Below are 57671 nucleotides of genomic sequence, written 5' to 3'. Positions count from 1 at the left end.
CGGTCCTGCGGGATGACGGCCCCCGCCCGCAGGGGCTGCGCGGACGGCATCCCGGGCGGTACGAGCGCCACAAACCGTTCCCCGAAGAGCGTGGTGGGGAGCATCTGGGCGGTCACGTCGGCCGGGATCCGGTCGAGCTTGTCGGGCTGGATGGCGAGGGTGAGCCGGGCCCCGTCGCCGTCGGCCGAGATGTCGCGGACCTGTCCGACGACGACTCCGCGCAGCTTCACGTCCGCGTTGTCGTGCATCTCGTTGCCGACGCTGCCGGTGCGTACGGTCACGGTGGCGTCGTCGGTGAAGTCCTTCTCGTACACCGAGACGGACACCCACACGAGCACGGCGGGCACGAGGAGGAAGGTGACTCCGGCGAGTCTGCGGCGGACGGTCTGCGTCCGGTGCGAATTCATCAGCCGGCCACCTTCACCGTGGTCGTGGCGCCCCAGATGGCGAGGGAGAGGAAGAAGTCGGTGACGCTGATGAGCACGATGGCGTTGCGCACCGACCGGCCGACCGCCACCCCCACTCCGGCGGGCCCGCCCGTGGCGTGGAAGCCGTAGTAGCAGTGGGCGAGGATCACCATCACGCTGAAGATCAGCACCTTGAGCACCGACAGCAGCACGTCGTCCGGGGAGAGGAAGAGATTGAAGTAGTGGTCGTAGGTGCCCGCGGACTGCCCGTTGAACAGGATCGTGATGTAGCGGGACGCGAGGTACGAGGAGAGCAGTCCGATCGCGTACAGCGGGATGATCGCGACGACTCCGGCGATGATCCGGGTGGTGACGAGGTAGGGCATGGACCGCACGCCCATCGCCTCCAGGGCGTCGACCTCCTCGTTGATCCGCATCGCGCCGAGCTGGGCGGTGAATCCGGCGCCGACGGTCGCGGAGAGCGCGAGTCCGGCGACGAGCGGGGCGATCTCCCGGGTGTTGAAGTAGGCGGAGATGAATCCGGTGAAGGCGGAGGTCCCGATCTGGTTCAGGGCCGCGTACCCCTGGAGTCCGACGACCGTGCCGGTGAAGAGGGTCATCGCGATCATCACGCCGATGGTGCCGCCGATGACACCGAGACCTCCACTGCCGAAGGCCACTTCGGCCAGCAGCCGCTGGACCTCGCGCAGATAGCGGCGCAGGGTCCGCGGGATCCAGACCAACGCGCGTATGTAGAAGGTGAGTTGTTCGCCCGATCGATCGAGCCGGCTGAGCATCGACATCGGTCAGCTCCCCTTCGCGGGGACGATCTGGAGGTAGATCGCCGTGAGGACCATGTTCACGAAGAACAGCAGCATGAAGGTGATGACGACGGACTGGTTCACCGCGTCGCCGACGCCCTTGGGGCCGCCGCGCGGGTTCAAACCACGGTAGGCGGCGACGATGCCCGCGATGAAGCCGAAGATCAGCGCCTTCACCTCGCTGATGTACAGGTCGGGGAGCTGGGCGAGGGCGGAGAAGCTGGCCAGATAGGCGCCGGGGGTGCCGTGCTGCAGGACCACGTTGAAGAAGTAGCCGCCGAGCGTGCCGACGACGGAGACCAGTCCGTTCAGCAGGACGGCCACCAGCATGGTGGCCAGTACGCGCGGCACGACGAGACGCTGGATGGGCGAGACGCCCATGACCTCCATCGCGTCGAGTTCCTCACGGATCTTCCGCGAGCCGAGGTCCGCGCAGATGGCCGAGCCCGCCGCGCCGGAGATCAGCAGCGCCACGATGATCGGGCTGGCCTGCTGGATGACGGCGAGGACGCTGGCGCCGCCGGTGAACGACTGGGCGCCGAGCTGCTGGGTCAGCGAGCCGACCTGCAGGGCGATGACCGCGCCGAACGGGATGGAGACGAGCGCGGCGGGCAGGATGGTGACGCTGGCGACGAACCAGAACTGTTCGATGAACTCCCGTACCTGGAAGGGCCTGCGGAAGATGTCGCGGCTCACCGTCCCGGCGAGGGCGAACAGCTTTCCGGTCTCGCGCAGCGGGGCGAGCAGCCGCGTCGGGGGCCGCTGCTGCGGTGGCTTCGGGCGGGTCGCGTCGGCCGGGCCGGCCGTGGGCGGCTCGGGGGGCCGCACCGGCATGGGGGCCGTCACGGACGTCCACCGCCCGCGGCCGGGGTGTAGCTGTTCGTGATGGCCGTACGGGCGGCCTCGGGCAGCTGGCCCATCATCGACAGGACCCGTTCCCGGCGGCGCAGGGCGGCCTGTCGTACGGGCATGCCCGGCGACGGCTCCAGCTGCGGTACGACGGTGCGCGGGGCGTTGGCGGAGCTGATGCCGGTCCCGTAGCCGTTCACCTCCTCGGCGGCGAGGGTCGCGGCGTCCTTCTCCTCGGCCATTCCGATGGGGCCTTCGCGGCGCCCCGCGAGGAATTGGGAGACGACCGGCACATCGCTGGTCAGCAGCACCTCGCGCGGCCCGAAGGTGACGAGGTTGCGGCAGAACAGCATCCCCATGTTGTCCGGGACGGTGGCCGCGATGTCGAGGTTGTGGGTGACGATGAGCATCGTCGCGTCGATCTGCGCGTTGAGATCGATGAGCAGCTGGGAGATGTAGGCGGTGCGGACCGGGTCGAGTCCGGAGTCTGGCTCGTCGCAGAGAATGATCTGCGGGTCCAGGACGAGGGCGCGGGCCAGTCCGGCGCGCTTGCGCATGCCGCCGGATATCTCGCCCGGCAGCTTCTCCTCGGCACCGAGGAGACCGACGATGTCGATCCGCTCCATGACGATCCGGCGGATTTCCGATTCCTTCTTGCGGGTGTGCTCACGCAAGGGGAAGGCGATGTTGTCGAAGAGGGACATCGACCCGAAGAGGGCGCCGTCCTGGAACATGAGCCCGAAGAGTTTACGGGTCTCCATGATCTCGCGCTCGGAACTGTTCACCATGTCGACGCCGTTGATGAGGACGCGCCCCTGCTCGGGCTTCAGCAGACCGATGATGGATTTCAGGAAGACGGTCTTTCCGGTGCCGGAAGGGCCGAGCATGACGCTCACCTCGCCGGCGGGCAGTGTGAGAGTGACGTCCTGCCAGATGTTCTGCTTGCCGAAGGACTTCGTGAGGCCTTCGACTACTACTTCGATTCCCATCCGCCCTCCTTCGAAGTTGTCGTGAACGAAGTCATCTGTCAGCGCTCCGGCTCTGAGAAATTCAATGGCGGCTCGTCACACATGCGCCAGGGGGCGCACGTTAGGTCCGTCGAAACCGCCAGGACAAGCCGTTGAACAGCGAAAATCGACGAACCGGGTGCTCGGCGCGGATCACTTGTCACCGAGTGACAAAGCCGTGGGGCGGCTTTGTCGGAAACTGCGCAAGGTCTCCGGTGTGCGCACCGGGGTCGCGGGCCGATGGGGGCGGAGCCACGACGACTCCAGGTGCACCGAACTGGCAGTTACGGATGTGTTTCCGCGCTGCTCAACCGGGACGCTACGGCTCGGTAACCTTCCTCCGCAATAGCGGTTCCTGAACTTTTTGTACGGTGCTCGACCGGCACATTGTTTTTGTACGCGAGTGAGTAACGGGTATCGCGTACTTGTCGACAAGTGAGTCGTTCGATGAACCGTCGCGCATGCTCCCGCCCCGCCCGGAAATGCGCTCCGGCCGGGGCGGAATGCAAAGAGAATTCCCCTGCATCACGGGAATGGTCCGAACCGGAGAGGTGCCTAGCGCACGACTCCGGCGTGCCAGTTCTCCGCGAGCAGCCGGCCCGCGTCGGGAACGGCCGAGCCCGGGGAGGTCAGGCCCGCCGTGTAGGTGGCGGTGTCGTTGAGCACGAGGTTGTTGTTTCCGGACGCCGACGGGAGCGCGGTCTTCAGGTTGACCGCCCAGTTCAGCTCACCGAGGCCCAGGGGGCCGCAGCCGCTCACCGAGGGGACGGCGAAGGCGGCGTCCCCCTGGGCGTTGCCGGTCAGCGCGACCCTGTTCAGCACACCCCTGGTGTTCGCCGTGCCATCGGCATCGAAGCGCTGGCTGGCCAGGGCCGGTGCCGTGAGGTTCTGCGGACGCAGCACGACCGGGTTGGAGGTGGTGCCGATGTAGCACTTGGACCCCAGGAACGGGTTCTCCAGATGGATCCGCACCGGAACGTCGACGATCGGCCTGCCGCTCTGCATCCCCGCGGTCAGGTCGAAGTTGCTGGGGGTGCCCGCCGACTGCACGGTGGCGACGACCCGGTTGAGGCTGTTGTCCGTCAACTGCTCACAGATCCCGGAGATCAGCGGAATCCCGTTGGGGCACATCAGGCCGAGCAGTCCGCCGGGAACCTCCGTCGGGGCTCCGACGATCGCCCCGCCCTCGGGCGCCACGATCCTGGACACACCCGTCGAGGCGTTGCGGACCACGCCGAACTGGAGGTCGTTCGCGCCGGTCGTCGCCGTGGTGTTGCCGAGCTTGATGGAACCGCTCTCGGAGTGCGAGGCCACGCATATCGCGATGTCCGTCCTACCGTCCGCGGCCAGCATGGCCGGGTCGTCGACAGGACACCGGGTGAACGGCGCCCAGTTGCCGTTCATCTCCTGGGCAGAGGCGGCGCCCGCCGGCGAGGTGCTCAGCGGAATACCGACGGCCACCGCCACCAGCGCGCCGAGGAGAGCGGGTCTGACACGTTTTTGGGCAGCACTCATTGATGGTCCAGCCTTTCGGATCGATGGCAGGGCGTGCGGGTGCGCGTGGTTCAGCGTTCGGGGGTGGGCTTGGGAGGCGGGCAGGGCGTATTCGCATTGCCCTCCACACACAGCGGAGCCTGCGTCATTTTCACGTAGTTCCCCTTACCGGACACCGAGGCGGTGAACAGGCTGTCCAGATCCTCGGTGACACCGCATCCGCTGAAGGGAGGTATCTCTGCGTAGCCCGTGAGAGGCCCGCCGGAGTTCACGGTGTAACCGGAGGGCGGGAGCTGGCGCCCCGTCAATCCGTCGCCTCTCAGTTGCAGGCGCATGGGCCGTGCGGAGCGGCACTGAGGGCCGACGTCGAGCGGCTGCCCGTTGACCTTCACGTCATACAGCCGAACCCACATGTCGGCGGCCGCGATGGTCGTCTCGCGGGTCCGCCCCGCGGGATTTCTCTTCAGCCATCCCATGGTGGCGATGTCGATCTTCCCGTCGAGAGTCATCTCGACCTTCGCGGTGGTCGGCATGAATCCGAAGGTGAGAAATGTCGCCTCGGTCGGCGGCATCTGCGGCTTTCCGTTGTAGTCGAGAGTCCCGTCCGTCATGAGCCAGCTGGCCGTGTCGGTCGGATCCTCGGGGCACGTGAGAAACGTGCCGAGCATGTGGTTCATGCGCAGGACGAGATGTCCCGGATCCTTGAACAGCATGGCGCCGTTGAGCTTCTCGGCGTTCGAATAGCCCCCCATATAGCCGTTGCCGTTCTTGGAACCGGCGGGTGGGGGCAGGGGCTTGGGCTCCCGGCCAGGAGGGAAATAGCACCCTTCCGGCGGCTGAACCTTGCCCGGCACGATCTCGTCGTCTCCGGGGGCCGCCGCCTGCGGCTGCTGCCGCGGAGAGACGATCCCGAGACCGGGCGGGTCCGCCACTGTCGAGTCGGACGGCGTCTCCACGGCTCCGGCGGGCACGCCGACGGTACCCAGTTCCACCACCTGGTCGGCAGCCGGCCTGCAGGAGACGGGAAGCACCGAAGGCGCGGTGGCTTCGCCCTCGGCCGGCTCCATGGAGAGTTCGAGATCGAGTTGTCCCACGGTGAACACGATGTCGCCGCTGGAGCGCGGGGTGATGGTGGGAACGGCCCCGGTCGCCCGCACCGGCACATCGCCTTCCGCACCGACAGCCGTTTCGGCGATACGCAGGTCCTGCCAGGACACCTCGGTCGACTCACCGCGCTGCGTCACCTCTGTCACGAGCTGTGTGACACCGGACACCCGCTTCGGTCCGGTGCCGAGGAAGTCGGCGAGGGACGCGCGGGGCAGGGTCAGCCATACCGACACGTCCTCGGGCTGGATCACCGTTCCGGCGCTCGATGTCACCGGCAGCCCGGCCGTCACCCGGACTGCAACCGGCTGGGGCCCGGACGCGAAACCGCAGGAGTAGGTGAGACCCGCCTCGACCACGTGGGTGTCGCTCGCGGACCCCGTGCCCGGCACAAGCCCGGCCGCCAGAGCCAGCATGCCGACGGCGCCGGCTTGCGCCGTCCGCCGCGCTCGGCTCGTCCTGAATCTCATCTCGCCAACCCAACATCGTCTCGGGGCCAAGTGGCAGGTGCGCAGGGAAGGACGCGGCCGACAGCCGCGGACCGTGCGGGCGGCGAAGCCTGTCCGCACAGCCCGCGACCGTGCCGGCCGACGGTCACGGAGAAGTGACGGTGATCGGGTCGTCGAGCACGTACGTCGCCGAGAACGAGGCGGTGTCGCCGTCGTTCATCAGCCCGGCGCAGTTGTCCACGTCGGAGATGGTGAGCCCGGTGCCGTTGTTGATGGTCAGCTCGCCCGTGGCGTTGTTGTACGAGGCGTTGCCGGCGCTGCCGGAGATCGTCGCCGTGCAGACACCGAACAGCGTGTCGCCGGTGATCGTCACGTTCACGTTCGTCAGCGTGCCCGAGGTGACGCCGCCGCTGTAGCTGGAGGCGTTGAGGCTGATCGGAGCGTTCGCGACGGCGCTGAACGCGGAGCCGAGCGGCCCGTCGCAGGGATCGCTGACGGCGTCGCCGAACGTGGCGGTGTTGATCTGCGCGAGGTTGGTCCCGTCCGGGTGCACACCGTTGGTGGCCGAACCGCTCGCGGTGGCCGAGTAACAGGCCACGGACTGACCGGTGCTGATGTCCAGCAGGTCCGCGGTCGTCCCGGCCTTGAGCGAGGCCGCGAACGACCCGTTCGCGTTCGGGTTGACGACGGTCCAGGATGCCTGCGCGGTGGCCGAGGCCGAGGTGGCGGTGAGGCCGAACGCGGCGGCTGCGACGGCGGTGGCGAACAGGGAACGCTTGATGATGCTTCTCACGGAAAATCCTCCGAGGGGAGTGGAGTTGGACGTACCCGATTACCTCGCGCCGCACCCGGTAATGGGTCCGGCACGAGGGCGGCTCACATCGTGGATCGCAGAAGTCCAAGGACTCGACTGCGTGATCGAACTCCGTACGGATCGAACGTTACGAGCCAGTAGCCCAATGCGGCAATACCCGGCGCAGAAATTCCCCGCCCCTCTCGATAAACGCATTCCGTCTTAGCGAGAACTCAGCAGATCGCCACGATTTTCTATACGAAAGTGAGTAGTTGTGCCGGGTAAGTGCTACCGGGGAGCCCTCCGGACACTCACCTCGGGCACAGTCGTCGACGGCGGCCTGCGCTGCCGGAACCCCACGTACTCGCCGGTAAGATCGTCGAGTCGGCGACCGAATGAGATCACGGCACACCCCGCCGGGTCACTGCCGGACAGAGTGGGGCCCGAGGGCGGTCACGCGGGCTCGGTGGCCCGAACCGGATTACAGCGGCGGGCAATTCGCCCGCTCTCGCGTGCCGCCGGGAAATCAATCCATGAATCGCGACCATTTCGGCTGCCGAGGGATAATTCCCCGATTCGCCATTCTTCTGCTTCGAAGCCGGCGCACAATACGGCAGGAGGACTCGCAACCGCGACACCGGCGCACAGAAGGGCCGAATCCGCCGCCGGGACTCCGCCTTCCCGGCCTGCGGGCCACCGCCATTAGCCATGGTTACTTTCTTGTCGCCGTAAGAGTAGATGTCCGAAAAACATTGTCCTGAAGTGAGCACTCCCGCCCCACCTGCACCGGAGCACCACAACGGGGCCGAGATGTGTGCCCCTTGCACTTTGATCTTGTTCAAGTGGTGGGCACAACCGCTCACTTGGTCTATCTTCATCGCGGACTTGGTACGCACCTGTCGGTTCGTGGGAGCGCTTTCCCCCACCGCCTGACCCCCCACCGGGCGCCGGAGAGCAAGGGGACAGTCATGCCGAAACTCATACAGCCGTCGGACACGGGCGATCCGCTGGGGCCCCTCCCCCAGGAATTCGCCGCCATCATGCGGCCCGAACTGCCCAGCCTGATCAAGGAGATCGGCGTCGAGGTCACCCGGGCCTATCCGGAATACGCCCGACTGCTCAGCGGCCCCAACGGGCAGGCCATCCGCGTCGGAGTCGAGCAGAGCCTCTCCTCGTTCGTGGACCTGGTCGCCGAGCCGTCCGCTTCGACCTCCCGACGAGATGACATGTGCCGTCGATTCGGACGTTTCGAGGCATATGAAGGCCGCACGATGGAAACGCTTCAGGGCGCCTATCGCCTGGGCGCCCGGATTGCGCTGCGCCGGGCCAAGAAAGTCGGCCGGAGCTACAACTTCTCACCGACGCTCATGCTCAGCTTCGCCGATGCGCTCTTCGCCTACATCGACGAGCTCGAATCCCTGTCCCGCGAGGGCTTCCTGGAGGTTCAGTCGCAGACCGGCGAGCAGAGCGAGGCCATGCGCCGACGCCTGCTGCACCTGATCCTCGCCGGCCGCCCCGCACCCCGTACCGCCATCGCCGAACTGTGCGAGCAGACGGGCTGGGCGCTGCCCGAGCAGGTCACCCTGGTCGCCGCACGCTCCCCCGCCGGCCTGGACCGGGCCGTCGCGGACCGCGACGTCCTGGCCGATCTCAGCGATCCCCAGCCGCACTTACTCATCCCCGGCGCGCTCGACGGCGACCGAAGACACATGCTGGACCAGGCACTCCTCGGCACCCACGCCGCGATCGGCCTGACCGTGCCCACCGCCCTGGCCTCGGACTCGATCCGCTGGGCCCGCCGCGTCCTCGAACTCGTCGACGCGGGCGTCATCGACGACGCGCCCGTCATCCTCTGCGAGGACCACCTCATCACCCTGTGGCTGCTCTCCGACCCGGTCCTCGTGGACCAGCTCGCCCAGCGGGAACTGGCGCCGATCTCCGAAATCAGCGCCACCCGGCGGGAGCGGCTGATCGAGACGCTGCGGATCTGGCTGGACACCCGCGGCACCGCGGCCCACATGGGCGAGCTGCTGGATGTCCATCCACAGACGGTCCGCTACCGGATGCGCAATCTGGAGTCCATCTTCGGCGAGCAACTGACCGACCCCGAGAGCCGGTTCTCCACCGAGGCCGTGCTGCGCGCGCTCCAATTGCGCTCCCGCGGTGACCAACCCCCTGTGTGAGTCGGGTTTCGGCCGGATCACGGCGCTCACCCCGAGTCAACTTACTTATAAGTAAGGGGAAATAGCCGGTCACTCTCAAACGGTTGCCACACGGAGACGTTCTCAACGAGAAACCCTGAAGTGCGTCCCGTACACATGGAGGAGTCGGCTGCCCGCCCGGTGGCCACGGCGAGATCCGCCTCCTGGCCAACCATCCGAGAGGGAACCCCCAATGACCGCCTCACACCTACTTGTCCCCGTGCCGATCCCGGACCGGGTGGCCGCGCTGATCGGGTCCTGCATCCCGCCGCACATCCTGGAGGCGGAGTTCGACGCCGACTGCGCCGCGCGCGAGGTGCGCAGGTTCCGTGGGCCGCGGCTCTGCGTCGAGGACCAGGCTGACCGTGAGCAGGCGCTCTCCGAGCTGGCCCGTGCCAACAAGATCCTCGCCGCCCACCACCCCCGACTGCCGGTGCGCCCCGGCAGCACCTGGTGAACCGCCCGCTCCTCCGCACCCCGCACCCGTCTCGCCGACGAACCGGCCGGGCTGCCGCGGATTGGGTCGGGCAGCGGCAGGCGTGAGAATGTCGGGCAACGCCGTCGGCGTCATTGATCCGCTGTCCGCCGATCCACCGTGAAGGAACGCCATGCCCGCCGGCCCCCGCCCGTCCGTCCTCTTCGTCACCGACCTCGCCTACGAGGCCCGCGGCCGCCGCTACTGCGACGAGGACATCTATCTGACGTCGCGGCTGCGCGAGGAGTTCGATATCGCGCTCTGCCACCCCGGGGACGCCGCCGCACTGCTGGACGGTTTCGATGCGGTCGTCGTACGCAACAGCGGTCCGGTGCTGCACTACCGGGAGGCGTACGACGCGTTCCGCGCGCGGGCACGGGAGCTGGGCGTACGCGTCTACAACCCGCTGAACGGACGCGCGGACATGGCGGGCAAGCAGTATCTGGTCGATCTGAGCCGGGCGAGGTATCCGGTGATCCCCACGGTGGACCGGGCGGCTGATCTGGGGCTGCTGCCCGCGGCCGCGGAGTACGTGGTCAAGCCGAAGCTGGGGGCGGACTCGGCCGGGCTGCGCTTCATACGGGAGGCCGCGCTGCCGGAGAGCGCGGACGGCACGCTGCTCGTCCAGCCGCGGATCGACTTCCGCTACGAGGTGTCCTTCTACTTCATCGACCGCGACTTCCAGTACGCGCTTTACGCTCCGCATCCGGAGCGGCGGTGGGTGCTGGAGCCGTACGGGCCGAGCGCGGCCGATCTGGCGTTCGCGGGCAGGTTCGTGGAGTGGAACGGTCTCGACCACGGCATCCAGCGGATCGACGCCTGCCGGACGGTGGAGGGCGAGCTGCTGCTCGTCGAGTTGGAGGACCTCAATCCGTACCTTTCGCTGGACCGGGTGGCGGAGCCGGTGCGGGAGGCGTTCGTGACCCGTATGAAGGCTTCCCTGCGGGATCTGCTGGCCTGACGACCCATCCGGCCGTCCCGCACATGCGGGAGTGGGACCCCGGTGTGAGGGTGCAAGCGTGACCACTGCCAGCGAGACCGCCCCCGCCGCGCAGAGTGCCGTCGCGCCACCCGTACTCGATCCGCGCCGGCGGAACATCGTCTTCGCGACGATCGTCCTGGGGATTCTGCTGGCCGCCCTTGACCAGACGATCGTCGGCACCGCACTGCCGACGATCGTCTCGGATCTCGGCGGCGCCGCCCATATGTCCTGGGTGGTCACCGCGTATCTGCTCGCCGAGACGGTGGCGACGGTCCTCGTCGGCAAGTTCGGCGACCTGTTCGGCCGGAAGATCATCTTCCAGCTGTCCGCGATCATCTTCAACACCGGTTCGTTCCTGTGCGGTCTCGCGACCAATATGACGCTGCTGATCGTCTGGCGCGGGCTGCAGGGCATCGGCGCGGGCGGGCTGATGGTCACCTCGATGGCGCTGATCGCCGATGTGATCCCGTTGCGCGAGCGCGGCAAGTACCAGGGTGCGATCGGTGCGGTCTTCGGGGTGGCGACGGTGATCGGGCCCTTGCTCGGCGGGCTCTTCACCGACCATCTGAGCTGGCGCTGGGCGTTCTACGTCAATGTGCCGATCGCGATCGTGGTGGTCATCGCCGCGGCCCGGACGATCCCGTCCGTCAAGGCCGCCGGACGGCCCGTGATCGACTATCCGGGCATCGCGATGGTCACGGTCGGCGCGAGCGCTCTGATCCTGGCGACGAGCTGGGGCGGCAACGAGTACTCCTGGGGATCGCCCGTCATCATCGGTCTCTTCGCGGGCGGCGCGGTCGCGCTGGCCCTCTTCTGTCTGGTGGAGTTCCGGGCGAAGGAACCGATGCTGCCGATGCGGCTGTTCCGGAATCCGGTGTTCACCGTCTGCTCGATCCTGAGCTTCATCGTGGGCTTCGCGATGCTCGGCGCGATGATCTTCCTGCCGACGTATCTGCAGTACGTGGACGGGGACTCGGCGACGCTCTCGGGGGTGCGGACGCTGCCGCTGGTCGTCGGGCTGCTCGTCGCCTCGATCTTCAGCGGCAATGTGGTGTCCAAGACGGGCCGGTACCGGATCTTCCCCATCGTGGGCACGCTGATCATGGCGGTCGGGCTGTTCCTGCTCTCCCGGATGGGCCCGGGAAGCGGTGCGTGGCTGGAGTCGCTGTACATGCTGGTGCTCGGTGTCGGCATCGGTCTGTCCATGCAGGTGCTGACGATCGCGGTGCAGAACACTGTCGACTACGCGGACCTGGGTACGGCGACGTCGGGCGTGACCTTCTTCCGTACGCTCGGCAGTTCCTTCGGTACGGCGGTCTTCGGCACGATCTACGCCAACGCGCTGAAGCCGAATCTGGCCGAGGGCGTCGCGTCGGCAGCCCGGGCGGGCGGCGATCCCGCGGTGCTCGCGAAAGCCTCCCAGAGCCCGGAGGAGCTGCACGGGCTGCCCGCCGCACAGTCGGCGCCGCTGGCCCAGGCGTACGCCGACACGCTGCACACCGTGTTCCTGTGGACGGTGCCGGTCGCGCTCCTGGGGTTCGTCGTGGCGCTCTTCCTGAAAGAGGTGAAACTGCGGGACACGGCGCGGGCCGGCTCGACGGACATGGGCGAGGGCTTCGCCCAGCCCAGCGCGGGCGACTCGGCCAAGCTGCTGGAATTCTCGGTGGCCAAGATCCTGCGCGGAGCGGGTCCGGACACGGCCCGCCGGATCGTCGCGGACTCCGACACCCGGCTGGACATGGCGGGGGCCTGGGCGGTGATGCAGGTCGAGCTGTTCACCCGGATGGTCGGCCATGCGGGTCTGAACCTGATCGCGACCCGGCACCGGGTTCCGCCGGAGGTGCTGGTGCCGGTCTTCGACCGGATGATCGAGGAGGGCTATCTCACCGGCGACGGCCATCTGTTCACGCACACCGCCGCCGGGAGCCGGGAGGCCGCGACGATCGACGACGCGTGGGCGCGGTGGCTCAATGCGCGCCTGGACGAGAACGGCACCCGCCCGGACGACCGGCAGCTGCGGGCGGCGGTGGATGTGATCGCCAAACGGCTGCTGGCGGAGGATCTGACGCAGGAGCTGTCACCGGAGAAGGCGTCGGTGGGGACCGCGATCTGAACGGGCCCGGCCACCGCGCCGCCCGGTCAGTCGACGAAGACCGGCACCGTGTACACCCAGGCGCCCTCGTACCGTACGAAGCGGCTCTTCTCGTGGAGCGAGTCCGGCCGCCCGCCGTCCGTGCAGTGCGCGCGGAAGGTGACCGTACCCGTGCTGTGGAACGCGCTGCCGTCCGTCGTCTCCAGGATCTCCAGGCGCACCCACCGCATCCCGGGATCGAAGCCCACGGCGGGCGGCCGGGTGTCGGGGTGCCAGGTGCGGAGCAGATACGCCTCGTCGCGTACGACGAATGCGGCGTACCGGGAGCGCATCAGCGCCTCGCAGGTCGGTGCGGCGACGGTCCCGGCGTGCAGGCGGCCGCAGCAGTCCGCGTAGGTGGCGGGCAGGCCGCACGGGCACGGCGAGTCCGCCGTGATCGCGGAAGGCCGCGTTCCGGCAGTGGCGGACCGCCTCGGTCGTGTGGTGCGTCGTGACATGCGTCCATTGTCACCCGTGGCCGGGGCGGCTCAGCGGGCCGGGGTAAAGCGGCGACGGTGCTCGCCGGGCGTCAGTCCGGTGCGGCGGCGCAGGCGGGTCCGCGGGTTCGTCGTCCTACCGGGTCCGCCGGCGCGGCCGACCACGTCGAGTCCTTCCTCGCCGGGCTCCATCAGCCGCCGGGCGAGGGTGATCCGGCGTTCGGCCGGCCGAGCGGGGTCGTGCCGAGCTGGGCGCGAAAGCGGCGGTGCGGGGTGGCCGGGCCGTCAGGCCTTGCGGGCCACGCCCGCGTAGCCCGGGATCGGCTCGTCGCCGGAGACTTCGATGACCTCGCCGAGTTCCGGGTGCCAGTCCGCGGAGAGCGAGACGCCCGGCTCGACGAGTTCCAGTCCGTCGAAGAACGTGGCGAACTCCGCGTGGGAACGCAGGCGCAGCGTCATCCCGCGGGCCCTGTACATGGCGGACGCCTTCGCCGCGCCCTCGGGGTCGAAGTCCCCGGTGGTGTGCGAGAGCATCAGATAGCTGCCGGAGGGAAGCTGCTCGACCAGGCGGTCGACGAGTTCGGCCGCGCCGTCCTCGTCGTCCAGGAAGTGCAGCAGGGCCAGCAGGGACAGGGCGATCGGCTTGTCGAAGTCGAGGACCTTGCCCGCCTGCTCCAGGATGACCTCCGGCCTGCGGGCGTCGGCCTGGATGTACTCGGTGGCGCCCTGCGGTGTCGAGCGCAGCAGGGCCGCCGCGTGCGCGAGGACGATCGGGTCGTTGTCGCAGTAGACGATCCGCGCGTCCGGGGCGGTCCGCTGGGCGATCTGGTGGAGGTTGGGCTCGGTGGGGATGCCCGTGCCGATGTCGAGGAACTGGCGGATGCCGTTCTCGGCCAGCCACCGGGTGGCGCGGTGCATGAAGGCCCGGTTGACCCGGGCCATGTCGCGTCCTCTGGCGTCCACGGCCAGCAGCTGCCGGGCCATCTGCTCGTCGACCGGGTAGTTGTCCTTGCCGCCGAGGAACCAGTCGTACATCCGGGCCGGATGCGGCTTGCTGGTGTCGATCTCGACGGCTTGGGGCTCTTGCCCGGTCATAGCGCGCTCCATGGGTCCAGAGGTCGGTGAACAACAAGAGTGTGGGGCGGGTACGGGCTCCGGCGCTGCGGAATCAGCTGATGGAGCCGTGGATTCAGGTGAGAAGGAAGTCCGCCTGGCCGGACTTGGCGCCCTGTATGAAGGCGGCGATCTCACGGTGGGTGTAGATCAGGGCGGGGCCGTCGGGATCGGCGGACTGGCGCATGGCGACCCTGCCGTCGGAGAGCTTCATGGCTTCGACGCAATTGCCTCCGTTCCCACCGCTCCACGGCTTGTACCAGCCCTCGGAGCCGAGATCGGCGGCCGGCATGCCGTTGTATATGGGTTCCATCACAGCTCCTTGCGGAAGTCCCGGAGGATTTCCTTCGTGCGTTGTGCAGTTGCGGCCTGAGCCGCCATGCGGTCCATGACTTCGAGGTAGGAGGCCACCTCGGGGCGCGCGTCGAAGTAGACGGCTCCGGTCAGGTACTCGCTGTAGACCATGTCGGGGAGTTCGGGGACACCGAAGCGGAAGAGGACGAAGGGGCCGTAGGTGCCCGGATGGTGGCCGGTCGAGAACTCCGCGATCTGCAGCGTCACATGCGGCATCTCGGTCGATTCGAGCAGCCGGTCGATCTGCCCGCGCATGGCGTCGACACTGCCGACGGGACGGCGCAGCACCGTCTCGTCCATCACCACCCACAGCTTCGGTGAGTCCGGTCTGGTCAGCAGGGACTGGCGCTCCATCCGCAGCGCCACATGGCGCTCGATGTCCTCGGGTCTGGTCTGACCGACGGCTCCGGTGCGCATCACCGAACGCGCGTAGTCCTCGGTCTGCAGCAGTCCGGGGACGAAGTGCGGCTCGTACATGCGCAGGAGGCTCGCGGCGCCCTCCAAGCTGACGTACATGCTGAACCAGTCGGGCAGCACATCGTGGAACCGCTGCCACCAGCCGGGCTTGTTGGCCTCCTCGGCGAGCTCGACGAAGGCGTCGGCCTCGGCCTCGGCGATCCCGTACGCCTTCAGCAGCAGCTGGACATAGGGGATCTTGAGAGCGACCTCGGCGGTCTCCATCCTGCGTATCGTCGCAGGTGCGACCCGCAGCACCTTGGCAGCCTGGTCACGGCTCAGGCCGACGCGCTCCCGCAGATCCTGCAGGCGCTTGCCGAGGACGACCTGACCCACGGTCGGGGCGGACCGCGGTTCGCTCACTTCAGACCTCCCGATGCGCTGTTTGTCAGCAGTCTGCCATGCATGAGCCACCCAATACATAGTCACTCTGAAATTTTCAGAGTGCCCCTTGCCAAGTGTTGCCGACAGGGGGAGAGTTGGTGAGTGAACCAGTTCACGTAGTCACGACCGCCCTCAGGTTCGCGAGACGCGGAGTGTGACGCAGCCCCCACTGTGAGGAATCGGTTGTGGCACCTGGCAGCGCGCTCATCCCCCGGCTCATGGATCTCAGACCCGGGACGGAAGCGCTCCGGTACTGCTTCGCGCTGCCTGCGCACCCCGAATCGGTGGCCGGTGCACGACGGCTGACGAGGGCTCGGCTCGACGAGTGGCGGCTGGACGATGACGCACACGAGGCAGCGGTCCTGATCGTGTCGGAACTGGTCACCAACGCGGTGGTGCACACCGTGAGCGCCCGCGTCGTGTGTGAGCTGCGATGCCTCGAAGGGCGGCTGCGAATAGCCGTGCAGGACCAAGGACACCAGCCCGGCGGGCCGCGACTTCGCCGCGCCGCCGATGACGAGCACGGACGCGGCCTGCTGCTCGTCGACGCGTTGAGCAGTTCCTGGGGTTCCCGCGACGCGGGCAACGGCTCGGGCCGCATCGTCTGGGCAGAACTGCCGCACGGCTCGGAGCGGTCATGCTGAAGAACGCGATGTCCCATCTGCTCGGAGCGCGCCGCTCCCGTGAGTCCCGGCGCGCCGCGGATACGGGCATGGTGCGGTTGCCACTGCCGCCCGCGCTGTCGGCGAGCCTGGGCTGTGACGCGGTGGGGGTGCCGTCCCGGTACGGCTTCCGGCTGATGTCGCATCTGCCGCGCACCGGTTGCGTCTTCGCGGACGCCGACCGCTGGTGGTGGATCGTGCCCGCGGGCTCCGACCTCGATCTGGACTGGCCCCAGCAGGCCGCCTATGCGAGAGGCGCGTGCGTTCCGGCGGTACGCCCCCGGCTGATCCACCAGCCCGACAACCGCACGCCGTACACCCCGCCCATCCCGCTCTTCCTGATGGTGTGCCAGGTCACCGGTGTGACGCCGTCGTGGGCACCGGCCGGCGGTGCGCGCGCCGTCTCCGTGCCCTGACACAGCCCGGTTGACCTGCTGTTTCACCCGCCGGACACCCCGGTCACGCTGCGTTGTCAGTGGCCCGTTCTACTGTGGCACCAATGATCGAAAAGCCTGCGGCAGCGCGGGCTGTCCGGGTGTGGAGGGGGCGGGCCGTGCGCCGCTGGGAGTACGTCGAGGGCAGTGCCTCGAAGTTCTGGGAGACCGAGGCCGAGGGCGCCGTGGTGACGGTGCGCTATGGGCGGTGCGGGAGCGACGGGCGTACGCAGACGAAGGAGTACGCCTCGGCCGAGGCCGCGTCTGCGCAGGTGCGCAGGACGATCGTGGAGAAGGAGAAGAAGGGGTACCGCGAGGTGGGGGCGACGGCCGCGGTCGCCACTTCGGCGACGGGGGCTGCCGGGGCGACGGGGGCCGCTTCGGGCGCGGTTCCCGACGCGGAGACCGGTGCGGACGTTCTCGCTCTGCCCGACGAGGACACCTTCGATCTGCCCGCGAGCTGGAGGCGGACGCTCCACCCGCGGCGCGGCCGGGTGCACCGGGTGCCGAACAGGTCGAGGCAGGATGCGCTCGACACGATCGAGGCCCGGATCGCCGAGGAAGCGGCCTGGATCCAGGAGTTCGTCGACGCGCCGCGTTCGGATGCCGGGCTGGCCGGTGAGCTGCGGGCGCATGTCGCCGGGAGCCCGTCACCGGTCGGAGCGGCCGTTCTGGCCTCGGTGGTCAGTATTCCCGTGCCCGACTCCGCCTGGGCGGACCACTGGTCGGAGCGTTACGGGCTGCCGTTCGCCGCTCGGGCCGCGGTCGAGATGTTCTCGGTCGATGCCAACTGGCAGCAGAGCGGCCGCCGGCGCGGCGAGCCCCGTCTGGAGGCGCTCGCGGGTCCGCGCCACGCGTACTGGGCGAGGGACCGCCGGCTTTCGATGGACCGGGTCCGTGCGCTGCTCGCGGCGGCCGACGAGGAGACCTACCGGGCGGCGGTGGAGGCGCTGGCCGGGTGTCGCACCGATGCCCTGCACAGGATCATCGTCTCCTATCTGGTCCCGAGCGAGACCGGCTGGGTCGACGACCTCTGCGCGGATCCCGAAGTGAGCGCGGAGCGGGACCGCACCCTGCGCCTGATGCTGTTCAGTTCGCTGAACTCGGCCGACCAGATGCCCTGCTTCCCCCATCGGCCGGACATCACCGACAGCGTCGCATTCATCGCGACGGTCGCCGAGGGCATCGGACCGGCGATCGCCCCGCTGCTGGGCGACGCCCTCAACGCCAACCACTACTACGCCGACAGCACGAAACTCGCCGCCAACGCCCTGGTCGAGCTTCCCACCGACGATGCCTTTCTCGCCCTGCTGGCCCACGCCGACTCCAAGCATGTCCGCCCCGCCCTCCTCGACGCCATGCGCCGCTACCCGGTGCGTGCGGTGCGGCTGCTGGCCGCCGCGGTGGCCACCGGCCCGGCCGAGGCCTCCTCCCGGTCGCTGCAGCTGCTCCGTGGTCATATCGGCGCCCACCACGAACTGGTGTCGCTCGCGCTCGGCGACCTGGACGCCGAGGTCGTGGAGACCGTCGAACCGCTGCTCAACCCGGCGGACCTGATCGCCGACGCATCTGTGGACGCCCTGCCCGCCGTGCTGACGGCGCCGCCGTGGTCCCGGCCCCGCACCCGTGTCAAGGACGCGGTCGTGACAGGCCTGACCGCGGAGTCCGAGCCCTCGCTGGAGTGGCTGCCCGGGGAGAAGGCCGCATGGGAGGCCACCTCCTCGTGGTACACGACCAGGCGCGGCGAGGGCGACTGGGAGAAGGACGCCGCCACCCTGCACCACGATGTGAACCAGCGCGACCTGCGGCCGGCCTGGATCTTCGTCCACGGCCCGGAGGAACTGGTCGCCCCGCTGCTCGCCGGCTGGGATCCGACCGATCTGTGGGACGGCGAGGACACCCTCAGGCCGGTCGCCGCCCGCTTCGGCCTCGCGGCGCTGCCGCTGCTGCTGCGTGCCGTGCCCCGGCAGCCGGGCTCGCTCGCCCCGCTGCTGCTCCCGTTCGTCGATGTGCGGGTCGCCCGGCACATGGCCGACTGGGCGGTACGTCTCAAGTCCACCGCAGCGACCGCCCGTTCCTGGTTCACCCGGCACGGTGTAGCGGCCGCCCCGCTCCTGGTGCCGGACGCCCTGGGCAAGGCGGGTGCCGCGCGGCGCGCCGCCGAACAGGCGCTGACGCTGATCGCCACGGCGCACGGCGACGCCGTGGTGCGCGATGCCGCCGGGGCGTACGGCGCCGAGGCGGTGGCCGGGGTGGATGCGCTGCTGGCCGCGGACCCGCTGGAGCGGGCGCTGCCCGCCAAAATGCCCGTACTGCCCGGCTGGGCGCAGCCCTCGCTGCTGCCCCAGATCGTCGTCCGGTCCGGCGGTGCGCTGCCCATGCGGTCGGTGCACCACGCCCTGACGATGCTGGCGCTCTCGAAGCCCGGCGAGGTGTACCCCGGTGTCGCCTCGCTCGTCGAGACGGCCGAGGCCGCTTCGCTCGCGGAGTTCGCCTGGGGCCTGTTCGAGCAGTGGCAGCTGGCCAATATGCCCGCGAAGGAGTCGTGGGCGCTGCACGCGCTGGGGCTGCTGGGCGACGACGAGACGGTGCGCAGGCTCACACCGGTCATCCGGGCCTGGCCCGGTGAGGGCGCGCACCACCGGGCGGTGGAGGGCCTCGATGTGCTGGCGTCCATCGGCACCGATGTCGCGCTCCTGCATCTGCACGGCATCTCGCAGCGGGTGAAGTTCAAGGCGCTGAAGGTACGCGCCCAGGAGAAGATCGCCGAGGTCGCCGCGGGGCTCGGGCTGACCGGGGAACAGCTCTCCGACCGTCTGGTGCCGGACTTCGGTCTGGACGCGGACGGTTCGACGGTCGTCGACTACGGCACCCGTACGTTCACGGTCGGCTTCGACGAGCAGTTGCGCCCCTATGTACTGGACGGTGACGGCAAACGCCGCAAGGATCTGCCGCAGCCGGGTGCACGGGACGACGCGGAGCTGGCCCCGGCCGAGCGCAAGCGGTTCATGGCGCTCAAGAAGGACGTCCGGACGGTCGCATCCGACCAGGTGCGCCGGCTGGAGAGGGCGATGGTGACCGGGCGTTCCTGGACGGCCCAGGAATTCCGGGAGTTGTTCGTCGGTCATCCGCTGCTGTGGCATCTGGTACGCCGGCTGGTGTGGCTGAGCGAGACGGATGAGGGCGCGTGCACGGCGTTCCGGGTCGCGGAGGACCGCACGTTCGCCGACGCCGAGGACGATGTCTTCACCCTGGCGGACGACGCGACGGTGCGGCTCGCGCACCCGCTGCGTCTCGGGGAGGAACTGACCACCTGGTCCGAGGTGTTCGCCGACTACGAGATCCTTCAGCCGTTCGCACAGCTCGGGCGCGGCGTGTACGAGCTGTCCGATGAGGAGACCGCGGGCTACCGGCTCACCCGGTTCGAGGGCCTCAAGGTGGCGACCGGGAAGGTCCTGGGACTGGAGCGGCGCGGCTGGCAGCGCGGGACGCCGCAGGACGCCGGAGTGGAGCGCTGGATCTCCAAGCGGCTGACCGACGACTGCTATCTGGTGATCGCGCTGTACGAGGGCATCGCGGTCGGGGTGGTCGACATGTTCCCCGACCAGACCCTCGAAACGGTCTGGCTCGACTCCCGGCCCGACGATCACTGGGGGCGGCGCAGCTACCCGCACCGTTTCGCCGACCTGGATGCGGTGACCGTGTCGGAACTTCTCGGCGACCTGACGGAGCTCACCGAGGGCGTCGCATCATGACCGTACGGAACGACACGCGCATCGAGGCACCGGGCGGCGGCCCGGCTCCGGTGCAGCGGCCACCGGCCGAGGTGCGGTACGCCGAGGAGCTGACGGCTCTGCGGGCCGAGGACCGTGATCCGCGGCCCCCGGGCTGGGAGTTGAGCCTGCGTGCGGCGCGCCGCTTCGTCATCGGTGACACGGAGGCGGGGATCAGCCGGAAGTTCGTCGGCAATCCCTCGCTGGTGGACCGGGCGCTGGTGACGCTGGCGACGAGCCGCGGGCTGATGCTGGTCGGGGAGCCGGGCACCGCCAAGTCGCTGCTGTCCGAGCTGATCGCGGCCGCGGTCAGCGGGGACTCGACGCTGACGGTGCAGGGCGGCGCGGCCACCACCGAGGACCAGATCAAGTACGGCTGGAATTACGCACTGCTGGTCGCCGAGGGGCCCTCCACCCGCTCGCTGGTACCGGCTCCGATGCTGCGCGGCATGGCGGAGGGCAGGCTCGTGCGCTTCGAGGAGATCACCCGCTGTCCGCTGGAGGTACAGGACTCACTGCTGTCGCTGCTGTCCGAGCGGGTGGTGGCGATCCCCGAGCTGACCGGTCCTGACGGCATGGTCTTCGCCCGGCAGGGTTTCAATGTCATCGCGACGGCCAACACCCGGGACCGGGGTGTCAATGAGATGAGTGCGGCGCTCAAGCGGCGCTTCAACTTCGAGACCGTGTTCCCGATCCCCGACCTGGACACCGAACTGGCCCTTGTCGAGGCGGAGGTCACCACCCTGCTGCGGCGTTCGGGGGTGGAGCCGCCGCCCGACCGGGATGTGCTGGAGGTCCTGGTCGGTACGTTCCGGGAGCTGCGTGCGGGGGTCGGTGAGAAGGGCGGGCCCGGTGGGGGTGCGGACCGTCCCTCCGCGGTGATGAGTACGGCGGAGGCCGTCTCGGTCGCCCATGCGGTGGGTGTGCGCGGCTGGTTCCTGCGCGGCGAGCCGGGCAGTGCCGCCGATGTGGTGGCGTGTCTGGCGGGGACGGCGGCGAAGGACAGCCCGGAGGACCTGGCCCGGCTGCGCCGCTATCTGGAGCAGCAGGTGCCGCGTCGGCGCAGCCCGGCGTGGCAGGCCCTGTACGACGCACGTCATCTGCTGGCCGACTGATGTCCGCCGTGTTCCTGGGGGTGCGTCACCACTCCCCCGCCTGCGCACGGCTCGTCGAGCGGACCGTCGAGGAACTCCGGCCCGCCCAGGTGCTGATCGAGGGTCCGGCCGAGATGAACGGACGGCTGGACGAGCTGCTGCTCGGCCACGAGCTGCCGGTCGCGGTGTTCAGCCACTACCGCGACGGGCAGCGGTCCGCGACGTCCTGGGCGCCGCTGTGCGACTACTCGCCGGAGTGGGTCGCGCTGCGGGCGGGGCGGGCGGCCGGGGCGGAGGTCCGCTTCATCGATCTGCCGGCCTGGCATCCGGCGTTCGCCGAGCGCACCAACCGCTATGCCGATGCGGAGGTCCGCTACGCGGAGGCGACGGAGCGGCTGTGCCGGCACTTCGCGGTGGACTCCTCGGACGCCCTGTGGGACCGGCTGTTCGAGGTCGAACCCGACGAAGGTCTCGGCGAACGGCTCGATGCGTACTTCGCGCTGGTGCGCGGTGACGCGGAGGCCGATGCGGGCGACCGGGCGCGCGAGACGTACATGGCGGCGTGGGTCCGGGCGGCTCTCGCCCTGGCCGGGGACCGGCCGGTGCTGGTGGTGACCGGCGGCTTCCATCAGCCCGCGCTCCGTACGCTCACCGAAACCGCTGCGGAGAGCGGCGACGGCTGGGCACGGGGCACGGACGGGTGGCCCGAGGTGCCCGCCCCGCCGGACGGGGCCATGGCCGGGAGTTTCCTCGTGCCGTACTCCTTCCGGCAGTTGGACGCCTTCGCCGGGTACCAGTCGGGGATGCCTTCGCCCGGCTACTACCAGCAGGTGTGGGAGGAGGGCCCCGGGTCCGCGGCAAACGGCCTGCTGCGGGTGGTCGTCGAGCGGTTGCGGGCGCGCAGGTTCCCGGTGTCCACCGCCGATCTGATCGCCGCGCGCAGTCTGGCCCAGGGGCTCACGGCGCTGCGCGGTCATCCGCGCCCCGCCAGGATCGATGTACTGGACGGTCTCGCGGGCGCCCTGATCACGGACGACCTGGACCGCCCGCTCCCGTGGACGAGCCGGGGCACGCTGATGACGGGTGCCCACCCGGCGGTCGTCGAGATGGTGGCGGCCTGCAGCGGTGACCGCACCGGGCGCCTCCATCCCGGCACCCCGGCGCCGCCCCTGGTGCACGATGTGGCGGCGCAGCTGGCCGCACTGGCGCTCGACGGCGGCCCCGAAGCCTCATACCGCCTCGATCTCACGGATGTCACCGGTCTGGAGCGCAGCCAGGTGCTCCACCGACTGCGGGTGCTGGGCATCCCCGGGCACGGGCGGACCGCCGGTCCCGAGCACGGAGTCGACCCCGTCTTCACGGAACGCTGGGAGGCGCAGTCCGTGTCGGGGCGCGAGGCGGCGCTGGTGGAGGCGGGGGCGTACGGCGCGACTCTCGCGGAGGCGGCGGCGGCTGTGCTCACCGAGCGGACGCGGGGTTCCGCGGTGGAGGCCGATGACCTGGCCCGGGTGCTGTTCGACGCCGTGCTGTGCGGGATGGACGGGTTCTCGGAGCAACTGCTCGGTGAACTGGCCTCCGGTGTCGGCGGGTTGAAGGAGGCCGGACCGCTCGGGGACATACTCTCCACGGCCCTCGGGCTGTGGCGGCACGACCGGGTGTTCGGGGTGGCGCGCGGTCCGCTGCTCGCCGCGGTGATCGACGGGGCGACGGAGCGGCTGCTGTGGCTTTTGGAGGGGGCGCGCGGCGCCTCGGGGGTGGACTTCCCCCGTCTGCGGGCCGTGGTCGCGGTGCGGGACGCGCTGCTGCACGCACCGGAGTTGCTCTCCGTCACACGGGAGACGGCGGCCGCGATCGCATGGCGGATCAGCGGCGATCCGGAGGCACCGGTCGATCTGCGTGGGGCCGCGTTCGGACTGCACCGGAGCCTGGTTGGGCTCCCGGGCGGCTCCGGCGATCCGGCCGGGGCGGTGCGTGCGGTGGCGACGGCCGGTGCGGATGCGCTCGGCGACTGGCTGGCCGGACTGTTCGCGCTCGCCCGCGACGAGGTGACGGGCGTGGTGGGGCACGAGGGCGGGGGCGGAGGCGGCGATGGCACGCAGTCGCTGATCGATGTGCTGGACGGCCTGGTCCGTGCGCTGCCCGACGACGATTTCCTGTCGGGTCTGCCCGCACTGCGTCAGGCCTTCGCGTTCTTCCCGCCACGCGAACGCGAGCGGATCGCCGGACGCCTGTTGGAACGGCGCGGGGTGCGCGGGTCTTCGCGTTCCCTGCTGCGGACCACCGAGGACCCGCTGCTGATCGCCCGGGCCCGCGCCCTGGAGGAGTCCGTGTCCCGACTGCTGGCCCGCTACGACCTGGGAGCCACCCGATGACCTCGCCCGAACGCGTACCCGACCGGACACCAGTGCCCGCGGCGGGCGACGCCGCCGTGGCACCCGATGCGGGGCTGGAGCGCTGGCGGCTGATCCTGGGCTCCGCCGCCGAACGGCACACCGGGCCGCTGGGTGCCGGCAACACCGGCCGGGATGCCGCGCTCGACTGGCTCTACGGCCGCGACCCGGACCTCGCCAGGCGCGGGGTGCGCCGCTCCGGCACCGCCCCTCGGCACGGCGGTGACGGCCCGTCCGCGGTGACCGCGGTCGACTGGCTCGACGACATCCACCACCTCTTCCCGAAGGAGACCATCGAGCGCCTGGAGCGGGACGCCGTCGAGCGGTACGGCATCCAGGAGATCGTCACCGACCCCGCCGTGCTGGAGCGGGTCGAGCCGAGCCCGACGCTGCTGCGGGCGGTGCTGCGCACCAAGCATCTGATGAACCCACAGGTGCTGCGGCTGGCCCGGCGCATCGTCGAGTCGGTGGTGAAACAGCTCCTGGCCAGGCTCCGGCCGGAGATCCGCCGGGCGTTCCACGGCACCCGCTCCCGCAAACCCAGCCGGGTGCCGCTGGCGAGGGACTTCGACTTCCGGCAGACCGTACGGGCCAACCTCACCCACTACCAGCCGGCCGAGCGGCGCCTGCTCATCGAGCGCGCCCACTTCCACTCCCGTACGCAACGCCAAGTCACGCAGTGGCAGCTGATCCTGCTGGTCGACCAGTCGGGCTCGATGGCCGGATCGGTGATCCACTCGGCGGTGACCGCCGCGTGTCTGTGGGGCCTGCCCGGCCTCAAGACGCATCTGGTCGCCTTCGACACCCAGGTGGTGGACCTGACCTCCGATGTGACCGATCCGGTGGAGCTGCTGATGCGGGTCCAGCTGGGCGGCGGCACCGACATCGCACGGGCCGTGGAGTACGGCGCGGGTCTGGTGGAGAATCCGCGGCGCACCATCGTCGCGCTGGTCACCGACTTCTACGAGGGCGGCGACCCCTACCGGCTGCTGCGCACGGTGCGGGCGCTGGTGGAGCAGGGCACCACCGTGCTGGGGCTGGCCGCGCTCGACGAGGACGCCAACCCGGAGTACGACCGTGAGCTGGCGGGGCGGCTCGCCGCGGCCGGGGCACACATCGGGGCGATGACACCGGGCCGCCTCGCCGAGTTCGTCGCCGAAAGGCTGGGCCGATGACCGACGCATCGACCGGCGCCCTCGCCGCGCGCCCCGATCTGCTCGCCCTGACGCCGGACACGCTCGCGGCACTGGCCAACCGCGGGCTGGTCAAACGGGCCACGAAGGAGCTGGACGCGGGCACGGTGCCCGCTCTCACGACCGAGCAGGACACCACGGTGCGCGCCCGCTTCGACGACGGCACCACCACCTCGCTGCCGCCCGGCACGGGGCTTGACGACGGCGACTGCAGCTGCGCCGCGCCGGGCGTGTGCCGCCACCTCATCGCCCTGGTGCTGGCGTATCAGCGCCTGGCCACAGCCGGGACGGACAGCGCCACCGCCGCCGTCACCGACTGGTCCCCCGGCAGCACCGATGACACGGCCCTCGCCGAAGCCGTCGGTGCCCGTCCGGTGGCCGCGGCCCGCCGCACCTTCGAGCGGGGCTACGCCGCCGTCGTGCACCGCCCGTCCCCGGACCACCCCGAGCCCCGGGTCGAACTCCCCACCTGCACGGTGCGTTTTCCGGTCCCCGGCGAGATCGCGTACGCGCTGACGGACGCGGCCGCCGCGCTGCGCGGCGAGGTGGTGGCACTCGCGGTGTGGGCGTTCCGGGCCGCCGACGCGGCGGGGACCGAGGAGCGGTCCCTCCCCGTCCAGGTGGGCGGGCGCACCACCGCCCCGCCCGCCGAGCGGCCCGTGCTCGTCGCGGCCGTCGAGCTGGCGGACGAGCTGCTGGCGGAGGGTGTGGCCCATGTCGGACCGGTCCACGGCGGTGCCCTGGCACGGGCCGCCGCAGGGCTGAGCGCCGAGTCGCTGCACTGGCCCGCGGGTGCGCTGGCCGAACTGACGGAACAGCTCACGGCGTACGCCGACCGCAACGCCCACTACCGTCCCGAGCTGGTCGCCGCCCTGCTCACGGAGTTGCACGCCCGGCGGCGGGCCGCCGCGCTCCCCGGCGTACTGGGCAGCCGCGAAGCCGGGGACACCCCGCTGCGCCGGGTCCGGCTCACCTCGCTCGGCTGCCGTGTCCACGGCACACCGCGGTCCCTGGTCTCCGAGGTGTATTTCGCGCATCCCGGCGCGGGCACCGTCCTCGTTCTCCGCAAGGCCTGGACGGCTGCCGAGGGCAAGGAGCTCACCGGCCACCAGCTGTCCACCCGCCGCGTCCTGTCCACCCCGCTGGGCGCGCTCGCCGCCGGAAACCTGGTCAGCGAGAGTGTGCGGCGCACGCCGAGCCGTGCGCTGACGATCGCCCGGGGCCGGCTCGGCACGACGAGCATCACACCCGTCGGCGCCTCCTGGACGGAGCTTTTGGAGCCTCTGCTCGTACGGGATCTCTCCGCGCTGACGGCGGGCTGGGAGGGCAGGCCGCCCCGGCTGATCCGGCCGCGGGTCGAGGCGGAGGCGGTCCATGTCGTCGCGCTGTCCCAGGTGGAGAGCGTCGGCTACGACCCCGCCGAGCAGCGCCTGGAAGCCGTCGTGCGCGATGCCGCGGGTACCCCTGCGCTGGTGACGGCGGGCTATCGGCCGCAGTGTCCCGGTGCGCTGGACGCCCTGGCCGATGCGCTGGAGGGCGGCGCCACGCATGTCAGCGGTTCGGTGCACCGCTCCGGCGGTGGATTCCGGATCGATCCGATCGCGGTGCTGACCCCGGCGGGGCCGATCGTGCCCGATCTCGCCGCCGGCGACGGCTCGACGGCGCTCGCGGCGGTGGTGCACGGCCTGTCCGATCCGCTGACGGCGGTGCTGGATGAGGCGATATCCGCCATGTCGGCGGTGCCGCACAGCGGTCTGCGCCATCTGAACAACCCTGCCCGCTCCCGTATCGACGAGGCGGCGACCGCGCTGTCCCGCACCGGCCTGACCCGTGCCGCGGCCCTGTTGCGCGCCTTCCTCGACGCACTGGACGACGGCTCCCCAGCGGACGGGAAGGGCCTGGCCAACCGCTGCGATGCCTGGCTGGACGCCCAGCTCCACCTCCTGGTCAGCAGCGAACTGCGGTCCTCCCGGCCGGAGTTCGCGACCGCCTTGGCATCCGACTAGGGCCGGTTCAGATAGGCGAGCCGGGGATGGGCCTTCAGGTACCCGTCGAGGAGGCGTCCGGCCACGGTCACCGAGTCGACCAGCGGGTGCAGCGCGAAGGCCTTCACGGCGGTGGCGCGTGAGCCGCTCTCCGCCGCGTCCAAGACCGCGCGCTCGACGGCCTTGACGGCTGTGACCAGACCGACGGCGTGATACGGAAGCGGGTCGACGGCGACGGGACGGGCGCCGTTCGCGTCGACCAGGCACGGCACCTCGATGACGGCGTCCGCGTCGAGCACGGAAAGCGTCGTGCGATTGCGGACGTTGAGGATGAGAGAGGTCCGTTCGTTGCGGGCGACGGCCCGCATGAGGGCGAGCGCCACCTGCTCGTAGCCGCCGGACTCCAGATCGCTCTCCTCCCGCTCGCCGACCCCGGCGACGTCCCGGTTCTCCGACATGTAGGTGGCCTCGCGTTCGGCGCGGGTGCGGTCCCAGGCCGGCAGCGCAGGGGCGCCCGGGTCCTTCACCCGGGCGTAGAAGCCCTCCTGCTGTTCGCGGAGAAAGGCACCTCGGGTCTGCTCGGCGTCCTGGTAGGCGCGTACCGCTTCGCGGTTGAAGTAGTAGTAGTGCAGATACTCGTTGGGGACGGCGCCCAATGACCGCAGCCAGTCGGTGCCGAAGAGTCTGCCCTCCTCGAAGGAGCCGAGGAGCTCCGGGTCCGCGAGCAGCCGCGGGAGTTCGTCGCGGCCGTCGACCCGCAGTCCGCGGACCCAGCCCAGATGGTTGAGGCCCACGTAGTCGATCCTGGCCCGGTCGGGGTCGGCGCCGAGCACCCGGGCGATACGGCGGCCGAGGCCCACCGGTGAGTCGCAGATGCCGATGACCCGGTCACCCAGGTGACGGGACATGGCCTCGGTGACCAGGCCTGCCGGGTTGGTGAAGTTGATGACCCAGGCGTTCGGGGCGAGCCGGGCGATGCGCTGTGCGAGGTCGACGGCGACGGGCACGGTGCGCAGCCCGTACGCGATGCCGCCCGCCCCGACCGTCTCCTGGCCGAGCACACCTTCGTCGAGGGCGACGCGTTCGTCGGCGGCCCGTCCTTCGAGGCCGCCGACGCGGATCGCCGAGAAGACGAAGTCGGCGCCGCGCAGTGCGTCGTCGAGGTCGGTGGTGGCGGTGACGGCGGGCGCGTCCGCAACGTTCGCGGCCTGTTCGCCGAGCACCCGGGCGATGGCGGTGAGCCGGTCGGCGTCGGTGTCGTAGAGGGTGACCGCGGACACGCGGCCCTCGGCGTGATCGGCGAGCAGCGCCCCGTACACGAGTGGAACCCGGAATCCGCCGCCGCCCAGAATTGTCAGCTTCACGCTTCCGCATGGTACGGGGGCCGCCCGGGCGAGGGCCCGAGCGACTCCGGACGGCGGCTCTGCCTCCGGCCACCGGGAGCGCCCGGCCCGGTGGCCATGGACCTGCGGGTCCGCGACCACCGGGCCGGGCGCCTCTGCGGGTGGGCGGCTCGGGTCAGTTGCCGCTCCACCAGCGCGAAACGGTCCGCCACAGCCTCGCCGGTGCGGAGGTCCCTCGCTGCTGCGGAATCCGGCCGACGGCGGAGTTCCCGGCGGGCGCGGGCGCGGACTGGTCGGTGACCGTCACGGTGTACGTCGCACCGGCCGCACCGGTCACGCTCGTCGCGGCGGGTGCCGGGGCCTGGCCGGAGGCGCGTCCGGGCGTGGGCGCGGTGTGCCGGGCAGTGGACTGCACCTCCCAGTCCTGGCGCGGCACGTTGGGCCTCCCCATGGACGGAGGTTCCTTGTCGTCCTGCGGCGCACGCGCGGCGAAGTCCGCGGGAAGCTCCACCAGATGCCGGCCCATGATGTTCCCGACCCAGCTCAGCTCGCTCTCCTCGACGGCGAGTTCGAGGTCGGGAAGCCTCATCAGCAGGGCGTCGACCCCGACGTCCGCGATGGCGCGCCCGATGTCCTGCCCGGGGCACTCGTGGGGGCCGCCGCTGAACGCGAGGTGGGCGCGGTTGCCCTCCATGTCGGCGCCCAGGTCGGGCCGTACCATCGGATCGGTGTTGCCCGGTGCGATGCCGACGATCAGCGCGTCGCCCGCCTTGATCTGCTTGCCGCCCAGTTCGGTGTCGCCGACCGCCCAGCGGCCGAAGACCGCGGTGAACGGCGGTTCGTCCCACAGGGTCTGCTCGACCGCTTCGGGCACCGTCATGTGGCCACCGCTGAGCCTGGCCCGGAAGCGGGGGTCGGTGAGCACCATGCGCAGGACGTTGGCGATCAGGTTGGCGGTCGCCTCGTAGGAGGCGATGAGGATCAGCCGCAGATGCTCGCTGACCTCCTGGTCGTTCATCCCCGCCGGATGCTCGACGAGCCAGGTGGCGAAGTCGTCCGCGGGTTCGCGCCGACGTCGCTGGACGAGCCGGGTCAGCGCATCCAGGACGTACGCGTTGCTCGCGACCGCGGTCGCCGTGCCGCGCGTCATGTCGCGGGCGGCCTGCACCATCCGGTCGTTGTACTCCTCGGGCATGCCGAGGATCGCGCACATCACCATCATCGGCAGCCGCTCGGCGAACCGGCTGACCAGGTCGACCCGGCCGTTCTGGCAGAACTCGTTCACGAGCCGGTTGCTGTAGCGGTTGACATGGCGGCGCACGCCGCGGTGGTCGATGCGCGCCATGCTGTCGGTGACCGCGCCGCGCTGGCGCTCATGGGTGGCGCCGTCGGCGAAGACACAGATCGGCTGCCAGGTGAAGATCGGCGCCAGCGGGTGGTCCGGGGCGACCGTGCCGTCCTGCAGGGCCCGCCACCGCCGGGAGTCCCGGGAGAACTGCGAGGGGGTACGGGTCATGTGGAGGTTCTCGCTGTGCCCGAGGACCAGCCAGGCGGGTACGTCTCCGTGCAGCAGTACGGGGGCCACGGTGCCGTGCTCGGCGCGCAGCTTGTCGTACAGCCCGTGGGGGTCCCGCTCGGCCTCCGGGCCGTAGAACCGGCGCAGGCCGCCGGGGCCGATACCGAGGCCGTGGGCGGGGCACTCGGGGGGCGGAACCGGCCCCTGGGCCGCTCCGGGCTCGTAGTGGAATGGGCTTGTCACGATCGCTCCAGGGATCAGGATTCCAAGGACCAGACGGATGGGACGCGCGGGAGGGGTTCGGGTACTGCGGTCAGGCGAGCGGGAGGGCCAGACTGTGCAGATAGCGCATCAGCGTCATCAGTACGTCGCGGCTGGAGGCACGCAGCCGGGCGTCGCAGTCGATCATCGGTACCTCTTCGGGGAGGTCCAGGGCGGCGCGCAGCGCTTCGACAGGGTGCTTCGGAGCGTCGGGGAAGGTGTTGACGGCGACGACGAACGGCACGCCGCGCTCCTCCAGCCGCCCGATGACGTCGAAGCTGACTTCGAGGCGTCGGGTGTCGATGAGGACCACCGCGCCGAGGGCGCCTTCGAACAGGCCGTTCCACAGGAACCAGAACCGTTCCTGGCCCGGGGTGCCGAACAGATAGAGGATCAGTTCCTCACTGATGGAGATCCGGCCGAAGTCCATGGCGACGGTGGTGGCGGTCTTGCTCTCCACCCCGAAGTTGTCGTCCACGCCGACTCCGGCCTGGGTCATGGTCTCTTCGGTGGTCAGCGGCCGGATCTCGCTGACGGATCCGACCATGGTCGTCTTGCCGACCCCGAACCCGCCGACGATCACGACCTTGACCGCGGCTGTCGCCGTGGTGGGAAGGACGTCTTCGCGCCGGGGGCCGGTGATCGTGTCAGAGCTTCTGAAGTCCATGCATCACCGCTTCGAGAAGGGACCTGTCCGGGAGGGTGGCGCGAACGATGGGCGCGCGCGATTCGATGAGCTCGGTGGTGAGGAGTTCCGTGAGGAGCGACGTCACGACGCTGAAGGGCAGACCCAGGTAGGCCGAGATCTCGGCGACGGATAACGGCGCCTGACAGAGCCGCAGGATCACGGCCTGCTCGGGCTGGACCGTCGGCGTCGGCTGGGCCTTCGCAACGACCATCGTGACCAGGTCGAGCGGCGCCCGCTCGCTGCCGTCGGGATCGCCGGTGATCACGTACAGCCGCTCCGGGTCGCTCAGTGCCGGATCGGCCTTTCGGCGTTCTCGTCGGGGAGAATTCATCCGGCCTGCCCGTCGTGGCGCGGCGGGCTCGTGAGGTGGGCGCCGATCCTGACGACCATGTCGCGCATCCGCGATCCGACGAGTCCCGCGTCCACCGTCTCACCGGCCAGGACCGCGAGGTACGCGCCGGTTCCCGCGGCCATCAGGTAGAAGAAGCCGCCGGTGACCTCGATGACGACCAGGCGCATGAGCCCGTCACTGTAAGGGATTTCGGAGGCGACGGCGGCGGCCAGGCTCTGCAGTCCGGCGCAGGCCGCCGCGAGGCGGTCGGCGACATCGGGATCGCCGCCGTGCCGGGCGATGCGCAGGCCGTCGGCGGAGAGCACGACGATCTGGTGGATGTCCGGCACGTCGTCGGCCAGTTCCTTGAGCATCCAGTCCATATTGCCCCGCTGCTGGATCACTTCAGGTCTCCCTTGTCCCAGGCGTCGTCAGAGTCTTCGTCGGTCTTCGGCTCCTGCGGCACGCCGTTGACGGCGTTGGTGAAGGCCTCCAGCCAGAGGCCGGGGGGCTGTTCCTTGCCGCTGTCGTTCCCCGGGCCGTGGCCGTTGGTGTGGCCGTTGCGCTGTCCTGCGGTGGGATCGACGGGCTGTGCGGGGAGGTTGTGCGAGCCCAGGGGGGCGCGGCCGCGGCTGCGGCGCTGCGGGAGGCCGCCCGCGGTCCACTCCGTCACCACGGGGACGTCGTCCTCCATGGCGGCCGAGGGGACGGCAGGCCGGGTGACGGGTGCGACCGGTCCGGTGGCGGGGCGCTGGGCCACGGGGCGGGGCTTGCGGCGTGCAGGCACGACGTGCTTCATGGCCTCCTGGTCGATGTCGCTGGTGGGCCTCGACGTGGCGCCGATGCCGTGGGCGATGCCGGGAGCGGGTCCGGTGGTGATCATCGCACGCGGCACGATGAGTACGGCGCGGACACCGCCGTAGGCGGACTGCCGCAGCGAGACCTGGAGGTCGTACATCCGCGAGAGCCGTCCGACGACGGCCATGCCGAGTCGCGGGGACTCGCCGAGGTCGTTCATGTTGGAGCCGGCCTGGGCCCTGGCGAGCATGTTCTCGGCCCGTGCGCGGGCCTCCTCGCTGAGCGAGACGCCGCCGTCCTCGATCTCGATGGCGATGCCGGTCTGCACCTCGACGGCGGTGACGTGCACCCGGGTCTGCGGCGGCGAGTAGCGGGTGGCGTTGTCGAGGAGTTCGGCGCAGGCGTGGATGAGCGGTTCGACCGCGGTGCCGATGATGGCGACCTTGGCGATCGAGTGCAGATCGACGCGCGGGTACTCCAGGATGCGCGACATGGCGCCGCGCAGCACGCTGAACAGCGGTACGGGCTTGGGCCATTGGCGGCTGGGGCGGGCACCGCCCAGTACCGCGATGGAGTCGGCGAGCCGGCCGATCAGCGCGGTGCCGTGGTCGATGCGGAGCAGGTCGTCGAAGACGTCGGGGTTGCGCCCGTGGTGCTCCTCCATCTCGCGCAGTTCACTCGCCTGGCGGTGCACGATCGCCTGGACGCGCCGCGCGACGTTGACGAAGGCGCGCTGCGCGGAGTCACGCATCGCCTCTTCGTTGTCGATGATGTTCAGCACCGTGTAGACGAGGGTGCGCTGGGCGTCGGGCAGGTCGCGGTAGAGCTCGTCCGCGTCGACGACGTCCCGGAGCACCTCTTCGGGCGAATTGCCCACGCGCAGCCGGTGGATGGCGGCCGGCAGGAGCTCCTTGCTGATCCGCACGGTCTCGTCGTCGTGGGTGGCGATGCGCCGTTCCAGGTCGGCGAAGCGCCGCTCGAACACCGCGCGCTGAGCACGCAGTTCACGTGCCCGGCGGGAGAGTCGAACGGTGAGTGCGGCGACCACGACGGTGGCGAGCACGCCGCACCAGACGACTGGTATCCGCGCGGCCGCGGAAACCACTGCCGCCGCGGCGGCGGTTGCGCCGCCCATCAGGAACACGGGCAGCAACAGGGCGCGAACGACGGGGGTTTCTCGTTCGATCGGCGGTGATTCAACACGAACCATCTAAAACCTCTGGCGGTTGATTCGGGAGGTATACACGCTTGCAAGACACTTGAGAACAAGCGCTCGAATTCATCTCAACTCGACTTCGCTGCGCGTGAGCTTAGTCAGATCGAATCGGTGCTTCGGCACATTCACCCAACCCCCTGCGCGAGCGCTCCAGCGGTAATACACTCACGAGTTTTTGCACGCACCGCCCCCGAGCATGCGCAAGGAGTGACGAGGCGGTGAAATCCGCGAACCTGGACGCCTCTTGTACCGCACATCGGGACAATTCCCGGGCGCACCCGGAGGACAGGTCGGAGTATTCCTACGCAATCGACACCAGCGGCGATCCATTCCGCCCCGCACTGAGGGGCAGGCGCACATGCGATCGAAGCAGACCGAAAGGAGCACATTCATGACTGAAGGACGGGTGCACGGAAAGGTCGCCATGATGACGGACGAGGCGCGTGGCGGGTCGACGCGTGACTACACCATCGAATCGCTCGACACCGGACTGCGGCTGATGCAGCTGTTCCTCACCCACGACACACTGACCGTCTCCGAGGCCGCCGGGCTGCTCCGCATCGGCCGGTCCACCGCCCACCGGGTACTCAGCACCCTGGAGGGACGCGGCTTCGCGATCCGGGACTCCTCCGGCCGCGGCTATTTCGCCGGCCCCGAGCTGGTGCGGCTCGGCCGCCCGGCGGGCTTCGGCGCGGCCGTCCGCGAACAGCTCGGAGCCGTGCTGGACGACGCCGTGCGGCGAACCGGCGAGACCGTGCAGAGTGCGGCACTGATGGACGATCAGATCATCGTCACCGACGGCCGTGAGTCGTCGCACCCGGTACGGGTGATGCTGGAGAGGGGCCGCACGCACCCCGCCCACGCCACCGCGGGAGGCAAGTTGCTGCTCGCGCTGATGTCGACGGAGCAGGTCTGCACCCTCTACCCGCGGGAGGAGTTGCCGCAGATCGCGCCGGACGCCCTCATCTCGCGCGCGGCGCTGCTCGCCGAGCTCGACGGGATCCGCTCCTGCGGGTATGCGCTCAGCCGCGGGGAGTCGGTGCGGGGCATGAACGCCGTCGCCGTCGCGCTGGCCGGGGCGGGCCGGCGGGACCGGCTCGCTCTGGTGGCATCGGCACCCGCCGACCGGGGCGACGACGCGGCGCTCGTGGAGCGCGCCGGGGAACTGCGCCGGTCCGCAGCGCTGCTGGGCACGGGAACGGCGTGAGCGGGACCGTCGGGAGCGGACCGCAGGACGGTCCGCTCCCGGGCCGGCGCCCCTCGTCAGTCCCAGAGTTCGGTGCTGTGGGCGCCGATGAGCGCGGCGATGCGGGCCAGGGCGTCGTCGGCGGGGAGCGGATCGAGCCGCCGCCCGTCGCGCAGGCGCAGGGCGACCCGGTCGTCGGCGGCCTCCCTGGCACCGATGACGGCCTGGTAGGGCACCAGGCGGGCTTCCCGGATGCGGGCGCCCAGGGTGCCGCGTTCCGGTCCGGCGATCTCGGCCCGCAGCCCGAGGCCGGTGCACCGTCGGGCGAGTGCCTCGGCATTGGGCAGTTCGGCATCGGATACCGGGAGGATCGCCAGCTGGGCGGGGGCGAGCCAGGCGGGGAAGGCCCCGCCGTGCTCCTCGATGAGATGGGCGACTGCTCGCTCCACGCTGCCGATGACGCTGCGGTGGATCATGACCGGCCGGTGTTTCGCGCCGTCCGCGCCGATGTAGTGCAGGTCGAACCTGGCCGGCTGGTGGAAGTCGACCTGGACGGTGGACAGGGTGGACTCCCTGCCTGCGGCGTCGGCCACCTGCACATCGATCTTGGGGCCGTAGAACGCGGCCTCCCCCTCGGCCGCCTCGTAGGGCAGGCCGGAGCGGTCGAGGACCTCGGTCAGCAGGGCGGTGGACCGCTGCCACATCTCGGGCGCGGCAACGTATTTCCCGCCGGGTCCGGGCAGCGAGAGCCGGTAGCGGGCCGGGCTGATGCCCAGCGCCCGGTACGTCCGGCGGATCAGCTCCAGCGCGGCCTGCGCCTCATCGGCGACCTGGTCCAGGGTGCAGAAGATGTGCGCGTCGTTCAGCTGGATGGCCCGGACGCGGGTCAGTCCGCCGAGCACTCCGGAGAGTTCGGAGCGGTACATGCCGCCCAGCTCCGCCATGCGCAGCGGCAGTTCACGGTAGCTGTGGGAGCGGGCGCGGTAGATGACGGCGTGGTGCGGACACAGGCTGGGCCGCATCACGACCTGTTCCCCGCCCAGGTCCATCGGCGGGAACATGTCCTCGCTGTAGTGCGACCAGTGCCCGGAGATCTCGTACAGCTCCCGTTTGCCGAGCACCGGTGAGTACACGTGCCGGTAGCCCGCCCGCCGTTCGGCGGTGCGGATGTACTCCTCCAGGGTGTGGCGCACGATCGCGCCGTCGGGCAGCCAGTACGGAAGTCCCGCACCGATCAGCGGGTCGGTGTCGAACAGGTCCAGCTCACGGCCGAGCTTGCGGTGGTCGTGCATGGCGGTCTCCTCGCGGTCATCGGGCCAGTGACCGCAAGGCGAAGCCCCGGGGCACTCGCCCCGGGGCTTCGGACTGAACAGCTGTCAGCGCGCCGGGACACTCTCCGGCGTCGTCGTCATGGCAGCGCGCTTCATGCGGTGGACGGTAGCAGCGACGTGCCGGTGTCCGCGCGGGATTAAAGCGCCCCGCAGTGCTGTCCGCCCCGGTTCAGCGCCCGGCGCTGCCGATGCGCCCCTCCAACTGCACCAGCAGCTCGCTGAGCTGGGCGCTGAGCCGGGTACGGGACTCCTCGTCGAGACCGGACAGCACCGTGCGCTCGTACGCCAGCTGCCGCGGCAGCAGCCGGTCGACCATGTCGCGGCCGTCCTCGGTGAGGCGGACGTGGGCGACTCGGCGGTCCCGGGCGTCGCTGCGGCGGTCGACGAGCCCGCGCTCCTGCAGGACCCGCAGGCGCTTGGTCACGGCGGCGCCGGAGGAGAACGTCTCCCTGGCCAGCTCGCCCGGTGTGAGTTCGCGGTCGGTACGGCGTACGGCACCGAGCAGGTCGAACTCGGCGCGGGTCAGGCCGGCGGCGCGCAGCGGGGCGTCCTGCGCCTGCTGGAGCAGGGCCGCGCAGCGGTTGATGCGGCCGATCAGTTCCATCGGTCCGGTGTCCAGCTCCGGGTTGACGGCCTGCCACTGCCGTACCACCGAGGCGACGATGTCGTCGGTCACACCGCTCCGTTCTCCTGGGCGGGGGTGATCAGCCCCCGCCGTGTTGCTGTCGCCGCGAGCGTACGGTGTCCGGCCTGCTCGGCCGCGATGACCTGCTGCCGGGGCAGGGCGCGCTGCCACCATTCGCCCGCCGCGATGTCGTCGGCCTCGCGCAGCTCGACGAGCGATCCGGTCAGTCTGTGCCCGGCGGCGGCGAGGGCGGCGGACGTGGACTGCGGTGCGGCGAGCGTGTGTACGGCGTGGGCGCGGGCGCGGTCGGTTGCGGCCAGGGCCGTTTCGAGGCGGCCCGCGGCGCGGCGGTTGGTCACCAGCATGGCGGCGAGGACGCCCACTCCGGTGCCGATCACGGTGTCCAGAACCCGGTCGCCGATCAGCTCGCCGGCCGGGTGGGTGCCGCGGAACTCCAGGACCAGCAGGGCCATCGGTGTGACAGCGATGGAGCCGAGCCAGTAGTTGCGGGTGATCAGGGCCTCGGCCGCGAAGCCGAAGAACAGACAGAAGCCGATGAGGGCCGGCGGTCCGGTGCGGGTGACGGGGAGGACGGCGGCGAAGACGAGGACGCCGAGCAGATTGCCGAGGGTGCGCTGGAGGGCCCGGTTCCAGGACAGGGTCACATTGGCCTGGTAGAGGGAGGCGGCGCTGACGATCGCCCAGTAGGGGCGGCCGACGCCGGCCGCCTGGGAGACATATCCGGCCAGGGCGCAGCCGATGAGTACGCGGGCGCCGATGGGGAGCAGCGGGGAGCCCGGGGCGAGGCTGCGCAGCAGTACGCGGCGGGCGTCGCGGCGGCTTCCGGTGCGCCGGGCGGGCTGTTCGGCGTCGATGCCGAACACTTCTTCCGGCGTACCGGGGGCGGGCGGCGGGGTGGGGACGGGCCCGCGCGCACGGGTCTGCCGGGCACGGGCGCGGAGCCACTCGGGGTCGGGGGCGGGGTCGGAGGCCGGAGCTGGGGCGCCCCCGGCGAGGGCGGCCTCGGCGTGGACGACGAGGCGTTCGAGCGCCCGGCGTACGGGGGTGGGGCGTCCGGCTGCGAGCAGTGTCTGCCAGGCCGCGTGCACGGCGGCGGCCGCGGTGTGCCGGGTGCGGTGTCCGGGTTCGGCGACGTATGCGGCGGCCGCGTCGAGGGCGCGGGCGGTGGCCCGGCGCTCGGGCCCCTCCCTGCGGATCATCGCGGGCCCGATCGTCACCAGCCAGGAGATCGCGCCCGCGGCCAGGGTCAGCGCGAGGTGGCCGGGCACCTGGCCGAGGTGCTGCGGGACGAAAAGTGCGGCCGAGGTGACGAACGTGAAGATCACCGGTCCGGGCGGGCCGATGCGGGTGGCGTCGCAGAGCGTCTTCTGCGTGGCCGCGAGGAGTGCGCCCACGGCGATCAGCACGGCGGTCGATCCGGTGAGCGAGGCCGCGACCAGGGACACCGCCATGGCGATGACCATGGAGACGACGACTCCGGCGACGGCCCGGGCGCGGCGGGCGTAGGGGAGGTTGTGGCCGTACAGCGCACAGAGCGAACCGGCCATCGTGTACATCACGAGGTCGAGCCGGCCGGCTGCGAGCAGCACCAGATCCGGTACGGCGGTGGCCACGACCACGCTCAGTGCCGGTTTGAACCACATGTCCGAGGGCCGGACGAGGCGCAGGGGGGCGGTCAGCGGAAGTCTGCGGACGGAGGGCTGCCGGGACCAGATGCTTGTATCACTCACCCATATATATTAGCAGGTATTACACCTGTAAAATACTTTTCCGCCGCCGATGCCGTGGCATCGACGGCCGCCCCCTCCACGACCCCATAGCGTGCAACTGCACGGGGACAGCCGGGCGCGTGCCCAGGCACCCGTGTGTCCGCACACCCCCGCGTCCTGGATCCCCGTTTCCCGGAGGAAACCCGATGAAGCTCACCGAACCGGTGCCCAGCGGTCCATGCTGGATCGAGCTGAGCACCCCCGACGTCCCGGGCGCCAAGTCCTTCTACGCGGCGCTCTTCGGCTGGCGTTGCGAGACCGATCCGCGCGAGGAGGCCGGGGGCTACACCATGGCCCACCTCGGCGATGCGCGGGTGGCCGCGCTCAGCCCCGTCTACCAGCCGGGCCGGCCACCCGCCTGGACGGTCTCGTTCGCCGCCGAGGACACGGACGCCACGGCCGGGAAGGTGAAGTCGGCGGGCGGCACGCTGCTGGTCGACCCGATGGACGTGTTCGACCAGGGCAGATTCGCGGTGGTCGCCGATCCGTCGGGCGCGGTGTTCTCGCTGTGGCAGGGCCGCGCCTTCGGCGGCGCCGAGCGGCTGAACTCCCCGGGAACGCTCGGCTGGGTCGAACTCGTCACCCGGGAGGCCGACCAGGCGCTCGTCTTCTATCCCGCGGTCTTCGGATGGACGGTGAACACCGCGTCGGAAAGCTACCCGCAGTGGGGCGTGGCCGGCCAGGACTTCGGCGGCATGCTGATCATGGACGACAGGTTCCCGCCGCAGGCGCCGCCCAACTGGCTGCCGTACTTCGCCGTGACGGACGTCGACGCGGTGGCGGCCACCGCGCAGGGGGCGGGCGGCGAACTGCTGATGCCGCCGACGAGCGTCCCGGACGGACCCCGGATCGCGGTGGTACGGGATCCGCAGGGCGCGGTGTTCGGTATCCATCGGGCGGACGACGAGGGTTAGGGCCACAGTGGACCCGCCCGCCCATCGGGCGGGAACGGTCTTTCTGGGGTATCGGTCCTGCCGGAGCAACGGTCTTCCTGGAGTTCAGCTGATGTACGAGAGCGATGCCGGACTGCTCGCCCCCGGGCGGGCCGGCTCCCCCGCCGAGACGGCCACCGGCGACAGCGCCTTTCTGCAGGCGATGCTCGACGCCGAGGCCGCGCTCACCCGCGCCCAGTCCAGCTGTGGGCTCGCCCCGGCCGAGGCCGGGAGGGCGGTGACCGCGGCGGCGGCCGACGCGAGCCGGTTCGACATGCGGGACATGGCGCTGCGCGCACGTGCGGGAGGCAATCCGGTCATCGCGCTGGCCGCCGACCTCGCCGCCGCGGTGGAGCCGGACGTCCGGCCGTATGTGCACCGGGGCGCGACGAGCCAGGACATCCTCGACACGGCCGCCATGCTGGTCGCCACGCGGACCCTGGCACCGGTGCTCGACGATCTGGCGCGGGCCGCGGACGCGGTGGCCCGGCTCGCCGCCGCACATCGCAACACCCCGATGGCCGGCCGTACGCTCACCCAGCACGCCGTGCCGACCACCTTCGGGCTGAAGGCCGCCGGGTGGCGCGCGCTGGTCCTCGACGCACGGGACAGGCTGTCGGCCGTACGGCAGTCGCTTCCCGCGCAACTCGGCGGCGCGGCGGGGACGCTGGCCGTCTTCGGGGCCTTCGAGTCCACCGGCGAGCCCGCGCCCGGCGCCGAGACCGACGCCGAGGACACGGACGGCGACACCCCGGGGCTGGCCCTCCTCCAGGCGTTCGCGAACGAACTCGCTCTGGCCGAGCCCCTGCTGCCGTGGCACACCCTGCGTACCCCGGTCGCCGATCTGGCGGGCGCCCTCGCCTTCACTGCGGGCGCGCTCGGCAAGATGGCCGCCGATGTGCTCACCCTGTCCCGGACCGAGATCGGCGAGGTCACCGAGGGACAGCTGGGCGGTTCGTCCACCATGCCGCAGAAGTCCAACCCGGTGCGGGCCACGCTGATCGCGGCGGCCGCCCGTCGCGCCCCCGGCCTGGCGGCGACGCTGTACGGCTCGCTCGTCGCCGAGGACGAACGGCCGGCCGGGGCCTGGCACGCCGAGTGGGAGCCGCTGCGCGAACTGCTGCGGCTCGTCGGCGGGGCCGCGCACGACGCCGCCGAGCTCACCGAGGGGCTGCGCGTCGTCCCGTACGCCATGCGGGAGAATCTCCAGCTCACCGACGGGCTGATCGTCTCGGAACGGCTGGCGGCCGTGTTCTCCGACCGGATCGGCCGCAAGCGCGCCAGGGAGGTCCTGGTGAGCGCCGCCGCCCGGGCCCGCGCGGAGACCACGGATCTGGCCGACGTGCTCGGCGACGTACTGGACGAGGAGCCCGAACTCGCGGGTCTCGATCTGGCCGAGCTGACCGAACCCGCCCGGTACACCGGCTGCGCGGGCCCCCTGACCGACCGCGCGCTGGGCCGCGGCTGACCGGGCTCACCGGCCCCGCGCCGATCGGCCGACGGCCGCCTTGCCCGCGTCAGCCGAGACCGCGGGCGTCCTGCTTGAGGGCGGTGTCCACGGTCAGTGCCGTCGCGACGACGAGGCTCAGCAGCGGCTCGGGCAGCTGGTAGTGGATCTGCAGCACATAGTTGTCCGCCGTGGTGAACAGCGTCTTCGCGAGGCCTTCCCAGGTCTTGGTGATCCGGGCTATCTCGGCGTCGTTGTGGTCGACGATCGCGAAGTTCCAGGCGCGCCAGTTCTCCGCCTTGATCGCGCCGATCCGCTGTCCGTCCACCATGATCGCGAAGTTGATCTTGCCGATGGCGTTCTGCTGGACGATCTCACCGACGGGCTGCCCGTCGGGGCGCTGCACGATGACCCTGGACTTGATGAACTTCGCCGGGCGCGTCAGCAGGAGCTGCGGCTGACCGTACGCGTCACGGATCTCCAGCCTGTGGGTGAGGTACTGGTCGATGCTGGACACGAACCGCAGCACCTTGCGCAGCGCGCTCTGGCCGACCTGGACGACCGAGCCGATGGTGTTGCCCTGCTGGTCGAAGACGCTGTACTCGTTCGTCACCTCGATCAGCTTGGCCTTCTGGTTCACGACCAGGACCTGCTGGTTGAAGAGCGAGCCCGCGCCGGGAGCGGCGCCCTGCTGGGGCGGAACACCGGGCTGCTGGTGGGCGGCCTGCTGCTGAGGCATGTGAGCCTGCGCCTGAGCGGGCATCTGGGCCTGAGCGGGCGCCTGGGCCGCGGCCTGGGGCTGCTGCCCGCCGGCCGGGTTGGTGTGTTCGGTCCATTGCGAACCGTCCCAGTAGCGCAGCAGCTGAGGCGCGCCGTGCGGATCCGGATACCATCCCGCAGATATGTTCGAGTGCGTTGTCACCGGGGCACACTATCCCGCCCCTCCGACAGCCGAGGCCCCATCCCGCACATCCACAGCAACCGCCCCTCATTGAAACTTCACACACCACGTACGATGGCGGCGATGAACAGCCCGAGCGAACGGACACACCGACGACGGCACAGCGCCCTCGCGCCGGCCGTTCTCGGCCAGCTGTTCGTGCTGCTCGCCATGGTCTCGTGCTGCTCGGTCGCGGCCCCGGACTCGTCCGCGCACCGGATGCCGGCCCCGGGCTTCTTCGCGGATCAGTCCGGCGACCGCGCTACGGCCGCCGCCCGGGCCATGTCACCCGCGCAGCCCGTTGTCGTACGGGCCGTGGTGGCCCATGCGCCGGACGACCGGGGCCTCGGCAGTTCGTGCCACGGAACCTCCGAGCACGCGACACCCGTCGTACTCCCCGGCCAGAGCGCGCCCGTGACCCTTCCCGGGCCGACCGTCACGGCTCCCCTGGCCCCGCTCACCGGCGCCGCCGCGATCCGCGGCCCGTCCAACGACGCCGTGCGGGAAGTCGACCATCTCCGTCTGCAGGTTCAACGGATCTAGAGGCAGGGCCCGTTCCTCGGGACACCGAGGACGCTCCCGCATGCCCTGCACCCCGTCAGTCTCGCTGAACCGAAGGACGACTTCCCATGGCTTCCGCCAAGAAGCAGAACACCCCTGCCGCCGCACGCCGCGCCAAGCTGGAGGAGGCCCGCCGCAAGGAGCGGGCCCGCGAGCGGCGCAGCCGCATCATCACCATCACCGCCTCCGTCGCCGTGATCGCCGCGCTCGTCGCCGGTGGCGGCTATCTGATGTCCGCCGCGAACGGCAAGGAACAGGCCGAGACCGAGGCCAAGTCCTCGCCCGTCCAGGGCGAGCGGACCTGGGACAAGCTCTCCCAGAACCATGTCGACAAGCAGGTCGACTACCCGATGAACCCGCCGGTCGGCGGCGATCACAGCCCGGTGTGGATGAACTGCGACGCCGACGTCTACACCAAGGCGATACCGAAGGAGAACGCCGTCCACTCCCTGGAGCACGGCGCGGTCTGGGTCACGTACACGAGCAAGGCGAAGCCGGCCGACATCGAGAAGCTCGGGGAGCGGGTGAAGGCGACGCCGTACTCCCTGATGAGCCCGGTGGAGGACCAGGCCGCCCCTCTCGTGCTCAGCGCCTGGGGCACGCAGGTGACGGTGTCGAGTGCCACCGATACGCGCGTGGAGCAGTTCTTCACCAAGTACGTGCAGGGGCCGCAGACCCCCGAGCCGGGCGCGGCCTGCACCGGCGGGGTCGCCCAGTGACGTCCGCGGTCCGCTCCTCGCGCCCGATGGTCGCGGCGGGCGGTGTGGTGCTGCTGCTGGCTCTGGGCCTGGTCGTGCTGATGCTCGTGCGGCCTTCGTCATCCGCGGGCTCCGCCGCCGCGGCGGCCGCGCCCTCGGGCACGTCGGCCGACGTCGGGTTCGCCCGCGACATGTCGGTCCACCATCAGCAGGCGGTCGAGATGTCGTTCATCGTCCGAGACCGCACCTCCGACGTGGCGGTGCGCCGGCTCGCGTACGACGTCATCAACACCCAGGCCAATCAGCGCGGCATGATGCTCGGCTGGCTGGAGATGTGGGGCAGGGCGAAGTCGTCCAGCGCTCCTCCCATGCAGTGGATGGGGCACACCGTCGCGCACAAGGGCGACGGGTCGCTGATGCCGGGCATGGCGACCGACACAGAGCTCGACGCACTGCGGGCGGCGAAGGGCAGGGCCTCGGAGGTGCTGTACCTGAGGCTGATGACCGCGCACCACCGAGCAGGTGCGGAGATGGCACAGGCGGCGGCCACCGCGGCCGGCACCGATGAGATCCGGAACCTGGCGGCGGGCATGGCCCGGGGACAGCAGTCGGAGATCGCGCTCATGGCGGACATGCTGAGGGAGCGCGGTTCGGCGGCCTGAGTGCCGTACGTTCCGGCGACCGTGCGTGGCGGGTTCGCTCTGCCGCGCACGGTCGCCGCCCTGCCACGGGTCGGCGAACGTCGTCCGGTCCGTACCCGTGCGGGCGGGCCGACTGCCAGGTCCGGGCCCGCTCGTGCGGATCAGCCGGTTTCGCGGCTGCCCGCGTATGCCACCGGGTCGGCCAGTACCGCCGTCATCACCAGTGCCGCGGCTCCCCGCGCCGCGTCACCCGCGACGGACGAGGCGCGCAGCCGGCCGCTCCCCGGGGACCAGAGCCCGGAGACCACCCGGCCGGTCAGCTCCTCGTCGGCGGGCGGAGACAGCCACGGCATCAGGTTCCGGTATATCCCGCCGAGCACCACCGCGTCCGGGTCGATCAGATTCACCGTCCCCGACAGCACCCGCCCCAGCATCCGGCCCGCCTCCCCGACAGCGGCCACCGCCCGCTCGTCCCCGGCCCGGGCGCGCCGTTCCAGCTCGGCCACCCCGGAGCCGCTGCCGGTCTCCTCGATCCCGGCGGCCCGCAGGAGCGCCGTCTGTCCCGCATACTGCTCCAGGCAGCCGCGCGAGCCGCACCGGCACTGCGGTCCCTCCGCGTCCACCACCACATGCCCGATCTCCCCGGCGAACCCGTGCGCCCCGCGCAGGAGTTCACCGTCGATGACCAGGGCACCGCCGACGCCGATCTCGCCCGTCAGATAGAGGAAGCTGCGGACCGTGCCGAGTCCGCCGAACCAGAGTTCGGCCAGCGCCGCCAGATTGGCCTCGTTCTCCGAATTCACCGGCAGCGCCGCATGACCGGGCCGCTCGGCGGCGAGCGAGGAGGCGAAGAGCGCCTCGGCCGGAACATGGTTCCAGCCCAGGTTGGGTGCCTGGCGCACCGCGCCGCCGGAGACCAGGCCGGGCAAAGCGAGCGCCACGCCGACCGGGAGGAGTTCCTGCTCGCGGGCCGACTCCAGGGTGCGCGCCGCGATCCCGGCCGCCCGCGCCAGCACCTGGGCGGGCGGTGCGCCGCGGTTGTCGAGGTGCTCGGTGAGCCGTACCCGGCCGGTGCCCGCCAGGTCGACGACACACACCGACACATAGTCGATGTTGATCTCCACGCCCAGCCCGGCGGGCCCCGTGCGCGCCACCTTGAGCGCGGTCCCGGGGCGGCCCGCCTGCCCGCTGAAGGTCTTGCCGGACTCGGTGAGGAATCCTATGTCGATGAGCTGCTCGACCAGCGAGGACACCGCGGCCCGCGTCAGCCCCACCCGCGCGGCGACCCCGGCCCGGGTCGCCTCGCCCTCGCGCTCGTCACGGACGGCCCTCAGCACCAGACTGAGGTTGCTCCGGCGCACGGTGTCCTTGTCGGCCTTGGGCCCCAGCGGTGTGAGGTTGGTCTTCATATTGGATCCGACCCTATGCGATCCCATGTGCGATCCGGCCTGTGAGCGATCAGTCCTGTGAGGCGACGAGCTCCTGAGAGCCGGTGAGCCGCCGAACGGGTGTGGGCCGGACATCCGGTGTCCGGCCCACACCCGTGGTCCCGCGTCTTCGCTGGCCGGGGTCAGCGGACCCCGAGCAGGTGGTCCATCGCCAGCTGGTCCAGGACCTCGAACGCCATGCCTCGCTCGGCCGCCGCGTTCACGTCGAACTCCTCGAACGCCGACCGGTCGGCCAGCAGTCCGGCCACGCCGTCCTCGGCGGTGGGGCGGGCCAGCTCGTCGAGCCGGGACGCGCGCAGCGCCTCCTGCACGGCCGGGTCGGCGCGGAAGGCGGCGGCGCGCTCCTTGAGGATCAGGTAGTTGCGCATGCAGCCCGCGGCCGAGGCCCAGACGCCGTCGTAGTCCTCGGTCCGCGGCGGCTTGAAGTCGAAGTGCCGCGGGCCCTGGTAACCGGCCGTCTCCAGCAGGTCGACGAGCCAGAACGCCTGGCGCAGGTCACCCGCGCCGAAGCGCAGGTCCTGGTCGTACTTGATGCCGGACTGGCCGTTCAGGTCGATGTGGAAGAGCTTGCCCGCCCAGAGCGCCTGCGCGATGCCGTGCGGGAAGTTCAGCCCGGCCATCTGCTCGTGCCCGGTCTCCGGGTTGACGCCGACCAGCTCGGGGCGCTCCAGGCGCTCGATGAAGGCGAGGGCGTGGCCGATGGTCGGCAGCAGGATGTCGCCGCGCGGCTCGTTCGGCTTGGGCTCGATGGCGAACTTCAGGTCGTAGCCCTGCTCGGTGACGTAGTCGCCGAGCAGGTCGAAGGCTTCCTTCATCCGGTCGAGGGCGACGCGGATGTCCTTGGCGGCGCCGGACTCGGCGCCCTCGCGCCCGCCCCAGGCGACATAGGTGGTGGCGCCGAGCTCGACGGCGAGGTCGATGTTGCGCAGGGTCTTGCGCAGGGCGTAGCGGCGTACGTCACGGTCGTTGGCGGTGAAGGCGCCGTCCTTGAACACCGGGTGGGTGAAGAGGTTGGTCGTCGCCATGGGGACGACGAGTCCGGCCGCGTCCAGCGCCTGCCGGAACCGCTTCACGATCCCCTCGCGCTCGGTGTCCGTCGAGCCGAACGGGATGAGGTCGTCGTCGTGGAATGTCACCCCGTGCGCACCGAGCTCCGCGAGCCGCTGCACGGTGTCGACCGGGTCGATCGCCGCACGGGTCGCGTCGCCGAAGGGGTCGCGCCCCTGCCAGCCCACGGTCCACAGTCCGAAGGTGAACTTGTCGTCGGGAGTAGGCGTGAAGCGTTCCGTCATCGTCTGGCCGCCTTCAGTGCTGTCGGGTTCCATGACCGGTCGAGGTGGCCGAACCCTATTTGTTTACTGTCATGACTAATCATGCACCGAGCATCCGTGGCGCGTAACCCCCTGTCGGCAAAAATCCGGAGCGATCACTGTTCCGGATGGGGTCGATCGCGTAATTTGTTTTCCGTACGATCAAATTTCCGTGGCGGCGCCCAGCCTCCGCAGTACAGGATCAGGAATGAGGTCACCCATGCCGCCGCGTACCGTCGTCATCGGTGTGGACAGCTCCACGCAGTCCACCAAAGCCGCCTTCGTCGACGCCGGCACCGGACGGCTGCTCGCCGTCGGCCGGGCACCGCATGTCGTCACCGGCGAGGCGGGTGCCCGCGAGAGCGACCCGGAGGTGTGGTGGCAGGCGCTGCGCGACGCCGTCGCCGCCGGGCTGAAGGAATCCGGCGTCGCCGCCTGCGCCGTGACCGGCATCGCGGTCGCCGGGCAGCAGCACGGGCTGGTCGTCCTCGACCGGGAGGGGCGTCCGCTGCGCCCCGCGATGCTCTGGAACGACACCCGCTCCGCCCCGCAGGCCGCCGCCCTCACCGCGGCGCTGGGCGGGCCCGACGCCTGGACGGCGCGGACCGGAACCGTACCGGTGGCCTCCATCACCGCGACGAAGTGGCAGTGGCTGCGCGAGAACGAACCGGAGACCGCCACCGCGGCCGCGGCCGTCCGCCTCCCTCACGACTTCCTGACCGAACGCCTCGCGGGCACGGCCGTCACCGACCCCGGTGACGCCTCGGGCACCGGCTGGTACTCCACCGCGACCGGTGCGTACGACCCCGAACTGCTCGAACTCCTGGGCCTGGACGCCGCATTGCTGCCGGAGGTGGCCGAGACCGGCGCGAGCCGCGTCGGCTCGCTGACCGCCGAAGCGGCCGATGCGCTCGGCCTGCCCGCGGGCATCGCCGTGGCCGCGGGCACCGGGGACAACATGAGCGCCGCCATCGGCCTCGGGCTGGGCGGGGCCGGACTGCTGGACCACCCCGTGCTCAGCCTCGGCACCTCGGGAACGGTCTTCGCCGCCTCCCGGACCCGGCCCGCGTCCACCGCGCTCTCCGGCTTCGCCGGGGCGGACGGTACGTACCTCCCGCTGGCCTGCACCCTCAACTGCACGCTCGCCGTGGACAAGGTCGCCGCACTGCTCGGCCTGGACCGCAACGACGCGGCCCCCGGCGGCGAGGCGGTGTTCCTCCCCTACCTCGACGGCGAGCGCACCCCCGATCTGCCCACCGCCGCCGGCCTGCTCACCGGCATCCGGCACGACACGACCCCGCAGCAACTCCTGGGCGCCGCCTACGAGGGCGCGGCCTTCACCGTGCTGCGCGCGCTCGATGAACTCCTGCGGGCCTGCGGCCTCGACCCGGCCGACCCCGAGGTGGCCGGCCGGCCGCTGCGGCTGATCGGCGGCGGCGCCCAGGGGCGCGTCTGGGTGGAGACGGTACAGCGGCTCTCCGGCCGTCCGGTGATCGTGCCCGGCAGCGGCGAACTGGTGGCTCTCGGCGCGGCGGCACTGGCCGCCGCGGCGGCCGGCGGCGAGGACCCGGTCGCGATCGCCGCCGGCTGGCACACCGACGAGGACACGGGTGAGGATGTCCAACTGCCCGCCGTCCAGCGGGACACGGCCACGTGGCAGCGGGTCGCCTCGGCACTGGAACGTGCTGCGGGCCCCTTGCTGGGCGGGGTCTGACCCCCGTTACGCCACCACACCCCGCAAGGCGCACTGACTGGCTGTCACTTCCCTTCGGCCGGCCCGGGGGACGGCCCTCCGGCCGTCTCCGGACCGGTTTGGGTAAGCGATGCGATCTTCACTAGTATCCGGCGATGATCATAAGAAGAAGGCTGACGGTCGGGGTGGGCATCCTGCTCGCCACCCTGACCGCCGGGCTCGGCACGGCGCTCCCCGCCGCAGCCGATGAAACCCCCGCCAAAGCCTCCCCCAAGGTCGAGCTGGTGCTCGACGTCAGCGGCTCGATGCGGGCCCGGGACATCGACGGCCAGTCCCGGATGACCGCGGCGAAGCAGGCGTTCAACGAGGTCCTCGACGCGGTGCCCGAGCAGGTGGAACTCGGCATCCGGACGCTCGGCGCCGACTACCCGGGCAATGACCGCAAGCTCGGCTGCAAGGACACCAAGCAGCTCTACCCGGTCGGCCCCCTGGACCGCACCGAGGCGAAGACCGCCGTCGCCACCCTGGCCCCCACCGGCTGGACCCCGATCGGCCCGGCCCTGCTCGGCGCCGCCGACGACCTCCAAGGCGGTGACTCCACCCGCCGGATCGTGCTGATCACCGACGGCGAGGACACCTGCGGCCCGCTCGACCCGTGCGAGGTGGCACGCGACATCGCGGCCCGTGGCATCCACCTCGTCATCGACACCCTGGGCCTGGTGCCGAACACGAAGATCCGCGAGCAGCTGACCTGCATCGCCGAGGCCACCGGCGGCACCTACACCGCCGTCCAGCACACCGATGAACTCTCCGGCCGTGTGAAGCAGTTGGTGGACCGGGCCGCCGAGCCCGTCGTCACGCCCGTGGCGACCGAGGGCGCGGACCGCTGCTCCGCGGCACCCCAGCTCAAGCCGGGCCTGTACACCGACCGGGAGAAGTTCGGCGAGCACCGCTGGTACCGGGTGGACGTGCTGCCCGGTGAGGAACTGCGCGCCTCGGTCAGTGTGTCCGCGGACCGTGCCGTGAACAATGACTACGGCGTGCTGCTGCGCGCGGTGACCGTACACGGCCGCGAGATCGTCCGGGGCTCGGAGTCCGGCACCGGCCGCACCGATGCGATCTCCTCCGGCCTGCGTTACCCGAAGGCGGAGCAGGACGGCACGGACAGCGGCGACAAGCCCGCCGCCGAGACCGTCTGCCTCCAGGTCAGCAACTCCTTCTCGGCCCCCGCCTCGGTGAAGACCGCGCCGGGCATGCCGGTCGAGCTGACCGTGGACGTGGTGGACGCCCCGGACGAGGCGGCCGATGTCGCCGCGTTCGGTCTCGGCCGCGGCTGGTGGCTGCTGGGTGTGCTGGTTCTCACCGGACTGGTCGCGGGCCTGCTGACCGGCTGGATCTCGCGCTGGCGCATCGCCGTCTGGAGGACCAACTGATGATGCGTACGACACGTGTGCTCACGGGTGCGCTGCTGACCGGCCTCGCCCTGCTGACCTCGGCGGGCGCCGCCTCGGCCGACGATCCGTCGGCGAGCCCGAGCCCCAGCGCCTCCGACGGCGCGTCCGGCCCCACCGAGGCCGGCACCACCTTCCGTACCGCCACGGCGGTCCAGCAGAACCAGCGCGCCACGGCCGGGGCGTCCACGGGTGACTACCTGTACTGGGTGTTCCCCGCCGACGCGGGCCAGCGGGCCACCGTCAAGGCGAAGATCACCCTGCCGGAGAGCGCCACCCGGCACGGCGCGTCGACTTGGCAGGTCGATGTGTACGACGGGCTGCGGCGCCGTCAGGCCTGCATGTACGGGCGCCAGACGGCGAAGGTGGCGGCCGACGCGTCGGCGGTCGAGCTGACCTGTGTACTGCGGACCGTGCGCGCCTGGTCCGAGCCGTGGGCCGACGACCCGCTGCCGGGCAGCTACTACGTGCGCCTCACGGTCATCGACCTGCCCTCGGCGGACCTCGGTCTTCCGGTGCAGACCGAGGTCGAGGTCACGGCCGTCGACAAGGGCGGCGCCGGGGATGTGGACGGCACACTCGCCGAACCGCTGATCCCCGGTGTGTCCTCCGTCGCGCAGGCCTCCGGCACCTCGGACGCCGCTGCCACGAGTGACGACGACTCGTCGGCCGAGGTCTCGCGCGGCAGCGAGCCCGAGGACGGCTGGGCCTCCGGCTGGTGGACCGACCGCTGGCTGTGGACCGTCGGCGGCGGTGTGCTGGGGGCGTTCGCGGCCGTCTTCGGCTACACCCTCACCCGCGGCAACGGCCGCCCGTCCCGGGTTCCGCCGGGCGTCTGACCGGCACATCGCGGTTCGGCGGGCCGCCCCGCCACGAGCCCGTCGAACCGCGCCGCCGGACGGGGCCGGCACCCGGTCCCGTCCGGCGGCGGCCAAAGCACCTCCCCGGCCGCCCGGCCGCCCGCACGCTCTCGGCACGAAGGCCGCTACTCTCGACAACTCACGTACCGCACAAGGCAGATGATGTTATCCGTGCCGTGCGGTACCGCTGAAGTCAGGTCGCTGCGCACCACATCGGGTGCGCCACAAGGGAGCGGAGACCTTCATGTCCACGGAGACCGGCCCGGCCGTCGATGCCGAGCCGCGAGGCCACACGATCGTGCCGGGCCCCAAGGGGCTGCCTTTTCTCGGAAACCTGCCGCAGTTCGGCAAGAATCCTCTCGCGTTCTTCGAGCGGCTGCGCGGTCACGGCGACATGGTCGGCTGGCGTTTCGGCCCCAACCCGTGTGTGTACATAGCCGATCCGGAGTGCATAGGCGAGCTGCTGACGGAGACGGAGCGCACCTTCGACCAGCCCGCCCTCGGCATCGCGTTCCGCACCGTGATGGGAAACGGTGTCGTGGTCGCGCGCGGTGCGGACTGGCGGCGAAAGCGTTCGCTGGTGCAGCCGTCCGTGCGGCCCAAGCAGGTGCGCTCGTACGCGGCGACGATGGCGAGCAGCACGGTGGAGCTGGCGGACACCTGGTCCGGCGGTGAACTGATCGACATCAAGCGGGAGATGGCGGCTCTGACGCAGCGGATCGCGGTCCGCACGATCTTCGGCGTCGACACCCCGGCCGATGCCGAGGCGATGGGCCGGGCGATGGATGTGGCGCAGCAGGAGATCGGCAAGGAGTTCGCCGGCATCGGCGCGCTGCTGCCGGACTGGGTGCCTACGCCCGGCCGGGCCAGGATCAGGAAGGCCGCCGCGGTCATCGACGCCGAGGTGGGCCGGGTCGTCGCCCGGCACCGCGACGGCGGGGACGACCGCCCCGATCTGCTGAGCCGGCTGCTGACCGCGGTCGACGAGACGGGCGCGCACCTCACGGACCAGGAGATACGCGACGAGACGGTCACCCTGTACATCGGCGGGCACGAGACGACCAGCTCCACTCTGGTGTGGGCCTGGTATCTGCTGTCCCGCAACCCGCGGGCGCGCGCCGCGCTCGCCGAGGAGCTGGACCGGGTACTCGGCGACCGGGAGCCGGGGTTCGACGACTATGCCCGGCTGACGTACACCCAGTCGGTGGTCAAGGAGACCCTGCGCCTCTACCCGACGATCTGGCTCGTCACGGGCGTGGCCAAGGAGGGTGCGCGGATCGGCGGTGTGCCGATGCCGGAGGGCACGAGGGTGTGGACCAGCCAGTGGGCGACGCACCGCGACGCGCGGTGGTTTCCCGAGCCGGAGGAGTTCCGCCCCGAGCGCTGGGACCCGGAGAACGGCGACGACATCGCGGAGTATGCCTGGTTCCCGTTCGGCGGCGGCCCCAGAGTCTGTCTGGGAACGCGGTTCGCGATGGTCGAGGCGGTGCTGATCCTGGCCGTGCTGGCACGCCGTTTCGAGCTGGAGGTGGACCCGGGGACCGTCAACCCCGTACCGACGCTGACGCTGCAGCCGGACCGCGAGGTGATGGCAACGGTCCGGGCGCGGTAGCGGTGCCGAGGAGGGCGACACCCGTGGGCGGTTCCAGGAAGCCCCGCAGGCGCAGGGCCGCTTCCGGCTCGCTGACGTACACCGCGCGCCCGCCGCGCACGGCCGACGCCACCTCCGGCCGCCGTCGGGACACCGCCCTCGGCTGCGGCTGCATGGTGGCCGTCGTCCTCGGCATCGTCGTCCCCGCGATCGGGTCCACGCTCGGCGGCACCGGCCTGTGGCGGTGGACGCGCGACAGCTTTCCGGGCGGGGGCTACGGCTTCGCCGTGGTGGTCGGTGCGCTGATACCCGTGGTCCTCGCGGTCGGAGCGATGGCGCTCGGCACGCTGAAACGGTCGGCGGGGAAGGCCCGTTCAGCGGTCAGGGGCGGCATCGCGGCGCTCTGTTTCGCGGCGCTGATGCCGCTCGGCACGGCCTGTGCCGAGATGATGGGCCCGAGCCGCAAGCACCATGACCGGACGGGCGGTTGGGCCTATGAGCACTACGCGTGGATCTGGGCCGTGGCACTGCTGTCGGCGCTCGTCATGGCGGGGCTGATCGTGACCGCTCTCGTCCTTCGTGCCCGCAGCCGTACGACGCAGCACGGCCCGGCCGAGACGGTGTAGGCGTCCCCGCCGGGCGGCACGCCGATGTACGGGGGAATGGGGGCGTGTCCCGGGGCAGCCGCTCTGCTGACCGGGCACAAACCCGCCCCCGGGGGAGGACGGCCCCCATGACCACCGCCTTCGCAGGCATCAACCACTGACGAGGCTCCATCCCCTCGCCAGGCATGCCGAAATGATATGTCTGTTCTGTCGCGGAAATCCTGGCATACCGGTCACACTGACGAGGGCGGCCCCACCCGCCGCAGGGGCGTCCGGCCGCCTCCGCGGGCTGTCGATCCAACGGGAGAAACACCATGCGTCTCCGCTCCGCTCTCGCCTCCGCCCTGACCGTCGCGGCCGTGCTGACGCCGACCGCCACCGCGGCGTCGGCCACGAGCGGCGCCGCATCCTCCCGGACCGCGGCGCTTCCCGGAATCTGCCCGGAGAAGACCCTCGATGTGCGCGCCTCGCCCGGCGGGCAGCGGAACGTCGCCCGGATCAGCGTCACCAACCATGGCGGCCGGGCCTGCGTCGTGGACCGCGTTCCGGCCATCACCTTCAGGGGCCTGGACGGCTCCGCCGAGACCGTGCCGCCGGCCGAGAGCGGGCCCTACCTCCTCTCGCGGGGTGAGCGCGCGTACGCCGCCGTCCGCACGGCGGACCCGGCGGCCGCCGAGGGGCATGTCGTGGGCAGTCTGTCCGTGTCGGCCGCCCCCTCCCACCTGGGCGTCACCTTCGGTGCGGCCACCGTGGGCATGCCCAGGGGGATCCATGTGTGGGTGCCGGTCACCACGCCGTGGCAGGAGTCGCGCGCCGCGGCGGACCGCGCTCTGGCGGAAGCACTGGGCTGACGGGCGGGCGGGGAGCCCGCCGCGTTCTCACCCCACCGGCACACCCGCCGCTCACTCACCCCGCTGTCACCCTCACCGTCCCCGCCCCCTCCCCCGCCGTCCCGGAGTCCTCCAGGACCACGCGGTAGGGGCGGTCCGTGCCCCGGGCCGTGACCTGCACGGCGTCCGCGTCCCGTACGACGTGAAAGGTCACCGCGGGCGCACCCGTCAGGTCCGGCACCGTGACCACGGTCTCCGTGGCAGCGGCAGTGGCCGCCGGGCCGAAGGCCCGCAACGTGAGGCCGTCCAGCCAGTCACCGTCCGGGCGCTGGTCGTCGGCGCCCCAGGGGAGCACCGCGCCCGGACGGACCAGGACCGGGAAGCTGTCGAAGCCGTGGGTCTCGTGGCGCCAGGCAGGGCCGGTGACCGTCTCACCGGTCAGCAGAGACGTCCATGTCCCCTCGGGGACGTAGAACTCGACCCGGCCGTCCTCCGTGAAGACCGGGGCGACCAGCAGATCGGGTCCGAGCATGTACTGACGGTCCAGCATCCGGGTGGTCGGGTCGTCCGGGAATTCCAGCAGCATGGGACGCATCATCGGGATGCCGGTGCGGTGCGCCTCGGCCGCAGCCCCGTACAGATACGGCATCAGCCGGTGCTTGAGCAGCGTGAACCTGCGGGCGACGTCGACGGCCTCCTCGCCGAACGCCCACGGCACGCGATAGGACACATTGCCGTGCAGCCGGCTGTGCGAGGACATCAGGCCGAAGGCGAGCCATCGTTTGAAGACGGCCGGGTCGGGGGTGCCTTCGAAACCGCCGATGTCATGGCTCCAGAAGCCGAAGCCCGACAGGCTCAGCGACAGGCCGCCGCGCAGTGACTCCGCCATCGCGGTGAACGAGGCGAAGCAGTCACCGCCCCAGTGGACGGGGAACTGCTGGCCGCCCGCGGTCGCCGAGCGGGCGAAGAGCACCGCCTCGCCGTGGCCGCGCTCCTTCTCCAGGAGTTCGAAGACCGTGCGGTTGTAGATCTGCGCGTAGTAGTTGTGCATGCGCTCCGGGTCCGAGCCGTCGTGCCACACCACATCGGTGGGGACGCGCTCGCCGAAATCCGTCTTGAACGAATCCACGCCCTGGTCGAGCAGGACGCGCAGTTTGCCGCTGTACCAGTCGCGGGCGGCGGGGTCGGTGAAGTCGACGAGTGCCATGCCGGGCTGCCACAGGTCCCACTGCCAGATGTCACCGTTCGCACGACGCACCAGATAGCCGCGTTCGGCGCCTTCCGCGAACAGCGGGGACTTCTGGGCGATGTACGGGTTGATCCACATGCTGACGCGCAGTCCGCGTTCCTTGAGCCGGGCCAGCATGCCTTCGGGGTCGGGGAAGACATCCGGGTCCCACGCGAAGTCCGACCACTGGTATTCACGCATCCAGAAGCAGTCGAAGTGGAACACGCTGAGCGGGATGTCGCGTTCGGCCATTCCGTCGACGAACGAGGTGACCGTCTCCTCGTCGTACGAGGTGCAGAACGACGTGGTCAGCCAGAGGCCGAACGACCAGGCCGGCGGCAGCGCGGGCCGGCCGGTCAGCGCCGTGTAGCGGGCGAGGACGTCCTTCGGGGTGGGTCCGGCGACGATGTAGTACTCCAACGACTGGTCCTCGACGCTGAACTGGACCTGGCCGACCGACTCGGAGCCGATCTCGAAGGAGACCTTCCCGGGATGGTTGACGAAGACGCCGTAACCGCGGGACGAGAGGTAGAACGGAATGTTCTTGTACGCCAGCTCACTGCTGGTGCCACCGTAGGCCTGCCAGATGTCCACGGTCTGGCCGTTCTTGACGTACGGGGTGAAGCGTTCGCCGAGCCCGTAGACGTTCTCCCCCACGTCCAGGGCGAGTTGGGCGATCATGTGGTGCGCGCCGTCCGGGGTGGTGGCGAAGGCCGTGCCCTTGATGTCGACACCGGTGAGGCGGCGGCCCTCGGCGTCGAGGAACGCCATGCCCCACGGCCCTTCGCCGTCGATGCGCAACGTCATGGGGCCGCTGGTCAGTTCAGTGACCGTGCCGTCCCTGCGGGTCTGCGCGCCGGCGGCCGCGGGGTCGAGTCCGGGGAGAGCGAAGTCCGGCCCGTGCTGGGCCTTTCCCGCGTGGTGCGTGGTGCGTACGCCGATGATCCCCTCGGCCGGGGAGAAGCATTCGACGGTGATGAGCGGGGTGTTGAGGGTGTCGCCCCGTTGGGTGACGCGTTTGACCGCCGCGTAGGCGGTGAACCGGTCGGCGCCGACGCGCAGATCACGGATCTCGGTGGCATAGCGGGCGCGGACGCCCTCACGCATGAGCCAGAAGCCGTCGGTGAACTTCATGAGGACTCCTTGCCGGGGGCAACTGGACGGGGCGGTACGGCGATTCGGACGGCCGGGGCGGTCACTCGGTGCTCCCGGCGAAGGAGAGACGGGAGAGACGCACGGACCCGCGCAGGGTGACCCGTAGGCCTGCTGCGCTCCATCGACCGGGGCCTGACCTGGGCCCCGGTGGACTTCCCGGCCACCGCGTCGGCGACCGGTCAGGGTGTCGTGTTCCTCGTCTCGGCGGGCCGGAGGGTGTACGCGGGCTGGGGCGACGGCGGCACGGCGCTCTACCGTACGAACGCTTCCGGCGGCTGGGAGGCCGTGCCCGGTCAGCCGTCCGGAGACGTCGCGGCGTCGAGGGTGCCGATCCGGGCCGCGTACGACAGCAACACCCGTGCCCTGTACGTCACTTACGCGGACGCACCCGGTCCCAACGGCCAGTTGGACGGGTCGGTCCACCCGCTCGACACGCTGACGGACACCTGGTGCGATGTGACGCCCGTCAGCCCGGACTCCGCCTCGGGCGACACCTTCGGCTACGGCGGTGTCGCCGTCGACGCGCGCCCCGCAGGCACGCTGGTCGTCACCACCGACAACCGCTGGTCTCAGATCGACACCGTGTTCCGCTCCACCGACGGCGGTGCGAGCTGGACGTCGCTCAAGGACGTTGCGGTCCTCGATGTGTCGCAGACGCCGTATCTGCGCTGGGGCGGGGACGCGGCCAAATTCGGCTGGTGGATCCAGACCGTCGCCGTCGATCCGTACGACTCGCACCACATCGTGTACGGAACGGGCGCGACGATCTTCAAAACCCGGGACCTGGTCCACTGGGCGCCGCAGATCCGCGGCCTGGAGGAGTCCGCGGTGAGGTTCCTGCTCGCCCCGGAGCAGGGCGGCGCCCAACTCCTCAGCGGGCTGGGTGACATCGGTGTGATGTACCACGACACGCTCACCGCCTCCCCGTCACGCGGCATGGCGTCGAACCCGGTCTTCGGTACGGCCACCGGTCTGGCCCTGGCCGCGCTCAGACCCTCGTACGTCGTACGCACCGGCTGGCCGTCCGGCTCGGCCGCGGCCGGGGCCTACTCCGAGGACGGCGGCCGCAGCTGGCAGCCGTTCGCCGCCCAGCCGGAGATCGCCTCCTCGGCGCCCGGACCGGTCGCGGCCGGCGCGGACGGGGCGACACTGCTCTGGTCGTTCGTCCACTGGGACGGCACGAAGTATCCGGCGCACCGGTCGACGGACGGCGGTGCGGTCTTCGCCCCGGTGGCGGGCTGCCAGGCCTCGTACGCACTGGGCTTCGGCAGGGCGGCCCCGGCAAAGAGGACCGGGCGCCCCGGGCAGCGGCCCGGCGCCACCGGCTATCCGGCGGTCTTCCAGACCGGGCGGGTCTCCGCGGCCTTCGACGGTGTGGCGGTGCTGCGCTCCGACGACGAGGGCGCCACCTGGGTCCGGATCAACGACGACACTCACCAGTGGGGCTGGACCGGTGAGGTGATCACGGGTGACCCCCGTGTCCACGGCCGTGTCTATCTCGGCACCAACGGCCGCGGCATCCAGTACGCGGATCCGGCATGAGGAGCCGGAAGCCGATGCCGTCCCTGCGCGACGCCGCCCGCGGCCGCATCCTGTTCGGCGGCGACTACAACCCCGAGCAGTGGCCCGAGGAGGTGTGGGAGGACGACACACGGCTGATGAAGGAGGCCGGGGTCAACTCCGTCACTCTCGGGGTCTTCTCCTGGGCGGCGATCGAACCGCGCCCCGGGGCGAGGGGGTTCGGCTGGCTGGACCGGTTGATGGATCTGCTGCACGGCCATGACATCGGCGTCGTGCTGGCCACTCCGACCGCCTCCCCGCCGCCCTGGATGGGCGCGCTCCACCCGGAGACGCTGCCGCGCTCCGAGGACGGCTCGGTCATCTGGTACGGATCGCGGCAGCAGTTCTGCGCGAGTTCCCCGGTCTACCGGCGATACGCCGCCGCGCTCACCGAGGACCTGGCCGCGCGGTACGCGGACCATCCGGCGCTCACGGTGTGGCACATCAACAACGAGTACTGCACGCACTGCTGGTGCGACGAGAGCCCCACGCACTTCCGCCGGTGGATGCACAGCCGCTACAAAACGGTCGAGGCGCTCAACAAGGCGTGGGGCACGGCGTTCTGGAGCCAGCGTTACGACGCCTGGGCGGAGATCCTGCCGCCCCGCAAGGCGCAGTACATGAGGAACCCCACGCAGATGCTGGACT

At 70.9% G+C, this 57671-nt stretch carries 47 protein-coding genes and 2 pseudogenes (2 of these 49 only partly in view); 25 read left to right on the top strand and 24 right to left on the bottom strand.

Annotated elements, in window-relative coordinates; all coding sequences use genetic code 11:
• The 7 genes from OG507_RS36555 to OG507_RS36525 all read right to left on the bottom strand — a co-directional run.
• Positions 1 to 407: the 5' portion of an MCE family protein gene (locus tag OG507_RS36555; protein ID WP_327371384.1), read on the bottom strand. It extends 922 nt beyond the left edge of the window; the window shows 407 of its 1329 coding nt (coding positions 1–407); its start codon is at positions 405 to 407; its stop codon lies beyond the left edge, outside the window.
• Positions 407 to 1210, bottom strand: coding sequence for an MlaE family ABC transporter permease (locus OG507_RS36550; RefSeq protein WP_327371383.1), 804 nt, complete (start codon positions 1208 to 1210; stop codon positions 407 to 409). The genes OG507_RS36555 and OG507_RS36550 overlap by 1 nt, the downstream gene beginning before the upstream one ends.
• Before the next feature lie 3 nt (positions 1211 to 1213).
• Positions 1214 to 2074: an MlaE family ABC transporter permease gene (locus OG507_RS36545; RefSeq protein ID WP_327371382.1), complete on the bottom strand. Its 861-nt coding sequence runs from the start codon at positions 2072 to 2074 to the stop codon at positions 1214 to 1216.
• Positions 2071 to 3066, bottom strand: a complete 996-nt coding sequence (locus OG507_RS36540) for an ABC transporter ATP-binding protein (protein ID WP_327371381.1) — start codon at positions 3064 to 3066, stop codon at positions 2071 to 2073. The genes OG507_RS36545 and OG507_RS36540 overlap by 4 nt, the downstream gene beginning before the upstream one ends.
• 573 nt (positions 3067 to 3639) lie before the next feature.
• Entirely contained in the window at positions 3640 to 4599 is a 960-nt protein-coding gene (locus OG507_RS36535; RefSeq protein ID WP_327371380.1) for a hypothetical protein, read from the bottom strand.
• Between the two features lie 50 nt (positions 4600 to 4649).
• Positions 4650 to 6152 carry a DUF6801 domain-containing protein gene (locus tag OG507_RS36530; RefSeq protein ID WP_327371379.1) on the bottom strand — a complete coding sequence of 501 codons (1503 nt, stop codon included), beginning with the start codon at positions 6150 to 6152 and terminating at the stop codon, positions 4650 to 4652.
• Positions 6153 to 6276: 124 nt separating this feature from the next.
• A complete protein-coding gene (locus tag OG507_RS36525; RefSeq protein ID WP_327371378.1) occupies positions 6277 to 6924 on the bottom strand; it encodes a hypothetical protein in 648 nt (215 codons plus the stop codon).
• A gap of 968 nt (positions 6925 to 7892) precedes the next feature.
• On the opposite strand from OG507_RS36525, the gene OG507_RS36520 reads away from it, so the two are divergent.
• The 4 genes from OG507_RS36520 to OG507_RS36505 all read left to right on the top strand — a co-directional run bounded on the left by OG507_RS36520 (position 7893) and on the right by OG507_RS36505 (position 12695).
• Positions 7893 to 9107, top strand: a complete 1215-nt coding sequence (locus OG507_RS36520) for a helix-turn-helix domain-containing protein (protein ID WP_327371377.1) — start codon at positions 7893 to 7895, stop codon at positions 9105 to 9107.
• A 211-nt stretch (positions 9108 to 9318) separates the two neighbouring features.
• Complete coding sequence (locus OG507_RS36515) at positions 9319 to 9582, top strand: hypothetical protein (protein WP_327371376.1); 264 nt, start codon at positions 9319 to 9321, stop codon at positions 9580 to 9582.
• Between the two features lie 151 nt (positions 9583 to 9733).
• The gene (locus OG507_RS36510; RefSeq protein WP_327371375.1) at positions 9734 to 10561 is read left to right on the top strand and encodes a hypothetical protein; all 828 of its coding nucleotides are present in this window, start codon (positions 9734 to 9736) and stop codon (positions 10559 to 10561) included.
• A gap of 58 nt (positions 10562 to 10619) precedes the next feature.
• Positions 10620 to 12695, top strand: coding sequence for an MDR family MFS transporter (locus tag OG507_RS36505; RefSeq protein WP_327371374.1), 2076 nt, complete (start codon positions 10620 to 10622; stop codon positions 12693 to 12695).
• Between the two features lie 26 nt (positions 12696 to 12721).
• Here OG507_RS36505 and OG507_RS36500 read toward each other — a convergent pair whose 3' ends face one another.
• From OG507_RS36500 to OG507_RS36480, 4 genes are all read right to left on the bottom strand, one after another.
• Complete coding sequence (locus tag OG507_RS36500; protein ID WP_327371373.1) at positions 12722 to 13171, bottom strand: YchJ family protein; 450 nt, start codon at positions 13169 to 13171, stop codon at positions 12722 to 12724.
• Positions 13172 to 13435: 264 nt separating this feature from the next.
• Positions 13436 to 14245, bottom strand: coding sequence for an SAM-dependent methyltransferase (locus OG507_RS36490; RefSeq protein ID WP_327371372.1), 810 nt, complete (start codon positions 14243 to 14245; stop codon positions 13436 to 13438).
• A gap of 94 nt (positions 14246 to 14339) precedes the next feature.
• Positions 14340 to 14576 carry a DUF397 domain-containing protein gene (locus OG507_RS36485; protein WP_327371371.1) on the bottom strand — a complete coding sequence of 79 codons (237 nt, stop codon included), beginning with the start codon at positions 14574 to 14576 and terminating at the stop codon, positions 14340 to 14342.
• Positions 14576 to 15436, bottom strand: a complete 861-nt coding sequence (locus OG507_RS36480; RefSeq protein ID WP_327371370.1) for a helix-turn-helix domain-containing protein — start codon at positions 15434 to 15436, stop codon at positions 14576 to 14578. The genes OG507_RS36485 and OG507_RS36480 overlap by 1 nt, the downstream gene beginning before the upstream one ends.
• 206 nt (positions 15437 to 15642) lie before the next feature.
• On the opposite strand from OG507_RS36480, the gene OG507_RS36475 reads away from it, so the two are divergent.
• The 7 genes from OG507_RS36475 (at position 15643) to OG507_RS36445 (ending at position 27009) form a co-directional block, all read left to right on the top strand.
• Positions 15643 to 16101, top strand: coding sequence for an ATP-binding protein (locus tag OG507_RS36475; RefSeq protein WP_327371369.1), 459 nt, complete (start codon positions 15643 to 15645; stop codon positions 16099 to 16101).
• Complete coding sequence (locus OG507_RS36470) at positions 16095 to 16535, top strand: hypothetical protein (RefSeq protein ID WP_327371368.1); 441 nt, start codon at positions 16095 to 16097, stop codon at positions 16533 to 16535. The genes OG507_RS36475 and OG507_RS36470 overlap by 7 nt, the downstream gene beginning before the upstream one ends.
• Before the next feature lie 83 nt (positions 16536 to 16618).
• Entirely contained in the window at positions 16619 to 20308 is a 3690-nt protein-coding gene (locus OG507_RS36465; protein ID WP_327371367.1) for a DUF4132 domain-containing protein, read from the top strand.
• The gene (locus tag OG507_RS36460) at positions 20305 to 21441 is read left to right on the top strand and encodes an AAA family ATPase (protein WP_327371366.1); all 1137 of its coding nucleotides are present in this window, start codon (positions 20305 to 20307) and stop codon (positions 21439 to 21441) included. Before OG507_RS36465 ends, OG507_RS36460 begins: the two co-directional genes overlap by 4 nt.
• Positions 21441 to 23792, top strand: a complete 2352-nt coding sequence (locus tag OG507_RS36455) for a DUF5682 family protein (RefSeq protein WP_327371365.1) — start codon at positions 21441 to 21443, stop codon at positions 23790 to 23792. The genes OG507_RS36460 and OG507_RS36455 overlap by 1 nt, the downstream gene beginning before the upstream one ends.
• A complete protein-coding gene (locus OG507_RS36450) occupies positions 23789 to 24985 on the top strand; it encodes a VWA domain-containing protein (RefSeq protein WP_327371364.1) in 1197 nt (398 codons plus the stop codon). The genes OG507_RS36455 and OG507_RS36450 overlap by 4 nt, the downstream gene beginning before the upstream one ends.
• On the top strand, positions 24982 to 27009 hold the full coding sequence (locus tag OG507_RS36445; protein WP_327371363.1) for a hypothetical protein: 2028 nt from the start codon (positions 24982 to 24984) through the stop codon (positions 27007 to 27009). Before OG507_RS36450 ends, OG507_RS36445 begins: the two co-directional genes overlap by 4 nt.
• On the opposite strand, the gene OG507_RS36440 is transcribed toward OG507_RS36445, so the two are convergent.
• The 6 genes from OG507_RS36440 to OG507_RS36415 all read right to left on the bottom strand — a co-directional run bounded on the left by OG507_RS36440 (position 27006) and on the right by OG507_RS36415 (position 33135).
• Entirely contained in the window at positions 27006 to 28352 is a 1347-nt protein-coding gene (locus tag OG507_RS36440) for a 6-phospho-beta-glucosidase (protein ID WP_327371362.1), read from the bottom strand. The two genes, OG507_RS36445 and OG507_RS36440, sit on opposite strands and share 4 nt — an antisense overlap.
• A 154-nt stretch (positions 28353 to 28506) precedes the next feature.
• Positions 28507 to 30090: a cytochrome P450 gene (locus tag OG507_RS36435; protein WP_327371361.1), complete on the bottom strand. Its 1584-nt coding sequence runs from the start codon at positions 30088 to 30090 to the stop codon at positions 28507 to 28509.
• Positions 30091 to 30160: 70 nt separating this feature from the next.
• Positions 30161 to 30775, bottom strand: coding sequence for a GTP-binding protein (locus OG507_RS36430; RefSeq protein WP_327371360.1), 615 nt, complete (start codon positions 30773 to 30775; stop codon positions 30161 to 30163).
• Positions 30756 to 31127: a DUF742 domain-containing protein gene (locus OG507_RS36425; RefSeq protein WP_327371359.1), complete on the bottom strand. Its 372-nt coding sequence runs from the start codon at positions 31125 to 31127 to the stop codon at positions 30756 to 30758. The genes OG507_RS36430 and OG507_RS36425 overlap by 20 nt, the downstream gene beginning before the upstream one ends.
• The gene (locus OG507_RS36420) at positions 31124 to 31531 is read right to left on the bottom strand and encodes a roadblock/LC7 domain-containing protein (RefSeq protein WP_093896207.1); all 408 of its coding nucleotides are present in this window, start codon (positions 31529 to 31531) and stop codon (positions 31124 to 31126) included. The genes OG507_RS36425 and OG507_RS36420 overlap by 4 nt, the downstream gene beginning before the upstream one ends.
• The gene (locus tag OG507_RS36415) at positions 31528 to 33135 is read right to left on the bottom strand and encodes a sensor histidine kinase (RefSeq protein WP_327371358.1); all 1608 of its coding nucleotides are present in this window, start codon (positions 33133 to 33135) and stop codon (positions 31528 to 31530) included. Before OG507_RS36415 ends, OG507_RS36420 begins: the two co-directional genes overlap by 4 nt.
• A gap of 397 nt (positions 33136 to 33532) precedes the next feature.
• Here OG507_RS36415 and OG507_RS36410 point away from each other — a divergent pair, with 397 nt between their 5' ends.
• The gene (locus OG507_RS36410) at positions 33533 to 34348 is read left to right on the top strand and encodes an IclR family transcriptional regulator (protein WP_327371357.1); all 816 of its coding nucleotides are present in this window, start codon (positions 33533 to 33535) and stop codon (positions 34346 to 34348) included.
• A 56-nt stretch (positions 34349 to 34404) separates the two neighbouring features.
• On the opposite strand, the gene thrS is transcribed toward OG507_RS36410, so the two are convergent.
• From thrS to OG507_RS36395, 3 genes are all read right to left on the bottom strand, one after another.
• Entirely contained in the window at positions 34405 to 35700 is a 1296-nt protein-coding gene (gene thrS, locus OG507_RS36405) for a threonine--tRNA ligase (RefSeq protein ID WP_327372221.1), read from the bottom strand.
• A 127-nt stretch (positions 35701 to 35827) separates the two neighbouring features.
• The gene (locus OG507_RS36400) at positions 35828 to 36334 is read right to left on the bottom strand and encodes a MarR family winged helix-turn-helix transcriptional regulator (protein WP_327371356.1); all 507 of its coding nucleotides are present in this window, start codon (positions 36332 to 36334) and stop codon (positions 35828 to 35830) included.
• Entirely contained in the window at positions 36331 to 38034 is a 1704-nt protein-coding gene (locus OG507_RS36395) for an FUSC family protein (RefSeq protein WP_327371355.1), read from the bottom strand. The genes OG507_RS36400 and OG507_RS36395 overlap by 4 nt, the downstream gene beginning before the upstream one ends.
• A 185-nt stretch (positions 38035 to 38219) precedes the next feature.
• On the opposite strand from OG507_RS36395, the gene OG507_RS36390 reads away from it, so the two are divergent.
• Positions 38220 to 38987 carry a VOC family protein gene (locus OG507_RS36390; RefSeq protein WP_327371354.1) on the top strand — a complete coding sequence of 256 codons (768 nt, stop codon included), beginning with the start codon at positions 38220 to 38222 and terminating at the stop codon, positions 38985 to 38987.
• A 91-nt stretch (positions 38988 to 39078) separates the two neighbouring features.
• Positions 39079 to 40473 (top strand): 3-carboxy-cis,cis-muconate cycloisomerase, encoded by a 1395-nt coding sequence (pcaB, locus tag OG507_RS36385; protein WP_327371353.1) that lies wholly within the window; start codon positions 39079 to 39081, stop codon positions 40471 to 40473.
• Between the two features lie 49 nt (positions 40474 to 40522).
• On the opposite strand, the gene OG507_RS36380 is transcribed toward pcaB, so the two are convergent.
• On the bottom strand, positions 40523 to 41374 hold the full coding sequence (locus OG507_RS36380; protein ID WP_327371352.1) for a phospholipid scramblase-related protein: 852 nt from the start codon (positions 41372 to 41374) through the stop codon (positions 40523 to 40525).
• A gap of 102 nt (positions 41375 to 41476) precedes the next feature.
• Here OG507_RS36380 and OG507_RS36375 point away from each other — a divergent pair, with 102 nt between their 5' ends.
• The 3 genes from OG507_RS36375 (at position 41477) to OG507_RS36365 (ending at position 43313) form a co-directional block, all read left to right on the top strand.
• On the top strand, positions 41477 to 41935 hold the full coding sequence (locus OG507_RS36375) for a hypothetical protein (protein ID WP_327371351.1): 459 nt from the start codon (positions 41477 to 41479) through the stop codon (positions 41933 to 41935).
• 86 nt (positions 41936 to 42021) lie between these two features.
• Complete coding sequence (locus tag OG507_RS36370) at positions 42022 to 42672, top strand: DUF3105 domain-containing protein (protein WP_327371350.1); 651 nt, start codon at positions 42022 to 42024, stop codon at positions 42670 to 42672.
• Positions 42669 to 43313 carry a DUF305 domain-containing protein gene (locus OG507_RS36365; protein WP_327371349.1) on the top strand — a complete coding sequence of 215 codons (645 nt, stop codon included), beginning with the start codon at positions 42669 to 42671 and terminating at the stop codon, positions 43311 to 43313. Before OG507_RS36370 ends, OG507_RS36365 begins: the two co-directional genes overlap by 4 nt.
• Positions 43314 to 43453: 140 nt before the next feature.
• Here OG507_RS36365 and OG507_RS36360 read toward each other — a convergent pair whose 3' ends face one another.
• A complete protein-coding gene (locus OG507_RS36360; protein ID WP_327371348.1) occupies positions 43454 to 44701 on the bottom strand; it encodes an ROK family protein in 1248 nt (415 codons plus the stop codon).
• Positions 44702 to 44862: 161 nt separating this feature from the next.
• Positions 44863 to 46032 (bottom strand): xylose isomerase, encoded by a 1170-nt coding sequence (gene xylA / locus OG507_RS36355; protein WP_327371347.1) that lies wholly within the window; start codon positions 46030 to 46032, stop codon positions 44863 to 44865.
• Between the two features lie 238 nt (positions 46033 to 46270).
• Between xylA and xylB the strand changes: the two genes are divergently transcribed.
• From xylB to OG507_RS36325, 6 genes are all read left to right on the top strand, one after another.
• A complete protein-coding gene (gene xylB, locus OG507_RS36350) occupies positions 46271 to 47764 on the top strand; it encodes a xylulokinase (protein ID WP_327371346.1) in 1494 nt (497 codons plus the stop codon).
• Between the two features lie 134 nt (positions 47765 to 47898).
• A complete protein-coding gene (locus OG507_RS36345) occupies positions 47899 to 49176 on the top strand; it encodes a VWA domain-containing protein (RefSeq protein ID WP_327371345.1) in 1278 nt (425 codons plus the stop codon).
• 2 nt (positions 49177 to 49178) lie between these two features.
• Positions 49179 to 50033: a hypothetical protein gene (locus tag OG507_RS36340; RefSeq protein WP_327372220.1), complete on the top strand. Its 855-nt coding sequence runs from the start codon at positions 49179 to 49181 to the stop codon at positions 50031 to 50033.
• Positions 50034 to 50298: 265 nt separating this feature from the next.
• The gene (locus OG507_RS36335; RefSeq protein ID WP_327371344.1) at positions 50299 to 51666 is read left to right on the top strand and encodes a cytochrome P450; all 1368 of its coding nucleotides are present in this window, start codon (positions 50299 to 50301) and stop codon (positions 51664 to 51666) included.
• 23 nt (positions 51667 to 51689) lie between these two features.
• On the top strand, positions 51690 to 52271 hold the full coding sequence (locus OG507_RS36330) for a hypothetical protein (protein WP_327371343.1): 582 nt from the start codon (positions 51690 to 51692) through the stop codon (positions 52269 to 52271).
• Positions 52272 to 52564: 293 nt separating this feature from the next.
• Positions 52565 to 53101 (top strand): DUF4232 domain-containing protein, encoded by a 537-nt coding sequence (locus OG507_RS36325; RefSeq protein WP_327371342.1) that lies wholly within the window; start codon positions 52565 to 52567, stop codon positions 53099 to 53101.
• A gap of 55 nt (positions 53102 to 53156) precedes the next feature.
• Here OG507_RS36325 and yicI read toward each other — a convergent pair whose 3' ends face one another.
• A complete protein-coding gene (gene yicI, locus OG507_RS36320) occupies positions 53157 to 55442 on the bottom strand; it encodes an alpha-xylosidase (protein ID WP_327371341.1) in 2286 nt (761 codons plus the stop codon).
• Between the two features lie 126 nt (positions 55443 to 55568).
• Between yicI and OG507_RS36315 the strand changes: the two are divergent.
• Both OG507_RS36315 and OG507_RS36310 read left to right on the top strand, forming a co-directional pair.
• Positions 55569 to 57005, top strand: a pseudogene (locus OG507_RS36315) (1,4-beta-glucanase); the annotation flags it as partial.
• 14 nt (positions 57006 to 57019) lie between these two features.
• Positions 57020 to 57671 (top strand): annotated as a pseudogene (locus tag OG507_RS36310) (beta-galactosidase); it runs 1321 nt beyond the window's last position.

It is taken from the genome of Streptomyces sp. NBC_01217, from assembly GCF_035994185.1.
In the GTDB taxonomy this organism is placed as follows: Bacteria; Actinomycetota; Actinomycetes; order Streptomycetales; family Streptomycetaceae; genus Streptomyces.
This window is presented reverse-complemented; position numbering and strand designations above follow the sequence as displayed.

Excerpts from the sequence above, each read along its gene's own strand:
- OG507_RS36550 (WP_327371383.1), bottom strand. The coding sequence starts at position 1,210 with ATGTCGATGCTCAGCCGGCTCGATCGATCGGGCGAACAACTCACCTTC.
- OG507_RS36540 (WP_327371381.1), bottom strand. The coding sequence starts at position 3,066 with ATGGGAATCGAAGTAGTAGTCGAAGGCCTCACGAAGTCCTTCGGCAAG.
- OG507_RS36535 (WP_327371380.1), bottom strand. The coding sequence starts at position 4,599 with ATGAGTGCTGCCCAAAAACGTGTCAGACCCGCTCTCCTCGGCGCGCTG.
- OG507_RS36530 (WP_327371379.1), bottom strand. The coding sequence starts at position 6,152 with ATGAGATTCAGGACGAGCCGAGCGCGGCGGACGGCGCAAGCCGGCGCC.
- OG507_RS36520 (WP_327371377.1), top strand. The coding sequence starts at position 7,893 with ATGCCGAAACTCATACAGCCGTCGGACACGGGCGATCCGCTGGGGCCC.
- OG507_RS36515 (WP_327371376.1), top strand. The coding sequence starts at position 9,319 with ATGACCGCCTCACACCTACTTGTCCCCGTGCCGATCCCGGACCGGGTG.
- OG507_RS36510 (WP_327371375.1), top strand. The coding sequence starts at position 9,734 with ATGCCCGCCGGCCCCCGCCCGTCCGTCCTCTTCGTCACCGACCTCGCC.
- OG507_RS36500 (WP_327371373.1), bottom strand. The coding sequence starts at position 13,171 with ATGTCACGACGCACCACACGACCGAGGCGGTCCGCCACTGCCGGAACG.
- OG507_RS36490 (WP_327371372.1), bottom strand. The coding sequence starts at position 14,245 with ATGACCGGGCAAGAGCCCCAAGCCGTCGAGATCGACACCAGCAAGCCG.
- OG507_RS36485 (WP_327371371.1), bottom strand. The coding sequence starts at position 14,576 with ATGGAACCCATATACAACGGCATGCCGGCCGCCGATCTCGGCTCCGAG.
- OG507_RS36470 (WP_327371368.1), top strand. The coding sequence starts at position 16,095 with ATGCTGAAGAACGCGATGTCCCATCTGCTCGGAGCGCGCCGCTCCCGT.
- OG507_RS36465 (WP_327371367.1), top strand. The coding sequence starts at position 16,619 with ATGATCGAAAAGCCTGCGGCAGCGCGGGCTGTCCGGGTGTGGAGGGGG.
- OG507_RS36460 (WP_327371366.1), top strand. The coding sequence starts at position 20,305 with ATGACCGTACGGAACGACACGCGCATCGAGGCACCGGGCGGCGGCCCG.
- OG507_RS36455 (WP_327371365.1), top strand. The coding sequence starts at position 21,441 with ATGTCCGCCGTGTTCCTGGGGGTGCGTCACCACTCCCCCGCCTGCGCA.
- OG507_RS36450 (WP_327371364.1), top strand. The coding sequence starts at position 23,789 with ATGACCTCGCCCGAACGCGTACCCGACCGGACACCAGTGCCCGCGGCG.
- OG507_RS36445 (WP_327371363.1), top strand. The coding sequence starts at position 24,982 with ATGACCGACGCATCGACCGGCGCCCTCGCCGCGCGCCCCGATCTGCTC.
- OG507_RS36430 (WP_327371360.1), bottom strand. The coding sequence starts at position 30,775 with ATGGACTTCAGAAGCTCTGACACGATCACCGGCCCCCGGCGCGAAGAC.
- OG507_RS36425 (WP_327371359.1), bottom strand. The coding sequence starts at position 31,127 with ATGAATTCTCCCCGACGAGAACGCCGAAAGGCCGATCCGGCACTGAGC.
- OG507_RS36415 (WP_327371358.1), bottom strand. The coding sequence starts at position 33,135 with ATGGTTCGTGTTGAATCACCGCCGATCGAACGAGAAACCCCCGTCGTT.
- OG507_RS36410 (WP_327371357.1), top strand. The coding sequence starts at position 33,533 with ATGACTGAAGGACGGGTGCACGGAAAGGTCGCCATGATGACGGACGAG.
- OG507_RS36390 (WP_327371354.1), top strand. The coding sequence starts at position 38,220 with ATGAAGCTCACCGAACCGGTGCCCAGCGGTCCATGCTGGATCGAGCTG.
- pcaB (WP_327371353.1), top strand. The coding sequence starts at position 39,079 with ATGTACGAGAGCGATGCCGGACTGCTCGCCCCCGGGCGGGCCGGCTCC.
- OG507_RS36375 (WP_327371351.1), top strand. The coding sequence starts at position 41,477 with ATGAACAGCCCGAGCGAACGGACACACCGACGACGGCACAGCGCCCTC.
- OG507_RS36370 (WP_327371350.1), top strand. The coding sequence starts at position 42,022 with ATGGCTTCCGCCAAGAAGCAGAACACCCCTGCCGCCGCACGCCGCGCC.
- OG507_RS36360 (WP_327371348.1), bottom strand. The coding sequence starts at position 44,701 with ATGAAGACCAACCTCACACCGCTGGGGCCCAAGGCCGACAAGGACACC.
- xylA (WP_327371347.1), bottom strand. The coding sequence starts at position 46,032 with ATGACGGAACGCTTCACGCCTACTCCCGACGACAAGTTCACCTTCGGA.
- xylB (WP_327371346.1), top strand. The coding sequence starts at position 46,271 with ATGCCGCCGCGTACCGTCGTCATCGGTGTGGACAGCTCCACGCAGTCC.
- OG507_RS36345 (WP_327371345.1), top strand. The coding sequence starts at position 47,899 with ATGATCATAAGAAGAAGGCTGACGGTCGGGGTGGGCATCCTGCTCGCC.
- OG507_RS36340 (WP_327372220.1), top strand. The coding sequence starts at position 49,179 with ATGCGTACGACACGTGTGCTCACGGGTGCGCTGCTGACCGGCCTCGCC.
- OG507_RS36335 (WP_327371344.1), top strand. The coding sequence starts at position 50,299 with ATGTCCACGGAGACCGGCCCGGCCGTCGATGCCGAGCCGCGAGGCCAC.
- OG507_RS36325 (WP_327371342.1), top strand. The coding sequence starts at position 52,565 with ATGCGTCTCCGCTCCGCTCTCGCCTCCGCCCTGACCGTCGCGGCCGTG.
- yicI (WP_327371341.1), bottom strand. The coding sequence starts at position 55,442 with ATGAAGTTCACCGACGGCTTCTGGCTCATGCGTGAGGGCGTCCGCGCC.